55 protein-coding genes (2 of these 55 cut by a window edge) are annotated in these 57,671 nt (G+C 76.2%); 38 read left to right on the forward strand and 17 right to left on the reverse strand.

Features of this window, described 5'->3' with window-relative positions; genetic code table 11:
- The 4 genes in view from AB2L27_RS04865 to AB2L27_RS04880 are tightly spaced (at most 50 nt apart) and all read left to right on the forward strand, a layout consistent with a single transcriptional unit that may run on beyond the window.
- A protein-coding gene (locus AB2L27_RS04865; protein ID WP_370440342.1) for a hypothetical protein crosses the window boundary here: on the forward strand, positions 1-68 show its final stretch. It extends 634 nt beyond the left edge of the window; the window shows 68 of its 702 coding nt (coding positions 635-702); its start codon lies beyond the left edge, outside the window; the stop codon is at positions 66-68.
- Positions 69-118: 50 nt separating this feature from the next.
- Positions 119-2,485, forward strand: a complete 2,367-nt coding sequence (locus AB2L27_RS04870) for a PQQ-binding-like beta-propeller repeat protein (protein WP_370440343.1) — start codon at positions 119-121, stop codon at positions 2,483-2,485.
- On the forward strand, positions 2,482-3,636 hold the full coding sequence (locus AB2L27_RS04875) for a glycosyltransferase family 4 protein (protein ID WP_370440344.1): 1,155 nt from the start codon (positions 2,482-2,484) through the stop codon (positions 3,634-3,636). The genes AB2L27_RS04870 and AB2L27_RS04875 overlap by 4 nt, the downstream gene beginning before the upstream one ends.
- Positions 3,633-4,631 carry a glycosyltransferase gene (locus AB2L27_RS04880; protein ID WP_370440345.1) on the forward strand — a complete coding sequence of 333 codons (999 nt, stop codon included), beginning with the start codon at positions 3,633-3,635 and terminating at the stop codon, positions 4,629-4,631. Before AB2L27_RS04875 ends, AB2L27_RS04880 begins: the two co-directional genes overlap by 4 nt.
- Here AB2L27_RS04880 and AB2L27_RS04885 read toward each other — a convergent pair.
- Positions 4,531-6,039 carry a hypothetical protein gene (locus AB2L27_RS04885; RefSeq protein ID WP_370440346.1) on the reverse strand — a complete coding sequence of 503 codons (1,509 nt, stop codon included), beginning with the start codon at positions 6,037-6,039 and terminating at the stop codon, positions 4,531-4,533. The genes AB2L27_RS04880 and AB2L27_RS04885 overlap by 101 nt on opposite strands.
- 30 nt (positions 6,040-6,069) lie before the next feature.
- Positions 6,070-7,539, reverse strand: a complete 1,470-nt coding sequence (locus tag AB2L27_RS04890) for a tyrosine-protein kinase domain-containing protein (protein ID WP_370440347.1) — start codon at positions 7,537-7,539, stop codon at positions 6,070-6,072.
- Positions 7,540-7,696: 157 nt separating this feature from the next.
- On the opposite strand from AB2L27_RS04890, the gene AB2L27_RS04895 reads away from it, so the two are divergent.
- The 3 genes from AB2L27_RS04895 to AB2L27_RS04905 all read left to right on the forward strand — a co-directional run bounded on the left by AB2L27_RS04895 (position 7,697) and on the right by AB2L27_RS04905 (position 9,805).
- Positions 7,697-9,001 carry a lipopolysaccharide biosynthesis protein gene (locus AB2L27_RS04895; RefSeq protein WP_370440348.1) on the forward strand — a complete coding sequence of 435 codons (1,305 nt, stop codon included), beginning with the start codon at positions 7,697-7,699 and terminating at the stop codon, positions 8,999-9,001.
- Between the two features lie 96 nt (positions 9,002-9,097).
- A complete protein-coding gene (locus AB2L27_RS04900) occupies positions 9,098-9,517 on the forward strand; it encodes a GNAT family N-acetyltransferase (protein WP_370440349.1) in 420 nt (139 codons plus the stop codon).
- A gap of 72 nt (positions 9,518-9,589) precedes the next feature.
- Complete coding sequence (locus AB2L27_RS04905; RefSeq protein WP_370440350.1) at positions 9,590-9,805, forward strand: hypothetical protein; 216 nt, start codon at positions 9,590-9,592, stop codon at positions 9,803-9,805.
- 288 nt (positions 9,806-10,093) lie between these two features.
- On the opposite strand, the gene AB2L27_RS04910 is transcribed toward AB2L27_RS04905, so the two are convergent.
- From AB2L27_RS04910 to AB2L27_RS04925, 4 genes are all read right to left on the reverse strand, one after another.
- The gene (locus AB2L27_RS04910; RefSeq protein ID WP_370440351.1) at positions 10,094-11,674 is read right to left on the reverse strand and encodes a glycosyltransferase family 39 protein; all 1,581 of its coding nucleotides are present in this window, start codon (positions 11,672-11,674) and stop codon (positions 10,094-10,096) included.
- Positions 11,671-12,756, reverse strand: a complete 1,086-nt coding sequence (locus AB2L27_RS04915) for a glycosyltransferase family protein (RefSeq protein WP_370440352.1) — start codon at positions 12,754-12,756, stop codon at positions 11,671-11,673. The genes AB2L27_RS04910 and AB2L27_RS04915 overlap by 4 nt, the downstream gene beginning before the upstream one ends.
- Before the next feature lie 5 nt (positions 12,757-12,761).
- Entirely contained in the window at positions 12,762-13,229 is a 468-nt protein-coding gene (locus AB2L27_RS04920) for an FAD synthase family protein (protein ID WP_370440414.1), read from the reverse strand.
- A 62-nt stretch (positions 13,230-13,291) separates the two neighbouring features.
- Complete coding sequence (locus AB2L27_RS04925; protein WP_370440353.1) at positions 13,292-14,095, reverse strand: CDP-alcohol phosphatidyltransferase family protein; 804 nt, start codon at positions 14,093-14,095, stop codon at positions 13,292-13,294.
- 160 nt (positions 14,096-14,255) lie between these two features.
- Here AB2L27_RS04925 and AB2L27_RS04930 point away from each other — a divergent pair, with 160 nt between their 5' ends.
- On the forward strand, positions 14,256-15,464 hold the full coding sequence (locus AB2L27_RS04930) for a glycosyltransferase family 2 protein (protein WP_370440354.1): 1,209 nt from the start codon (positions 14,256-14,258) through the stop codon (positions 15,462-15,464).
- On the opposite strand, the gene AB2L27_RS04935 is transcribed toward AB2L27_RS04930, so the two are convergent.
- Positions 15,409-16,017, reverse strand: coding sequence for a dTDP-4-dehydrorhamnose 3,5-epimerase family protein (locus AB2L27_RS04935; protein ID WP_370440355.1), 609 nt, complete (start codon positions 16,015-16,017; stop codon positions 15,409-15,411). The genes AB2L27_RS04930 and AB2L27_RS04935 overlap by 56 nt on opposite strands.
- 117 nt (positions 16,018-16,134) lie before the next feature.
- Between AB2L27_RS04935 and rfbD the strand changes: the two genes are divergently transcribed.
- The gene (rfbD, locus tag AB2L27_RS04940; protein WP_370440356.1) at positions 16,135-17,091 is read left to right on the forward strand and encodes a dTDP-4-dehydrorhamnose reductase; all 957 of its coding nucleotides are present in this window, start codon (positions 16,135-16,137) and stop codon (positions 17,089-17,091) included.
- A gap of 19 nt (positions 17,092-17,110) precedes the next feature.
- Here rfbD and rfbA read toward each other — a convergent pair whose 3' ends face one another.
- Complete coding sequence (gene rfbA, locus AB2L27_RS04945) at positions 17,111-17,989, reverse strand: glucose-1-phosphate thymidylyltransferase RfbA (protein ID WP_370440357.1); 879 nt, start codon at positions 17,987-17,989, stop codon at positions 17,111-17,113.
- Positions 17,990-18,018: 29 nt separating this feature from the next.
- Here rfbA and rfbB point away from each other — a divergent pair, with 29 nt between their 5' ends.
- Positions 18,019-19,002 (forward strand): dTDP-glucose 4,6-dehydratase, encoded by a 984-nt coding sequence (rfbB, locus tag AB2L27_RS04950; RefSeq protein WP_370440358.1) that lies wholly within the window; start codon positions 18,019-18,021, stop codon positions 19,000-19,002.
- A gap of 22 nt (positions 19,003-19,024) precedes the next feature.
- Here the strand turns inward: rfbB and AB2L27_RS04955 are convergent, their stop codons facing one another.
- Positions 19,025-20,167: a glycosyltransferase family 4 protein gene (locus AB2L27_RS04955; RefSeq protein ID WP_370440359.1), complete on the reverse strand. Its 1,143-nt coding sequence runs from the start codon at positions 20,165-20,167 to the stop codon at positions 19,025-19,027.
- A 286-nt stretch (positions 20,168-20,453) separates the two neighbouring features.
- Here AB2L27_RS04955 and AB2L27_RS04960 point away from each other — a divergent pair, with 286 nt between their 5' ends.
- From AB2L27_RS04960 to AB2L27_RS04990, 7 genes are all read left to right on the forward strand, one after another.
- Positions 20,454-21,905, forward strand: coding sequence for a DUF7402 domain-containing protein (locus tag AB2L27_RS04960; protein WP_370440360.1), 1,452 nt, complete (start codon positions 20,454-20,456; stop codon positions 21,903-21,905).
- A complete protein-coding gene (locus tag AB2L27_RS04965; RefSeq protein ID WP_370440361.1) occupies positions 21,902-23,278 on the forward strand; it encodes a glycoside hydrolase family 16 protein in 1,377 nt (458 codons plus the stop codon). The genes AB2L27_RS04960 and AB2L27_RS04965 overlap by 4 nt, the downstream gene beginning before the upstream one ends.
- Positions 23,279-23,417: 139 nt before the next feature.
- Complete coding sequence (locus AB2L27_RS04970; protein ID WP_370440362.1) at positions 23,418-24,200, forward strand: glycoside hydrolase family 16 protein; 783 nt, start codon at positions 23,418-23,420, stop codon at positions 24,198-24,200.
- A gap of 64 nt (positions 24,201-24,264) precedes the next feature.
- The gene (locus tag AB2L27_RS04975) at positions 24,265-25,803 is read left to right on the forward strand and encodes an oligosaccharide flippase family protein (protein ID WP_370440363.1); all 1,539 of its coding nucleotides are present in this window, start codon (positions 24,265-24,267) and stop codon (positions 25,801-25,803) included.
- Between the two features lie 199 nt (positions 25,804-26,002).
- Positions 26,003-28,420, forward strand: coding sequence for a serine/threonine protein kinase (locus AB2L27_RS04980; RefSeq protein ID WP_370440364.1), 2,418 nt, complete (start codon positions 26,003-26,005; stop codon positions 28,418-28,420).
- Positions 28,421-28,528: 108 nt separating this feature from the next.
- The gene (locus AB2L27_RS04985; protein WP_370440365.1) at positions 28,529-28,816 is read left to right on the forward strand and encodes a hypothetical protein; all 288 of its coding nucleotides are present in this window, start codon (positions 28,529-28,531) and stop codon (positions 28,814-28,816) included.
- Positions 28,813-29,802 (forward strand): core-2/I-branching beta-1,6-N-acetylglucosaminyltransferase family protein, encoded by a 990-nt coding sequence (locus AB2L27_RS04990; RefSeq protein ID WP_370440366.1) that lies wholly within the window; start codon positions 28,813-28,815, stop codon positions 29,800-29,802. The genes AB2L27_RS04985 and AB2L27_RS04990 overlap by 4 nt, the downstream gene beginning before the upstream one ends.
- Positions 29,803-29,878: 76 nt before the next feature.
- Here AB2L27_RS04990 and AB2L27_RS04995 read toward each other — a convergent pair whose 3' ends face one another.
- Genes AB2L27_RS04995 through AB2L27_RS05005 form a run of 3 tightly spaced genes read right to left on the reverse strand, consistent with a single transcriptional unit; the run spans position 29,879 to position 33,499 of the window.
- On the reverse strand, positions 29,879-31,132 hold the full coding sequence (locus AB2L27_RS04995; protein WP_370440367.1) for a glycosyltransferase family 2 protein: 1,254 nt from the start codon (positions 31,130-31,132) through the stop codon (positions 29,879-29,881).
- Positions 31,125-32,135, reverse strand: a complete 1,011-nt coding sequence (locus tag AB2L27_RS05000; RefSeq protein ID WP_370440368.1) for a glycosyltransferase family 2 protein — start codon at positions 32,133-32,135, stop codon at positions 31,125-31,127. The genes AB2L27_RS04995 and AB2L27_RS05000 overlap by 8 nt, the downstream gene beginning before the upstream one ends.
- Positions 32,132-33,499, reverse strand: coding sequence for a glycosyltransferase (locus AB2L27_RS05005; protein ID WP_370440369.1), 1,368 nt, complete (start codon positions 33,497-33,499; stop codon positions 32,132-32,134). The genes AB2L27_RS05000 and AB2L27_RS05005 overlap by 4 nt, the downstream gene beginning before the upstream one ends.
- A 479-nt stretch (positions 33,500-33,978) precedes the next feature.
- Between AB2L27_RS05005 and AB2L27_RS05010 the strand changes: the two genes are divergently transcribed.
- From AB2L27_RS05010 to AB2L27_RS20160, 5 genes are all read left to right on the forward strand, one after another.
- Positions 33,979-34,872: a glycosyltransferase family 2 protein gene (locus AB2L27_RS05010; RefSeq protein ID WP_370440370.1), complete on the forward strand. Its 894-nt coding sequence runs from the start codon at positions 33,979-33,981 to the stop codon at positions 34,870-34,872.
- A gap of 98 nt (positions 34,873-34,970) precedes the next feature.
- Positions 34,971-35,579, forward strand: coding sequence for a hypothetical protein (locus AB2L27_RS05015; RefSeq protein WP_370440371.1), 609 nt, complete (start codon positions 34,971-34,973; stop codon positions 35,577-35,579).
- Between the two features lie 291 nt (positions 35,580-35,870).
- Positions 35,871-36,344, forward strand: coding sequence for a hypothetical protein (locus AB2L27_RS05020; RefSeq protein ID WP_370440372.1), 474 nt, complete (start codon positions 35,871-35,873; stop codon positions 36,342-36,344).
- A 130-nt stretch (positions 36,345-36,474) separates the two neighbouring features.
- A complete protein-coding gene (locus tag AB2L27_RS05025) occupies positions 36,475-37,887 on the forward strand; it encodes an OFA family MFS transporter (RefSeq protein ID WP_370440373.1) in 1,413 nt (470 codons plus the stop codon).
- A complete protein-coding gene (locus tag AB2L27_RS20160; RefSeq protein ID WP_416211195.1) occupies positions 37,884-37,991 on the forward strand; it encodes an MFS transporter small subunit in 108 nt (35 codons plus the stop codon). Before AB2L27_RS05025 ends, AB2L27_RS20160 begins: the two co-directional genes overlap by 4 nt.
- Here AB2L27_RS20160 and AB2L27_RS05030 read toward each other — a convergent pair.
- Positions 37,981-38,499 carry an aminoacyl-tRNA deacylase gene (locus AB2L27_RS05030; protein ID WP_370440374.1) on the reverse strand — a complete coding sequence of 173 codons (519 nt, stop codon included), beginning with the start codon at positions 38,497-38,499 and terminating at the stop codon, positions 37,981-37,983. The genes AB2L27_RS20160 and AB2L27_RS05030 overlap by 11 nt on opposite strands.
- A 10-nt stretch (positions 38,500-38,509) precedes the next feature.
- Positions 38,510-39,232, reverse strand: a complete 723-nt coding sequence (locus tag AB2L27_RS05035; RefSeq protein WP_370440375.1) for an LON peptidase substrate-binding domain-containing protein — start codon at positions 39,230-39,232, stop codon at positions 38,510-38,512.
- Positions 39,233-39,324: 92 nt separating this feature from the next.
- Between AB2L27_RS05035 and hisD the strand changes: the two genes are divergently transcribed.
- Together hisD and AB2L27_RS05045 are read left to right on the forward strand one after the other, a co-directional pair.
- Positions 39,325-40,617 (forward strand): histidinol dehydrogenase, encoded by a 1,293-nt coding sequence (hisD, locus tag AB2L27_RS05040; RefSeq protein ID WP_370440415.1) that lies wholly within the window; start codon positions 39,325-39,327, stop codon positions 40,615-40,617.
- Entirely contained in the window at positions 40,614-41,120 is a 507-nt protein-coding gene (locus AB2L27_RS05045; protein WP_370440376.1) for a hypothetical protein, read from the forward strand. The genes hisD and AB2L27_RS05045 overlap by 4 nt, the downstream gene beginning before the upstream one ends.
- A gap of 25 nt (positions 41,121-41,145) precedes the next feature.
- Here AB2L27_RS05045 and sthA read toward each other — a convergent pair whose 3' ends face one another.
- On the reverse strand, positions 41,146-42,552 hold the full coding sequence (gene sthA, locus AB2L27_RS05050; RefSeq protein ID WP_370440377.1) for a Si-specific NAD(P)(+) transhydrogenase: 1,407 nt from the start codon (positions 42,550-42,552) through the stop codon (positions 41,146-41,148).
- 210 nt (positions 42,553-42,762) lie between these two features.
- On the opposite strand from sthA, the gene AB2L27_RS05055 reads away from it, so the two are divergent.
- The 7 genes from AB2L27_RS05055 to AB2L27_RS05085 all read left to right on the forward strand — a co-directional run bounded on the left by AB2L27_RS05055 (position 42,763) and on the right by AB2L27_RS05085 (position 48,991).
- Positions 42,763-43,758: a Gfo/Idh/MocA family protein gene (locus tag AB2L27_RS05055; protein ID WP_370440378.1), complete on the forward strand. Its 996-nt coding sequence runs from the start codon at positions 42,763-42,765 to the stop codon at positions 43,756-43,758.
- Positions 43,759-43,766: 8 nt separating this feature from the next.
- Positions 43,767-44,792 (forward strand): Gfo/Idh/MocA family protein, encoded by a 1,026-nt coding sequence (locus AB2L27_RS05060; protein WP_370440379.1) that lies wholly within the window; start codon positions 43,767-43,769, stop codon positions 44,790-44,792.
- 31 nt (positions 44,793-44,823) lie between these two features.
- Positions 44,824-45,936, forward strand: coding sequence for a histidinol-phosphate transaminase (locus AB2L27_RS05065; RefSeq protein ID WP_370440380.1), 1,113 nt, complete (start codon positions 44,824-44,826; stop codon positions 45,934-45,936).
- On the forward strand, positions 45,933-46,532 hold the full coding sequence (gene hisB, locus AB2L27_RS05070) for an imidazoleglycerol-phosphate dehydratase HisB (RefSeq protein ID WP_370440381.1): 600 nt from the start codon (positions 45,933-45,935) through the stop codon (positions 46,530-46,532). The genes AB2L27_RS05065 and hisB overlap by 4 nt, the downstream gene beginning before the upstream one ends.
- A complete protein-coding gene (hisH, locus tag AB2L27_RS05075; protein WP_370440382.1) occupies positions 46,529-47,167 on the forward strand; it encodes an imidazole glycerol phosphate synthase subunit HisH in 639 nt (212 codons plus the stop codon). Before hisB ends, hisH begins: the two co-directional genes overlap by 4 nt.
- A gap of 295 nt (positions 47,168-47,462) precedes the next feature.
- Positions 47,463-48,218, forward strand: a complete 756-nt coding sequence (gene priA, locus AB2L27_RS05080; protein ID WP_370440383.1) for a bifunctional 1-(5-phosphoribosyl)-5-((5-phosphoribosylamino)methylideneamino)imidazole-4-carboxamide isomerase/phosphoribosylanthranilate isomerase PriA — start codon at positions 47,463-47,465, stop codon at positions 48,216-48,218.
- 179 nt (positions 48,219-48,397) lie between these two features.
- Positions 48,398-48,991, forward strand: coding sequence for an SseB family protein (locus tag AB2L27_RS05085; RefSeq protein WP_370440384.1), 594 nt, complete (start codon positions 48,398-48,400; stop codon positions 48,989-48,991).
- 63 nt (positions 48,992-49,054) lie between these two features.
- On the opposite strand, the gene AB2L27_RS05090 is transcribed toward AB2L27_RS05085, so the two are convergent.
- Positions 49,055-49,588 carry a DoxX family protein gene (locus AB2L27_RS05090; RefSeq protein WP_370440385.1) on the reverse strand — a complete coding sequence of 178 codons (534 nt, stop codon included), beginning with the start codon at positions 49,586-49,588 and terminating at the stop codon, positions 49,055-49,057.
- Positions 49,589-49,715: 127 nt separating this feature from the next.
- On the reverse strand, positions 49,716-50,135 hold the full coding sequence (locus AB2L27_RS05095) for a DUF1844 domain-containing protein (RefSeq protein WP_370440386.1): 420 nt from the start codon (positions 50,133-50,135) through the stop codon (positions 49,716-49,718).
- 303 nt (positions 50,136-50,438) lie between these two features.
- Between AB2L27_RS05095 and infC the strand changes: the two genes are divergently transcribed.
- The 7 genes from infC to pheT all read left to right on the forward strand — a co-directional run.
- Entirely contained in the window at positions 50,439-51,068 is a 630-nt protein-coding gene (infC, locus tag AB2L27_RS05100; RefSeq protein WP_370440416.1) for a translation initiation factor IF-3, read from the forward strand.
- Between the two features lie 112 nt (positions 51,069-51,180).
- On the forward strand, positions 51,181-51,375 hold the full coding sequence (gene rpmI / locus AB2L27_RS05105) for a 50S ribosomal protein L35 (RefSeq protein ID WP_367636113.1): 195 nt from the start codon (positions 51,181-51,183) through the stop codon (positions 51,373-51,375).
- A gap of 113 nt (positions 51,376-51,488) precedes the next feature.
- On the forward strand, positions 51,489-51,875 hold the full coding sequence (rplT, locus tag AB2L27_RS05110; RefSeq protein ID WP_370440387.1) for a 50S ribosomal protein L20: 387 nt from the start codon (positions 51,489-51,491) through the stop codon (positions 51,873-51,875).
- A 35-nt stretch (positions 51,876-51,910) separates the two neighbouring features.
- Complete coding sequence (locus AB2L27_RS05115; protein WP_370440388.1) at positions 51,911-52,783, forward strand: TrmH family RNA methyltransferase; 873 nt, start codon at positions 51,911-51,913, stop codon at positions 52,781-52,783.
- 59 nt (positions 52,784-52,842) lie between these two features.
- Positions 52,843-53,964, forward strand: a complete 1,122-nt coding sequence (locus tag AB2L27_RS05120; RefSeq protein WP_370440389.1) for a sensor histidine kinase — start codon at positions 52,843-52,845, stop codon at positions 53,962-53,964.
- A gap of 96 nt (positions 53,965-54,060) precedes the next feature.
- Positions 54,061-55,194, forward strand: coding sequence for a phenylalanine--tRNA ligase subunit alpha (pheS, locus tag AB2L27_RS05125; RefSeq protein ID WP_370440390.1), 1,134 nt, complete (start codon positions 54,061-54,063; stop codon positions 55,192-55,194).
- A protein-coding gene (gene pheT / locus AB2L27_RS05130; RefSeq protein ID WP_370440391.1) for a phenylalanine--tRNA ligase subunit beta crosses the window boundary here: on the forward strand, positions 55,194-57,671 show its 5' portion. Its footprint extends 87 nt past the window's final position; the window shows 2,478 of its 2,565 coding nt (coding positions 1-2,478); it begins with the start codon at positions 55,194-55,196; its stop codon lies off the right edge, out of view. Before pheS ends, pheT begins: the two co-directional genes overlap by 1 nt.

Consider the following 57,671-nt stretch of genomic DNA (forward strand, 5'->3'; position numbering starts at 1 on the left):
CCGCCCGCTCCACGACGCTCGAGATCACCTCGGTGAGCTCGACCGACACCGTCACCGTCGACGTCTGATCCCCGGACCGCCACGAGGGTCGCCGACGAGGCGGCAGCAGGGAGAACCGATGAACAGCCTCGGCGCACGGACGCCGCACCGCGTCCTGCTCGCCGCGCTGGCCGCGCTGGTGGTCGCCCTGGCGGTGACCGTCGGGCCGGTGACCGGCCGCGCGGCCGCGGCCACGGGAACCCCCACCCCCACCCCGACCCCGACCTCGTCGAGCTCGCCGGCCCCGACGAGCTCGGCCACGGCCCCGGCGGTCTCGGCGGACCCGGCCACGGTGACCGCCGACGTCCTGCCCACCGTGCAGATCGACGGCGTCGTGTGGGCGCAGACGACCGTGGGGAACACGGTCTACGTCACCGGCAGGTTCACCAGCGCCCGCCCGGCCGGGGCCGCGGCCGGGACGGGGGAGACCCCGCGCCGCAACATCCTCGCCTACGACCTGGTGAGCGGGAACCTCCTGACGACGTTCAACGCCTCGCTCAACGCCGAGGGCCTGGGCATCACCTCCTCCCCCGACGGGTCCCGCATCTACGTGGTGGGGAACTTCACCCAGGCCAACGGGGACAACCGCTACCGCATCGCCGCCCTCGACGCGCGCACCGGGGCCCTGGTGCCGGGGTTCAACCCGCAGGTCGACTACCGCGCCCGCGCCGTGGTCGCCACCGGCGGCACCGTCTACGTCGGCGGGCAGTTCTCCGTGGCCAACAAGACCGCCCGCAGCCGCCTGGCCGCGTTCTCCGCCGCCACCGGCGCGCTGCTGCCCTGGGCCCCCGCCGCCGACAACGAGGTGTTCGGCCTCGTCGTGCCGGACAGCGGGTCCGTCGTGGCGGCCGGTCGGTTCACCACGCTCAACGGCGCCGACCACTACGGCATGGGGGCGCTGGACCCGGTCACCGGGGCCAGCCGCCCGTGGGCCGCGACCGACGTCGTCCGCAACGGCGGGGCCGACGCGGCGATCTACTCCCTGGCCACCGACGGCACGAACGTCTACGGCACGGGCTACCAGTACAAGTCCTCCGGGGAGGGGAACTTCGAGGGCAGTTTCGCCGCCGACGGGACCACCGGCCGGATCCGCTGGGTCGCCGGCTGCACCGGGGACACCTACTCCGTCGAACCCATCGGCGGGGTCGTCTACACCGTCGGGCACGCGCACGACTGCTCGCCCATCGGCGGCTGGCCGCAGACCGAACCGTGGAGCTACCAGCGGGCCGTCGCCACCACCGTCGAGGCGCGGGGCAAGAACAGCAAGGGGACGTTCGCGGGGAAACCGTCCCCGGGTCTGCTCACCTGGTGGCCCACGCTCGACGTCGGCACGGTCACCGGCCAGGTCCAGGCCGCGTGGTCGGTGACCGGGAACGACCGCTACGTCTCCCTGGGCGGGGAGTTCCCCAAGGTGAACAACGTGCCCCAGCAGGGGATCGTGCGGATGGCCCTGCGCGCGCACGCCCCGAACCTGGAGGGCCCCCGCTACCAGGCCGACTTCGTGCCCGACCTCACCTCCCCGGCCGCCGGGACCGTGCGGGTCGGCTGGCGCACGACGTGGGACCCCGACAACGCCGACCTGCGCTACCGCATCGTGCGCGACGGGCAGACCGAGACCCCCGTGGGCACGGTGACGGCGCGTTCGACGTGGTGGAACCGGCCCACCGCCGAGTTCCTCGACACCGGGCTGGCGCCCGGTTCCACCCACACGTACCGGATCTACGCCGACGACGCCGACGGGAACTCCACGAACTCCACCCTGGGGACCGTGACCGTCGGCGCGGACCCCGACCCCGTGCCCACCACCCTGGCCGCGGACTCCTTCTCCCGCACGGTCTCCGGCGGGTGGGGCGGGGCGAGCCCGGGCGGGTCGTGGAGCCTGGCCGGCGGCAGCTCGAACTTCCGCGTCGCCTCCGGGGCCGGTCAGATGACGTCGGCGTGGAACCGGCTGACCAGCGCCACCCTGGGGTCGGTCCGCGGCACCGGGGCCGACGTGGCGGTGACGACCTGGGCCGACCGGCCGCCGGCGAACGGCGGGGTCGTCGCCACCGCCTACGGCCGCCGCGTCGACGGCGACGACGACTACCGGACGTCGGTGCGCCTGAAGGACGGGCAGGCGGTGAGCCTGACCCTGACGCGCAAGGTCGCCGGCAAGCAGACGGACCTGACGTCCCGAACCCTCCCCGGCCTGGTGGCCTCCCCGGGGGCGAAGGTGCGGGTGCGGACGCAGGTCACCGGGACCAACCCGACGGTGCTGAAGGCCAAGGCGTGGGCGGCCGGGACGCCCGAGCCGGCCGACTGGCAGGTCAGCGCCACCGACGCGACGCCCGCCCTGCAGGTCCCCGGGTCCCCGGCGCTGTCGGCCTACCTGTCCAGCGGTGCGGAGACGACCACGGTCCGCACGTCCTGGGACGACCTGGTCGTCACCGACGGCGGGCAGGGGTGAGCCGGCGGCCCCGGCGCGTCCTGCTCGTCCACCCCGGGGCCGGGTTGTACGGCTCGGACCGGATGCTGCTCGAAGCCGTCCGCGCCGTCGTCGCGGACGGGTCCCGGGCCCTGCTCCTGGTCGGGGAGGACGGGCCGCTGGTGGGTCTGGCCCGGGCCGCCGGGGCCCGCGTCCTCGTGCGGCCCGCGCCGGTGCTGCGCAAGTCGGCGCTGTCGGCGCGGGGGGTGCTCGCGCTGGCGGGGCGGTGCGCGGTGGCTGCCGTCCGGGACGGGGCCCTGCTGCGCCGGCTGCGGCCGGACGTGGTCTACGTCAGCACGCTGACCCTGCCGACGTGGGTGCTGCTGGCCCGCGCGCACGGGGTGCCGGTCCTGTGCCACGTCCACGAGGCCGAGTCCGGGGCCGCCGCGCCCGTGCGGCGGGCGCTGGCCGCCCCGCTGCTGGCCGCCGACCGCCTGCTGGTCAACAGCGAGTACTCCCTGGCCGTCCTGGCGGACTCGTGGCCGGGGCTGGCCGCGCGCGCCGCCGTCCTGCCCAACGGGGTCGCGGGCCCGGCGGCGCCGGTGCCGGCCCGCACCGGTGCCGGACCCCTGCGGCTGCTCTACGTGGGCCGCCTCTCGCGCCGCAAGGGCGTGCTCGTGGCCCTGGACGCCGTCGCCGCCGTCCTGGCCGGCGGGCTGGACGCCCACCTCGACCTCGTCGGCGACGTCTTCGGCGAGCACGCCGGCTTCGCCCGCGAGCTGGAGGACCGGCTGGGCGCGGAGGTGTTCGCGGGCCGGGTCACCCGCCACGGCTTCGACCCCGACGTGTTCGCCCACCTGGCCCGCGCGGACGTCCTGCTGGTGCCGTCGGTGCTGCCCGAACCCTTCGGCAACACGGCCGTGGAGGGGGTGCTCGCCGGCCGCCCGGTCCTGGTCAGCGACGTCGGGGGGCTGCCCGAGGCCGTGGCCGGGGTGCCCAGCGCCCGCCTCGTGCCGGCGGGGGACGCCCCGGCCCTGGCCCGCGCGGTGGTGCAGGTGGCCGCCGACCTGGCCGAGCTGCGCGCGAGCGCCGCGGCGCAGGCACCGGTCGCGGCGGCCCGGTTCGCCCCCGAGCGCTACCGGGCCGGGCTCGTCGCGGGCCTGGAGCAGACGCTGCCCGTGGGGGCCCGGTGAGCCCGGTGAGCCCGGTGAGCCCGGTGCCCGGGGCGGGCGGGCTGGGGGTCGTGGTGGTGAACTACGGCGACCCGTCCGTGCTCGAGCACCACCTGCTGCGGCACGACCTGACCGCGGTGGCCCGCGTCGTCGTGGTCGACAACTTCTCCACCGCCGCCCACCGGGACGCGGTGGCCGCGCTGTGCCGGCGCCGGGGGCTGGACGCGGTCCTGCTGCCGCGCAACGACGGCTTCGGGGCCGGGGTCAACGCCGGGGCCGCGCACGCGCTGGCCGCCGGCTGCCGGGCCCTGCTGCTGGTGAACCCGGACCTGCGGCTGGAACCGGCGGTCGCGGCGGCCCTGCACGCGGAGGTGCGGGCCCACCCGGACCGGCTCGTGGCCCCCCGCATCGTCCGCGAGGACGGCCGGCGCTGGTTCGACGGGGCGCAGGTCTCGCTGCGCACCGGCCGCACCGGGCGCACGGGCCGGCTCACCGGGCCGGACCTGGTGCCGTGGCTGACCGGGGCGTGCCTGGCGGTGCACCGCGACCTGTGGGAGGCCGTCGGCGGGTTCGCCCCGGAGTACTTCCTGTACTGGGAGGACGTCGACCTCAGCCTGCGCGTGCAGCGCCGCGGCGGGCGGCTGCTCGTGCGCGAGGACCTGCTCGCCGTGCACGCCGTCGGCGGCACCCAGGCCGGGGCGGGCAAGTCCCCGGCCTACGTGCGCTTCCACTGCCGCAACCGGTTGCTGTTCGCCCGCCGCAACCTCGGTGCGCGGGCGGCGGCCCGGCAGGCGCTGGGGGCCCCGCGCTACGCGGCCGAGGTGCTGCGCCGCGACGGGTGGCGCCGCCTGCTGGTCGACCGCGCCCCGCTGCGCGCGGCGGTGCGCGGCACGCTGGCGGGGTGGGTGGTCGCGTTCAGCCCCCGACGCCCACCGGTGCCCGGTGCGGCGCGCGCTGCGGCGGACGCTGGGGCAGCCCCGGTGCGCGCACGGGCCGGGGCCGGCCACCGCGGCTGAGGCGCCCGGGAGCCCCGGACCGGGGCACCAGGGCCAGCGCCAGGGCCAGGGCGGTCTCGGGCAGGTCGGAGTACATGGGGCCGACGGCCAGGTTCCACAGCGCCCGCAGCCCCAGCAGCACCACCAGCGCCGAGGCGGTCCCGGCGGCCACCCGCGTCAGCAGCGCGTGCACCAGCAGGGCGCCCAGCAGGAGGGTGAGGGCGACCCCGACCCAGCCGAAGCTCGACCAGGCGTCGGCGACCGTGGAGTGCAGCCGGAACTGCCCGCCGAACATGTAGTTGTCGACGTAGCCGTTCTCGGGCCCGATGCCGACCGTGGCCAGCCCCTGCCGGGCCACGACGACGTCGTGCGGGGTCGGGACGGCGCCGGGGCCGAACCCGGCGGGGGAGTCCTGCACCAGCCGCCAGGTGCCCGCCCACTCCGGTCGCCCCCCGGCCAGCAGGGACCCCGCCGCCCGCACCTGGGCCTGCGAGCGCAGCTGCAGCTCCCGGCCCAGGACCCCGGACAGCAGGAGCTGCTCGGCGGCCCGGTAGAGCACGAACCCCGCCACCGCCACCAGCGCGCCCGTGGCCAGCCACGGGGCCACCGGGGCCCGGCGCGGCCGCCGGCGCACCCGACGGCCGGCGCGCAGGAGCTGCCAGCCGACGACGACCGCGGTCAGGACGGTGAAGCCGAAGAAGCTGCGGTAGTCGCGCGCGATGCTGACCGCCCCCAGACCGGCCAGCGCGACCAGCACCGCGACCGACCCCGCGGGCCCGGGCACGCGCTGGGCCAGGGCCAGGACGAGGAGGGTCACCGGCAGCGCGAGCTGGTACTTCCAGGCGTTGGCCGAGGCGGCCACGTGCGGGGCGGCGGCCAGCAGCGCCCCCGCCCCGTAGCTCAGGGCGAGGGTCTCCACCCGCAGCACGTCCCGGCACCACAGCACGAACCCGATGCCCAGGACGACGGTCAGCGTGCGGGTGCAGGTGGCGACCGCGTAGCGCGCCTCGACGTCGTGGGCGCCGGGCAGCAGGAGCAGGACCAGGCCGGCGCCGACCGCGGCCGGGGCCAGCAGCAGCAGGGGCCGGGCCCCGGGGAAGCGGTGCAGCGAGGCGGCCCAGACCGGCAGCAACCCCGCCACGACGACACCGGCGGTGGGCAGGACGTCGCCCAGCGTCACGTCGGCCCCGAGCACCGCCACCCCCACGACCGCGACGACGCGCAGGACGAGCAGGTCCCGGTCGCTGCGGGCGCTGCGCCCCGGGGCGCCCGTGCGGTCCGAGGCCCGCCACCAGTGCAGCAGCGTCGCGGGGTGGACCCCGGCGAGGGCGCCGACGTGCCGGCAGGCCTGGCGCGTCGTGGCCCCGCCGTCCAGCTCGGCGCGCACCTGGCGCAGCAGGTGCGCCTGCGCACCCCCGGCCGTCCTCACCGGTGCCTCACGGCCGTCCTCACCAGTGCCTCACCGGCGCCCGGAGCGGACCCGGGGGCGTTCGGGCGTGGCGCCGCCGTCCTGGGCGCCGGGCGGGTCCAGGCGCAGGGTGGGGGTCGCCAGGTCCCCGGCGCGGACGCGACCGCGCCCGGGGCGGGCCCCGCGCCGCGAGGGCCGCCGCCGGGAGTGGTCCAGGACGACGCCCAGGACGGTGGCCCGCACCATCTCCAGGTCCCGCAGCGCGTCGGCCAGCTGGCGCCGGCTCGTGGCCGGGCTCTCCACGAGCAGGGCCACCCCGTCGACGCGGGCGGCGAGCACCGCGGCGTCGGTGGCGGCCAGGACGGGCGGGGCGGTGATGAGGACGACGTCGAACTGCGTCCGCAGGTCCCGCAGGATGCGTTGCAGCGCAGCGGACCCGACGAGCTCGTCGGTGTTCTGGTCCAGCGCCTGGTCCTCGCGCAGCGACCCGGCGGGCAGCACGGCCGGGCCGTCCAGCCCGCCGCGCCGCACCGCGGCCGCCACGGGCAGCCCGTCGAGCAGGACGTCGGCCAGCCCCGGCCCCGGCACCAGGCCCAGGGTGCGGGCCAGCACCGGGGTGCGCAGGTCCGCCTCCAGCAGCAGCACCCGCGTCTCGTGGTCGGCCATCGCCCGGGCCAGCTCCAGCGCCAGGTCCGGGGCGCCCTCACCGGCGGCCGAGACGAGGACGACCTGCTGGGACGTGCCCTCGGCGGCCAGGAAGCGCAGGTTGGCCCGCAGCCGCCGGACGGCCCGGGTGCGGTCCCCGCGCGCGGCCACCCGTCCCGTGCCCCGGCCTCCCGCGCGACCGCGCCGCACCGCGTCCCGGGCCGGCACGGCGGCCAGGACGGGCACGTCGCTGACGTCCAGGACGTCGTCGGCGTCCCGGACGCGGGTGTCGAGCACCTCGCGCGTCACGACCAGGGCCACCACGAGCAGCAGCCCCAGGACGGCCCCGATCCCGGCGTCCAGGCGCCGGTCGGGGGAGAACGGGGCCGCCGGGGCCGTCGCGGGCGTCACGGTGGTGACCTCGATGGCGGTGGTCCCGCGCGGGGTCAGGGACTCGGTGGCGTCGGCGAGCCCGTCCCCGACGGCGTTGGCGATCGCGGCGGCCCGCTGCCCGCTGCCGGCCACCGCGGTGATGTCGATGAGGACGGTGTCCTGCTGGGACTGCACGTCGACCCGGTCGGCGAGGTCCTCGGCGGTGGTCTCCAGGCCGAGCTGGTCGACGACCGGCTGCAGGACCGTCGGGGTGGTGGCCAGCCGGACGTAGGACTGCACCAGGCTGCGCGTGTAGGACGACCCCTGGGCCAGCTCACCGATCGACTGGCCCTGACCGGGGGACAGGAAGACGCTCGCCGTGGCCCGGTACTGCGGGTCGGTGCGGAAGCTGGCGCCGTAGCCGAGCGCACCGCCGAGGGCGAAGCACAGCAGCAGGGCCAGCCAGGACCGTCGCAGCAGCGCCAGGTAGGCGAACAGGTCCACGGATCCCCCTCCTCGGGCGTTGCCCTCCGGAGTCGGGCGACTGCAAATATAGGTGCCTCACCCCCCGAGAGGAGCACACCCGGTGAGGAGTGTTCTCCGTGCGGTCAGGACGCGCACGGGCACGACCGGCAGGACGGACGCGGCCACGTGGCGCTCGGTGGGCCGCAGCGCCGGCACCAAGCTCCTCGTCCTGGGCGTCTCCGGCCTCGTCTCGATCGTGTCCATCCGGCTCGTCCTGGAGCACTTCGGCGTCGAGGCCTACGCCCAGTACGGCCTGCTCGTCTCGATGGCCGCGCTGCTGCCGTTCGCCGACCTCGGCATGGGCGCCGCCGTCCTGACCAGCGTCGCCGGGTCGGTCGACCCGACCCGCGACGAGCACGTCCGGCGCACCCTCGTCGGCGTCTTCCGCGTCGTCGCGCTCTCCGGGGCGGCCCTGGTCGCGGTCGGGGTCGGCCTGACCCTCGCCGGCGGCTGGCCGGTGCTGCTGGGCGACGGGCTGCAACCGGGGTCCGGGCCCGTGGCCGCCCTGGCCTGCCTGGTCCTGTTCTGCCTCACGCTGCCGCTGGCGGTGGGCCAGCGCATCCTCACGGCCCTGGGCCGCAACCACGTCCGCATCCTCGTCCAGGGGCTCGCCTCCCCGATCTTCGCGACCACCGTCGCCGTCCTCGTCCTGACCGGCGGGCACGGCGGCGGCTACCTCGCGGCGTTCTCCTACGCCGGGGCCGCCGCCATCGCCGCCCTCGGCTCCGTCCTGGCCTTCCGCGCCCTGCCCGGTCTGGCCGGCGGCGTCCTGCGCGACGTCTGGCGCGTGCGGGCCGTGCGCGGCGCGCCGGTCCTGGGCGTCGCCGGCCCCTGGCTCGTCCTCACCCTGGCCCTGCCGCTGGCGATGCAGACCGACCGCCTGCTGCTGAGCCACCTCGCCACCGCCACCGACCTCGCCGAGTACGGGCTGGGGTTCTCGCTGTTCTCCCTGCTCTCGCAGACGGTCAGCGCCGCCGGCGTCGCCCTGTGGCCCGTGTTCGCCCGGGCCCGCACCACCGGCGACGTGCGGTCCCCGTTCGGGATGGCCACCGCGTTCGGCGCCGCCGCGGCGCTCGCGGCCCTCGTCCTGGCGCTGCTGCTGCCGTGGGTCGTGCCGCTCGTCAGCGGTGGGGCCGTCCACCTCGACGGCCGGCTCACCGGGGCGCTGGTGGCCCTCGTCGTGGTGCAGGCCGCGAACTACCCCCTCGGCATGTACATGACCGACGCCGCGGGCCTGCGCTTCCAGGTGCCGCCCGTGCTGCTCATGGTCCCCCTGAACCTGGGTCTGTCCTGGTGGCTGACCCTGCAGATCGGGGCCGCCGGTCCGGTCGTGGGCTCGGCCGTCGCCGTCGCGCTGTGCCAGTTCGCGCCGGGGGTGTGGTTCGTCCGCCGGGACCTGCGGCGGCGGGCGCGGGAGGCCGGCCGGGTCGCCGTCGGGTGAGCGGCCCGGGCACGATGGACCGGTGCGGACCACGGACGCGGAGCTGACGGTCGGGCCGGTGGCGGGCCACGACGCCGAACGCACCGCCGCCGGTCTGTGGGCCCGCGCGACCGCGGTGCGCGACGGGCTGCCCGTCGCGGCCCCGGTGCAGGAGGAGCTGGCCGGCATCCGGCGCACGCTCACCGGGGACGGTGCCTCGCTGCACCTGGCGCGTCGCGGCCCGGACGCCGTCGGCTTCTGCCTCCTCATCACCCGGGGACGGTCCCTGGAGGTCCGGTACCTGGCCACCGACCCCGACGTCTGGGGCTGCGGGGCGGGGCGGGGCGGGCGTTGCTGGACCACGTGCAGGAGCACGCCCACCGGGCCGGGGTCCGACGCGGGGAGCTGTGGGTCATCGTCGACAACGCACGGGCGGTCGGCGTCTACGAGCGGGCGGGGTGGACCGCCACCGGTGACGTCGAGGTGCGCGGCTCGGCCGGGCGAGCCGAACGCCGGTTCGTCCGGGGTTTCGGCTGAGCGCGGCCCCGTGACGTTCCGGAGCTCGACGGGCGGGACACGTCCCCCCGGTGCGCGGCGGGGTGAGCACCCGTGACCCCCCGGCGTCCGCAACGGCTCGTGCCGGTCCTCGGCCTGTCGACGGGCACCGTGCTGGTGCTGACGTGCCTCACCGCCCACCTGCTCAGCCGGCAACCACCGACGAGCGCGTTCCGGGTGCTCTGGGCCCTCGTCGGTCTCGGCGGGGTGGTGCTCGCCGTCCTCAGCGCCCGGCTGCTGAGGGTCGGCCGCCGAACCGACGGCGGCTGAACGTCCTGCGGCGCAACGCGAACGGGTTTCCGTCCGGTTCGGACGGCGGGTGCGGGGATCGGGAACCGGTGGTCCCCGCCACGTCCGTCAGCGCCGAACCCGCCGGTGGTCGCGCCGTCCTCCGCCGGGCCTCACCGGCGACGTGTCAGGAGCGCGACGAGAACACCGACGATGACGACCAGGACCACGACCACCATGACGACGAGGGTCATCGGCGAGTCCGCGAGCACGGGTTCCTCCTCTGCGACGACGAGTCCGGATCCTCCCAGACCGGCGGGCGCGGGACCCTCACCGCCCCCGCGCCCCGGCGGTGAACTCCACGACCTCGTCCAGCGGCCCGGACCAGCGGCTGCGTTCGGTGAAGCCGGCGCGCGCGAGGACCTCGTCGTCGGCGGCGACGGTCGCGTCTCCCGGGCGGCGCACGACCCAGACGGTGTCGTGGGCGGCCAGGTCGGCCGCGGCCAGCGGGCGCGACCGGCCGGTGAGGTCCCCGGCCGCTGCGGGCGTCCGCGTCAGCGTCAGGTCGTCCAGCCCGGCGAAGCAGCGCGGGTAGGCCACCGAGATGTTCCGCGTCGTGAGCGTCACCGTGCCGTCCACGGGGGGCCGTCGAGCGCCGAAGTAGACGGCGTCACCGGGGGAGGCGTGGCGGCACAGGTGGTCGGCGACCTGGGCCCAGTCCGAGGAGCTCTTGGCGTGCGGGGTGCGCTGGGAGACGAGCACGGGCAGGGCGAGCAGCGCGGCCAGGCCGGCTAGGAGCAGCCGCGGCCGGCGGGGCAGGGTCGCGAGGGTGCAGGCCGTGAGCACCGCGAGGGCGGGGGCGCAGAACGCGAAGTACCGCGGGTTGTGCAGCGGGCCTGCCGTGGCCGGTGCCAGGAGCGCGGCGAGGGCGACGAGCCCGGAGGGCAGCAGCAGCCAGGGCAGGCACCACACCGCCACCGCCGGGCGGCGCCCGGTGGCGTCCCGGCGCAGCGCGGGCAGCACGAGGGCCCAGCCGAGCACGGCCAGGGCCACCGCCGCCGGCTGCCACCAGGACCAGCCGCCGGCGCCGGACCCGGTCGTCGGGGTCTCCCCGAGGAAGAACTGGTCCACCACGAGCCGGCGCGCCAGCGTGACCGGACCGGGGGAGGACCCGCCGAGCTGCCCGCCCTGCCCGCGCACCAGCACCACGACGGGGGAGGCGAGCAGGAGGCCGGCCCCGGCCGCCACCGCCCAGGGGACCCGGCGCCGGACCGGGACTTCGCGCAGGAGCGCGACGGTGACGGCGTGGGCGGCCAGCAGGAGCACCAGGTAGACGTTCAGCACGACCGCGCTCGCCGCGGTGAGCGCGTACCCGGCCCACCACCGGCGCGCCGGGGGGCCCGGTGGGCCCGGTGGGGTGGCCAGGGCCCGCACGAGCAGGACGGTGCACCACACGGCCAGCGCGGTGGCCGCCGCGGTGGAACGCGCCTCCGTCCCCGACCAGGCGGTGCGCGGCAGCAGGGTGAACGCGGCCGCGGCCAGCACGGCGGTGGAGGTGCCGCCCGCGAGGCGACGGGTCAGGACGAGCACGCCGACGGCCGCGAGGCCCACGGCCACGGCGCTCGGCAGCCGCAGCGCGAACGGGGAGGTGCCGGCCAGGTCCGTCCAGACGTGCAGGGCGGCGTAGTAGAGGCCGTGCACGGCGTCGAGCTCCTGCAGCATCCGCCACAGCTGCGCGGGGGTGCGCCGGGCGGCGCTGATCGTGGCGGCCTCGTCGGTCCACAGCGAGGGCCGCCACGCGCCGAGGGAGACGGCCATGGTCGCGAGGACCCCGACCAGGGGCAGCAGGACGGCGTCGGGCGGGGTCCGCCGCGCGGTGGCCGGGGCCGCCTCGACCGCGGGGGCGCTCATGCCCCGCCGACGCCGGCGCCGACGGGCCGGGCGTGGTGGGCGCGGTGGTCGCCGGCCGCCCGGCCCACGGCCCGGTGGTAGACGTCGGCGTGGGCGCGCCCGACGACGTCCCACCCGCGCGCGGACAGGTCGGGGTGGTCGGCCCGCGTCCCGGTGCGCGCGTCGGCGCGCACGGCGGCCAGGGCGGCCTGCAGGTGGGCCGGGGACAGGGGGCCGGTGAAGGTGTGCACCCAGCCGGGGCCGACCTCGGCCGCCAGCTCGGCCGCGGCCGGTCCCGCGGGCAGCAGGACGGGCCGGTCCAGGGACAGGGCCAGCAGCTGCGCCCCCGACCCCCCGCGCGGGGCGTAGGGCAGGACGACGAGCTCGGCCGCCGTCACGGCGCGCACGAGCTCGGCGTCCCCGACGTGGTGCAGGTCGGCCCGGACCCGGTCGTCCCCGGCCGCGGCCGCCCGCACCCGCCCGGCCAGGGCCGCGTCCGGTGCCGCGCCCAGGACGTGCAGGCTGTGCTCGCCGGGCAGGGCGGTGAACGCCGCCAGCAGCGCCTCCACCTGCTTGTAGGGGCGCAGCAGGCCGGGGTGGACCAGGCGGCCGGGCACCGGGGCGCGGTGCTCGTGCCCCGCGTACTGCCCGCGGTAGTGCCCGTGCGGGACGACGACGGCGGTGGAGCCCGGGCACACGGTCCCCACGGTCCGCGCGCTCAGGTGCACCGTCACCGTCGTCGCCGCGTCCAGGCGGGCCAGCAGGAACCGCTCGAGGCGGCCGCCGTCCTCGTGCGGGCTCGGGTTGTGCACGGTGCGCACCAGCGGGGTCCGCCGCAGCGCCAACCGGGCCAGGAGCAGACCGGTCGCCGCGGCGCGGGCCGCGCGCCCGCCGCGCCGGTGGCTGCGCAGCAGCAGCTCGGGCCAGTGCACGTGCAGGACGTCGTAGCGCCCCAGCAGAGCCGTGCGCCAGGAGAACGTCCGCACGTCCACCCCGCGCTCACCGCCGGCCGGCAACGATTCCAGCAGGGCGGCCAGGTAGGGGTTCGAGGTGGGCCGGGGGGTGCGGAACGACTGCAGGACCACGGGTCGGCCAGGTCCCACGGGGATCAGCCGTTCGTCTCGATGAACTGCCGCAGCAGCGTCGAGGTCGTGCCGTGCGTGTAGGGGAAGTAGACGACCCGGGCCCCGACGGCGGCCATGCTCGCCTCCAGCACCGCGCCCTTGGCGGTCCCGCGCCAGTCGTCGCCCTTGAACAGGACGTCGAAGTGCAGCCGCTGCCACATGGGCATCTTGTCGCTGGTGCAGTCGTCGACGACGACGCGGTCCACCACGCTCAGGCTGCGCAGGATCTCCAGGCGCTCGACCAGCGGGATGACCGGGCGCCGGCCCTTCGTGGCGGCCAGCACCTCGTCGGTGACGGCGCCCACGACGAGGACGTCGCACGAGCGCCGGGCCCGCCGCAGGATGTTCAGGTGCCCGACGTGGAACAGGTCCCAGGCCCCGGGGACGTACCCGGTGGTGGTGCCCTCGGCCCCGCCGGTACCGCCCGGCCCGCCCGCACCGCTCGTGCGCAGGTCCACGGTCCGGTCGGCGTGCACCCCGGGGCCCCGGTCGCCGGGGACGGGGGCCGGGCCCGTCACGACGGGCCCCGGTCGAGGGCGCGGACCTGCCGGAACCAGGCCACCATCGAGGCCCCGGTGACCAGGGTGAAGGCGACCGCGAGCGCGCCGTAGGCCCAGCCGAAGACGACGGGCAGACCGGACAGGACGGTCAGCAGGCACAGGACGCCGTAGTCGACGGGCACCGAGGCCAGCGACCGCAGCGTGGAGTGCTGGCGCGCCTCCCCGGCGGCGACCGTGGCCTGCCCGTCGCGGGTCCCGGCGCGCCGGCGCAGGTGGTCGTTGAGGATGATCGTGAAGAACCAGGTGCTGGCCACGGCGCTGAACAGCAGCGGCAGCAGCAGCCACGCCTGCGGCCGCGGCTCCCAGCCCCGGTAGGCGGCGACGAGGACGGCCAGGTGGATCGTGGCGGTCTTGGCCGCGTCGACCACGTGGTCCAGCCACTCCCCGGCGACGGACCCGCCGCCGCGCAGCCGGGCGAGCTGGCCGTCGGCGGCGTCCAGGGCGTACCCCAGGACGAGCAGCGCCGCCACGACCGGGCCGGTCCACCAGGCCGGCGGCAGCAGCGCCAGCGCGCCGATGCCGGCGGCGGTGCTCAGCCCGGAGGCGACCGTCACCTGGTTCGGCGTGGCGCCGGCGACGTGGGCGGCGGCGGCCAGGCGGCGCCCGAGGGGGCGGTTGACGAAGCGGGAGTAGGCCGGGGCGCCGCGGGCGCTCTTCTGCGCGCCCGACAGCCGCAGCACCGCCTCGCCGTAGCGTGGGCGTTGCGCGGTCCCGTCCTGGGGCCGGGTGTCCTCCCGGGTCAAGCCTCCGGCGCTCACGTGCGGTCCCCCCCGGGTCCTCGTGGTACGTGTGGTCCAGCTCGCTGTTCTGGTCACGCTGCGTGCGCGTCTTGCTAGAAATGTAGGTCACGGAGCGTCCCCACCGCGTGAGGACGGCCTCCGGACGGTGAAATGCGGAGAGAGACGGACGGTACACGGTGTGCACTCGACAGGGGAGGCCGCGGGGGCGCGCGAGGGGGCTGCGGACGGGGCGCCGGGCGGCGCACCGGCGCCGGTGGGGCCGGACGCGCCCGGGCGTGTCGGCCCCGCCGGCGGTACCGGCGACGGTGGGGGCGACGGTGGGGGCGCCGCCGCCGGCGACCTCCGCGTCGTCGTCGCCGTCCTGACCTACCGGCGCCCGGACGACCTCGCCGCGCTCCTGCCCCGGCTGCGGGCCCAGGCCGCCGCGAGCCGGCCACCGGCGGAGGTCCTCGTCGTCGACAACGACCCGGCCGCCGGGGCCCGCGAGCTCGTCGAACGGGTCGCCGCCACCCCCGGGGCACCCCTGCGCCACGTCCACGAGGCGCGCCCGGGCATCGCGGCCGCGCGCAACCGCGCCCTGGCCCACGCCGACCGGCCCACGGGCCCCGGCGCCGGCCCGGCCGACCTGCTCGTCTTCCTCGACGACGACGAACGACCCGCCGACGGCTGGCTCGACGCCCTCCTGGCCGAGCACCGCCGCTCCGGGGCGGCCGGCGTCGTCGGCCCCGTCGTCTCCCGCTTCCAGACCCCCCTGGACCCGTGGATCACCGCCGGGGGCTTCTTCGAGCGCCGCCGGCTGCCCACCGGCACCCCCGTGCAGGTCGCCGCGACCAACAACCTGCTGCTGGACCTGCGCGCCCTGCGGGCGGCCGGGGTCGACCTGCCCGCCGCCTTTGACGAGCGCTTCGGCCTCAGCGGCGGCTCGGACACGCTCTTCACCCGCTCCCTGACCACGGCCGGGCTGCGGCTGCTCTGGTGCGACGAGGCGCTCGTCACCGACGTCGTCCCGGCCGCCCGCGCGAGCCGGGAGTGGGTGCTGCGCAGGGCGTTGCGCAGCGGGAACAGCTGGTCGCGCACATCCCTGGCGCTCGCGGGCGGACCGGGCGACCGGTGGCGGGCGCGGGTCCGGCTCACGGCCGCGGGGGCGCTGCGCGCCGCGGCGGGCGGGGCGGGCGCCGCCGCCGGCCGGCTCCTGGGGCGACCCCGCTGGCACGCCCGGGGGGCCCGGGCCGCCGCCCGCGGGCTGGGGATGGCCGGTGGGGCCTGGGGCTGGACCTACGCCGAGTACGCGCGCCCGGCCGCGCCCGGCGGGGCCGCGCCCGGCGGGGGTCTCAGGACCGCGCCGGGGCCGGGCACGCCGCCCACGTCGGCAGGGCCCCCGCGCTGAGCGCCTCCCGCAGACCGGGGGCGCGCCGGTCCTTCTCCGACAGGCGCAGCGTCAGCGGCGAGCCGTCCCGTCCCGCGGTGGGCCACGCGATCGCCAGGTCCGGGTCGAGGGGGTCGACGCCGTGCTCGCGGCCGGGGGAGTACCCCGTGGAGCACAGGTAGACGACCGTGGAGGCCTCGGCCAGGGCGAGGAAGGCGTGCCCCACGCCCTCGGGCAGGAACACCGTGCGACGGTCCACGTCGTCGAGCAGGACCGAGGCCCAGGAGCCGAAGGCGGGGGAGCCCACCCGCAGGTCGACGACGACGTCCAGGACGGCCCCGGCGGGGCAGGACACGTGCTTGGCCTGCCCCGGCGGCACGTCGGCGTAGTGGACGCCGCGCACGACCCCGGCCGCCGAGACCGAGCAGTTGGCCTGGGCCAGGTCCAGGTCGCGGCCCGTCGCCGCGCGCAGGTCGTCGGCGCGGAACCACTCCAGGAAGGTCCCGCGGTCGTCCTCGTGCCGGGTCGGGGTGAAGACGAAGGCGCCCGGGACGGTCAGTTCTTCCACGTGCACGGTGTGACTCCTGGTGTCGCTGGACATCGCTGAGTGAAGACCTGCACGACGGCAGATGACGCTCAGTATGCTGCGCGACGACGAAGCATCTAGATGGTCGTGACGGGGGGTAGGCGAATGCGCTGGGTGGTCACCGGGGCCGGAGGGCTGCTGGCGCCCGACGTCGTGCGGGCGGTCCGCCGCGCCGACCCCGGCGGGGACGTCCTGGCGCTGCACCGCGCCGACCTGGACGTGCAGGACGCGCGCCGGGCCCGGGAGCTGCTGACCGGCGCCGACGTCGTGGTCAACTGCGCGGCCTGGACCGCCGTCGACCTCGCCGAGTCCGACGAGAGCGCCGCGGTCGCCGTCAACGCCACCGGCGCCGGGACGCTGGCCCGGGCCGCTGCGGCGGCCGGGGCCCGGTTCGTGCACCTGTCCACCGACTACGTCTTCGACGGGCTCCACGGGTCGGCCGGACCGTCCGGGTCCCCCGGCGGGGTCGGGGCACCGGCCGCGACGCGGCGCGCCTACCGCGCCCAGGACCCGACGGCGCCGGTCTCGGCCTACGGGCGCAGCAAGCTGGCCGGGGAGCGGGCCGTGCACGCCGCCGGCGGCGACGCCCTGGTGGTCCGCACCGCGTGGCTGTACGGGGCCGGCGGGCCGTGCTTCCCGCGCACGGTCCTGCGCCTGGCCCGCGAGCGCGGCGCGCTGTCCGTCGTCGACGACCAGTGGGGCGCCCCGACGTGGACCGCGGACGTGGCCCGCGTCCTCGTCGACCTCGTCGGGGCCGGGGCCCCGGCCGGGACGTACCACGCCGGCGCGGCCGGTCGCACGACGTGGTGCGCGTTCGCGGCGGCGGTGCTGGCCGCGGCCGGGATCACCGACGTCCCCGTGCGGGCGGTGAGCACCGCGGAGTTCCCCACCGCGGCCCGCCGGCCGGAGTTCTCGGTGCTCGACAGCGACGGGTTGCGGGCCGCCGGGGTCGAACCCCCGGGGGACTGGCAGGACCGGTGGGCCCTCGCGGCGCCGGAGGTCCTGCGGGCGGCCGGCCTGACCGCGGCCACCGAGGGCCGGGGTGAGCCGGGGGCGGGGTGAGCCGGTGAGCGGGAACCCCTCAGGGCGACCGGCGGGGCCGGTCCAGCAGGCCGAGGAGGTAGTCGCCGTACCCGCTCTTGGCCAGTTCCGCCGCGCGCGCCCGCAGTTCGTCGTCGTCGATCCAGCCCTGCAGCCACGCCACCTCCTCGGGGCAGCCGATCTTCAGGCCCTGGCGCGATTCCAGCGTCCCGACGAAGTTGCTGGCCGCGAGCATCTGGTCGAACGTGCCGGTGTCCAGCCAGGCGGTTCCGCGGGGCAGCACCTCCACGTGCAGCCGGCCGCGGCGCAGGTACTCCCGGTGGACGTCGGTGACCTCCAGTTCCCCGCGGGCCGAGGGGCGCAACCCCCGGGCGATGCCGACGACGTCGGCGTCGTAGAAGTACAGCCCCGGGACGGCGTAGCTGCTGCGCGGGTGCTCGGGTTTCTCCTCCAGCCCCACGACCGTGCCGGTGTCGTCGAACTCCACCGTCCCGTAGGCGCTGGGGTCGCGGACCTGGTAGGCGAAGACGGCCGCGCCGCTCACGGAGGTGAACCGGGACAGTTGCTGACCCAGGCCCGGACCGTAGAAGACGTTGTCCCCCAGCACGAGAGCGACCTGCCCGCCGTCGATGAACTCCTCACCGATGAGGAACGCCTGGGCCAGGCCACCGGGTTCGGGCTGCTCGGCGTAGGACAGGTCCAGGCCGAACCGGGAACCGTCGCCGAGCAGGCGCCGGAACTGCGGGGCGTCCTGCGGGGTGGTGATGACCAGGACCTCGCGGATCCCGGCGAGCATGAGCGTGGTCAGCGGGTAGTAGACCATCGGCTTGTCGTAGACCGCGAGCAACTGCTTGCTCGTCCCCCGGGTGATGGGGTGCAGGCGCGTGCCCGAACCCCCGGCCAGGATGATCCCCCGCATGCGGTGATTGTGCCACTACGCTGGGTCGCATGAAGGTGCTGGTGACGGGCGGGGCGGGATTCATCGGGAGCCACTACGTGCGGTCGGTCCTGTCCGCGCCCCCCGGTGCGGGGTTCGGTCCGGCCCCGGCCGAGGTCGTCGTGCTCGACAAGTTCACCTACGCGGGGAACCCGGCGAACCTGGACCCGGTGGCCCGTGACCCGCGGCTGCGCGTCGTGCGCGGGGACGTGGCCGACGCCGCGGTCGTGGACCCGCTCGTGGCCGCCGCCGACGTCGTCGTGCACTTCGCGGCCGAGACCCACGTCGACCGGTCCATCGCCGGCGGGTCCGACTTCGTGCGCACCAACGTCACCGGGACCCAGGTCCTGCTGGAGGCCGCCGCCCGGCACGGCGTGGAGAAGTTCGTGCACGTGTCCACCGACGAGGTGTACGGGTCCATCGCCCACGGGTCGTGGACCGAGGACAGCCCGCTGGCACCGAACTCCCCGTACTCGGCCTCGAAGGCCTCGGCCGACCTGCTGGTGCGCGCCTACGGCCGCACCCACGGGGTGCCGGTCTGCACGACCCGCTGCTCGAACAACTACGGCCCCTACCAGTTCCCCGAGAAGGTGGTGCCGCTGTTCGTCACGACGCTGCTGGAGGGCGGGTCGGTCCCGCTGTACGGCGACGGGGCGAACGTGCGGGACTGGCTGCACGTCGAGGACCACTGCCGCGGCATCGACCTCGTCGTCCGCTCCGGCCGCCCCGGGGAGGTCTACAACATCGGCGGGGGCACCGAGCTGACCAACCGCGACCTCACCGAGCGCGTCCTGGACGCGCTCGGCGCCGACTGGCGCCGCGTGCGGCACGTGCCGGACCGCAAGGGGCACGACCTGCGGTACTCGGTGGACTGCCGCAAGATCCGCGAGGAGCTCGGGTACGCCCCCGTCCACGACTTCGCCTCCGGCCTGGCCGACACGGTCCGGTGGTACCGCGAGCGCGCCGACTGGTGGCGTCCGCTCCTGGCGGCCTGACCCGCCCCGGGGCCGGGGCCGCTCAGACCGGGCTGAGCGTCCCGGCCGGCGCCGGTGCGCGCCCGCGGCCGGCCCGGGCCGCCCCCCGCAGGGCGTCCTCGACCTCCTCGAGGTGGCGTTCGTAGGAGAACTCCCGGCGCGCCCAGTCCGCCGCCTCCCGGGCCAGCCGGGCCGGTGCCGCGGACGTCGCCGTCGTGCGCAGCGCCTCCACCAGCGCCTCGACGTCCCCCGGCGGCAGCAGCCGGCCGGCCGGTGAGCCCCGCAGCACCTCCGGCACGGCGCCGACGGCCGAGGCCAGCACGGGGCGGGCGGTGAGCAGCGCCTCCAGGGCGACCCGGCCGAACGCCTCGGGCAGCAGCGTCGGGAAGAGCACGACGTCGCAGGCGTGCAGCAGCGGCACCACGTCGGCCCGGCCCGGCAGCCAGGTGCACCAGCCCTCCTGCTGCCCCCGGGCGATCTCGGCCGCGACCTGCGGGTCGTCGACCTGCCCGACCAGCAGCAGGTGCCCCTCCGCGCCCAGGCCCAGCCGGCGCCACGCCTCCAGCACGACCCCGGTGCCCTTGGGCGGCCACAGCCGGCCGTAGTGCAGGGCCGTGAACGCGCCGGGCGGCAGGCCCAGGGCCGCGCGGGCCGCGCGGCGCTCGGCCTCGCCCCCGACCGGGTACTCGTGGGCGGGGACGGCGTTGCGGACCGTGCGGATCCGCTCCGGGGGCAACCCGGCCGACGCCCAGCGCCGGCGCATGAACTCCGAGGTCGCCACGAACACCGGCACGCCCCGGCCCAGGAGCCGGACGTGGCCCGACTCCGGGGCCTGGTGCAGGTGCACGACGAGGGGGCGCCGGGCCGCGGCCGCGACGGCGTGGCCCCACACGCTGTGCTCGAAGCGCTGCAACCAGACGACGTCGGGGTCCTGCCCGGCGGCCCACCGGACCGAGGGGGCCATCCGCCACAGGTCGCGCGGGGCGGTGCGGGGGTCGAAGGAGAAGTGCGCCGACCCGTGCAGGGACGCCCCGGCCGCGGTGAAGTCCGCGCGCTGGGCCCCGTCCGCGGTGTGGGCCACCGCGAAGGTGTGCCCCCGGGCGCTCAGCCCCTGCGTCCACTGCACGGTGCAGAGTTCGACGCCGCCCAGGGGGTGCAAGGCGTTGCTCTGGGTGACGATGCGCACGCCACCATCGTGCGGTCACCGGACCGGGCCGGGGGGTCACCGGCACCCGGACGGGCCAAGGCGGGGCCCCGACCGGCCGCACCCCCCCCCGCACACCCCCGGACGCCGCGGGAACCGGCTCCCCGTCACCTCCCGTGCCGTGCCCGGGGGTGCCCTTGCTCCGTCCGGGCAGACCGGGCAGCGCGTTCGGATGAACCCGGTGACGGACCGTCGAACCGGGCCCGCACGCCGACCTACGGTGCGGCGACGGGGTGAGGTCCCCGTGATCCCGCAGGAGGAGAGCACCGTGCGTCAGACCCGACCGCCGCAGACCGAGCCCCGCGCCGTCCCCCGGTGGCGCGCGGCCGGGGTGCGCGCCGTCCTGGGCGCGGTCGCCGGCCTGGCGCTGGCCGGTTCCGCGGTGCTGCCGGCCGCGGCGGACCCGGTGGACCCCGTGGACCCCGTGGACCCGGTGAGTCAGGACCGGACCGAGTGCCCCGCGGGGGCCGTCGTGACGGTCGACGCCCACCCCGACGACGACCTGTTCTTCCAGAACCCCGACGTGCTGGACTCGATCCACGCCGGTCAGTGCGTGCGGACGGTCTACGTCACGGCCGCCGACGCGGGAGAGGCCTCGAGCACCTGGTACTGGCAGTCGCGCCGGACCGGGGTGCAGGCCGCCTACGCCCACATGGCCGGGGTCGAGGACCGCTGGACGACCACCACGAGGACGTTCGCCGACCGCACCGCCGAGGTCGCCACGCTCGACGCCGCCCCGCGGATCTCCCTGGTGTTCCTGCAGCTGCCCGACGGCAACCTCGACGGTTCGGGTTTCCCCGCCCACGGCCACCAGAGCCTGCAGAAGCTGTGGCAGGGGGACCTGCCCACCCTGCAGACCGTCGACGGGACGCAGCGGTACGGCAGGGACGACCTCCTCGCCACGCTCGGCGCCCTCATCACCTCCCAGGGGGCCACGACCGTCCGGACCCTGGACTTCGCCGGGACGTACGGGGACGGCGACCACAGCGACCACCACTCCGTCGGCTACTTCACCCGCCTCGCCCAGCAGCGGTCCGCCCCCGGGGCACGCCTGGTGGGGTACCTCGGGTACCCCGGCGCCGACCTGCCGGCCAACGTCGACGGGGACCCGTTGGACCGCAAGTGGTCGGCGTACCTGCAGTACGCGCGGTGGGACTGGAAGGAGTGCTCCACCCGGGCCGACTGCGAGGCCCCCGGCCGCCCCGAGGCGGCGTGGATGCGGCGCCAGCACACCGTCACCACCCCGGAACCGACCCCGGAACCCACCCCGGAACCCACGGCACCGCCGACGCAGGTTCCGGTCGGGTCGGTGAACGTGGCGGGGGCGGCGTCGGTGCAGGCCTCCAGCCAGGACTGGTCGACGGGGCAGAGCGCGGACAAGGCCGTCGACGGTGTGGTGGACGGGTACCCGGGGGACTTCGGCCGGGAGTGGGCCACGGTCGGTGGTGGGGTCGGTTCGTGGTTGTCGTTGTCGTGGGGTTCTGCGGTGAGGGTGGACCGGGTGGTGCTGTTCGACCGGCCCAACGGTGACGACGAGGTGGTCTCGGGTCGGTTGGTGTTCTCCGACGGGTCGGTGGTGCCGGTGGGTGCGGTGTCGGCGGCGGGGACGGTGGTCTCGTTCCCGGCGGTCTCCACGGGGTCGGTGCGGTTCGAGGTGACGGGGGTGGGTCCCTCGACGCGGAACGTGGGGCTGGCCGAGATCCAGGTCTGGACCCCGTGACGGCCCGGACCGCCCCGGCGGGCCCCGCCGCCCACCGCGCACCCGCCGCCCACCGCGCACCGGCCGAGGACCTGCTGCGCCGGACCCCGGCCGGCTCGCGGGGGCGGGTCCTGCTGGCCGCCGCCCTGGCCGCCGCGGTCCTGGTCGCGGTGTGGTTCCAGGCCGTGCGGGCCGACGCCGCCGCCTACCGCGGTTCCGCGGTCGTGGTCGCCAGCGGGGTCGACGTCTCGGCCCAGGTGACGGTGTCGGCCGACGTGGCCACCACCGCCGAGTACGCCGGGGTCTGCTTCACCGACGCCGCCGGCGGGCGGGCCGACTTCCCCCTGACCCGCGGGGTCGAGCTCGGGCCGCGGGCCGTCGCCCTGACGACCACCGGGACCCTGCCGGCGGGCACCTGGTCGTTCTCGGCCTGCGTGCGCACCGGCGGGGTCTGGTCGTCCGTCGGCCGGTCCGGGACCCTCGTCGTCGCCCCCGGTTCCCCGGCGGTGACCGAGACCACGGCACCGCAGGCGCCGCCCACCGCGGACGCCGGCCCGACGGCCCCCGGCACCGTCCCCGCGGGCGCGTCGACGCCGCTGGCCGGCGCCGCCCCTGCCGCGAACCCCGCCGCCGCGAACCCCGCCGCCGCGACCCCCGCGAGAGGGACCCCGACGGCGGCCGGCGCCCCCGCGCCGGCCGACGCGCTGCCCGTCGGCGACCTGCCCGGGTGGCGTCAGGTGCTGGCCGAGGGGTTCGACACCGACGTCGCCCCGGGCCGGTTCCCCGGCCCGGCCTACGCCGACCGCTGGGCCGGGTACGACGGTTTCCCCGACTCCTCGGGGAGTTTCCAGTACCGCACGCGGCAGGTCGCCTCCGTCCACGACGGCGTGCTCGACCTGCACACGCGCACCGAGGGCGGTACGGCCCTGGGGGCCGGGGTCGTCGCCCTCGTCAACGGTGACGGCACGTGGGGCGGACGCACCCACGGCCGCTACTCCGTGCGCTTCCGGGCCGATCCCGGGGCCGGGTGGGGGGCGGCGTTCCTGCTGTGGTCCGACGCCGACGACTGGCACGACGGCGAGATCGACTTCGCCGAGGGCATGACGACCGCCACCACCGTCGACGCCCACAACCACGACCTCGCGACCCCGGCGGCCAACGCGCTGTCGGTGTTCACCCCCGCGACGTGGGACCAGTGGCACACGGCGACGGTGGAGTGGACGCCGCAGGCGGTGACGTTCTTCCTCGACGGCCGGCGCACCGGGACCTCCTCGACCGTCCCGACCGAACCCCTGCACCTGGTCCTGCAGACCATCACGGGCAAGACCGTCCCGCCGGCCGGGTCGCAGGCCCACGTCCTCATCGACTGGGTCGCGATCTGGGAAAGGGTCTGACCCGTTGCGCCGCAAGGGTCGATCGTGTCGCCCGAACGGCGCAGCGGTGCTCACGGGAGTTCTCCGGCCCGTGCGGAGGCGCGCAGGATGGACGGGCGGCCCCACCCGGGTCCCGCACGACGCAGAGGGGGACCGGCCGGTGAGCGGGACGACGAGGACCCGCCGGTCGTTCCTCCTGACCCTGGGCGGGACCGCCGCGGCCCTGCCCGTGCTGGCCGGTTCCGCCTGCTCGGCCCAGGAGGCGACGGGGGAGGCCGTGCAGTTCCACGAGGAGTTCTCCGACGACGCCGCCGAGGGGGAGTTCCGCGGCGTGTACGGCGACCGGTTCGACGTGTACCCGACCGGGTGGCGGGACACCTCCAAGCGCGGGGTGTACCGCCCCGACGAGGTCCTGTCCGTGCGCGGGGGCCGGCTGCGGTTCCGGTTGCAGCAGGTCGACGGGGAACCGGCCTCGGCCGCCGTCGTCCCGCGCCTGCCCCACTACGGCCAGCGCTACGGCCGGTACACCGTCCGGCTGCGCGCCGACCCGGTCCCGGGGTGGAAGCTCGCCTTCCTGCTGTGGCCGGACAGCGAGCGCTGGCCCGAGGACGGGGAGATCGACTTCCCCGACGCCGACCTGCAGCACACCATCGGCGCCTTCCTGCACCACGCCGACCCGGCCGGGACCGTGGAGGAGTTCGGCACGGACGCCTTCCTCGACGACTGGCACACCGCCGTCGTGGAGTGGAGCCCGGGGCTGGTCCGCTTCCTGCTCGACGGAACCGTCGTCGGGTCCTCCACGACGGGGGTCCCGGACACGTCCATGCACTTCGTGCTGCAGACCGAGACCGGCAGCACCGCCGGGGAACCCGGGGGGCTGCCGACGGCCGAGGCCCTCGTGGAGGTCGAGCTCGTGCGGATCGAGAGCCACCCGTGGACCTGATCCGCGTGTCCCACCCGCAGCCCCACCCGCAGCCCCACCCGCAGCACCGACCGGAGGTCGCCCCGTGAGCGCCGCCACGCCCGCCCGCCTGGCCGGACCCCCCGGTGCAGAACCCCCCGGTGCAGAACCCGCCGGTGCAGAACCCGCCGGCGGTCCGGCCGGGGAGGACCGGCAGGACGAGGCCCAGCGGCAGGCGAGCGGTTCGACGTTGTTCGGGCGGGGTCTGCTCTACGTCGTCGTCGCCGGGGCCCAGCTCGTCTCCAGCGCGTTCGCCTCGCCGGTCCTGGCGCACGTCCTGGGCGACCCCGCCGCCCTGGGCACCCTCGCGCTGGCCGTCTCGCTGCACCAGCTGCTGATGGCCGTCGTCCTGCTGGGGCTGGACCACGCTCTCGTCCTGCGGTTCGCCCAGGACGGGCACGACCGGGCCGCCCGGTCCCTGGCCGGCGCCGCGCTGCTCGTGGCGACGGCCGCCACCAGCCTCGTCTGGGTCACGGCCGGCTGGTGGGGGCCGGTGCTGGGGTTCACCGACCGCCCCGTGCTCCTCCTGACCGTCCTGTGGACGGTGCCGACGGCCGGGGTGTTCGTCGCCCTGGGCCTGCTGCTGGCCGCGGACCGGTTGCGCCCCTACGCCCTGGTGACGCTGCTGTCGGCGGTGGGCGGGCAGGTGCTCGGCGTCGTGCTCGTCCTGGCCCACGTCCAGGCCGCCGGTCCGAGCGGGGTCACCCGCTACGTCAGCGGCCTGCTCGTCGCCGACGCGGTGGGTGCCGTCGTGGGCCTGTGCCTGACCCGCCCGCGCTGGCGCGGGGCGCTGTCCTGGCCGGCCCTGGCCCCCGCGGTGGCGTTCGGCGTCCCGCTGGTCCTGAACTCGCTGTCCGGTTTCGTGCTCAACGCCGGCGACCGCATCGTGCTGCAACGGCTGACCGGTCCCGCCGAGGTCGGTCGCTACCAGATCGCGTACACCGTGGGCTACGTCGCGACCCAGGTCATCGGGCTCACGAGCTCGACCTGGACCCCCCGGTTCGCCGCCGTCGCCGACCGCGTCCGGCGCGCCGAGCTCATCGGCGCCACCCGCGACACCATCTACCGGCTGCTGTCCCCGGTCGTGCTCGGGATCGTCCTGGGTGCGCCCGTCGTCCTGCGCGTCATCGCCCCGGCGACCTTCGAACCGGCCGGGCTGCTGGCCGTCGTCTACGTCGTCGTCCTCAGCGCCTACGCCGGGGCCGCGGGCAGCGCGAGCGGACGGATGCTCGTCATCGAGCGCCGCACCCGGTTGCTGGCCGTCGTCTCGGTGGCCGTCGCGGCTCTGAACATCGGCCTGAACCTGGTCCTGGTGCCGTTCTGGGGCATCCTCGGCGCGGCCGTGGCGACGCTGCTGGCCTTCTGCGTCCAGAGCACCGCCCAGCGCTGGTGCGCCCGCGGTCTGGGGGCGTTCCCGCGGGCGGCCCGCCGGGTGCACGCCGAGATCGTCCTGGTGAGCGCGGTGGCGGGCGCGACGGTGCTGCTGCCGCAGGACCCGGTGACCAACGGCGTCCGGTTCGCGCTCGCGCTGGCGTGCCTGCCGTGGTGCTTCGTGCTGCTGCGCCGGGTGCGCCGGGCGGTCTGAGGGCCCCGTCCAGGGGCCGGGGTCCCGCCCCGGGCGGTCCGTCCCGGACGGGTGCACCCGGCCGGGTCGTCGGGCCCCCGGGGCCCCCCGGACGGCCCACCCCCGACCGGACGGGGTGCGGGTGCGGCCGCTGCGTTCCGTGACGATCGAGGAGAGCCCGCTTCCGCCTGGAACCGGGACGACGAGGTGAGGGGGAGGCGTGGACGGACGTCTGCGGGCGGGGACGGCAGCGGCGGTGGCGGCGTTGCCCGCCCTCCCGGCGCTGGTGCTGCGCCGGTCCCGGCAGGGCCGGCGCCCGGACGGTGCGGCCTCGGGAGCGGCCTCGGGAGCGGCGAGGGCCCGGACCCGCCGGCCGGCCGGTCCGGACGCGGGGGCCGCCCCCGGCGCCGAGCGTCCCGACGTGCGGTCCCTGCGCGTCCTGCACGCGCTGCGGGTCCCGCTGGTGGCCTCGCTCGTGCTGGCCGTCCTCGTCCCCGCGCTCGCGGCGCTGCCCGGGCACCTGCCCGGGCAGGCGGTGGGCGCCGTCCTGTTCGCCACGCTCGTCCCGGGCCTGCCGCTGGCGCTGGCGCTGCGGCTGCCGAACGTGCTGGTCACGGCCGCGCTCGGCGTCGCCCTGAGCTTCTCCTGGGCCCTGCTGCAGGGCGTGACGGCGCTGACGACGGGGTTCTGGCACCCCGTCGGCTCCGCCTGGTCCGGCAGCGCGGTGGCGGTGGCGGCGACGGTGCTCGTGCTGCACCGCAGTCGGCCCGCCCGCACCCGCCTGCGCGCCCTGGGGTGGCCGGTCCGCCCGGCGACCCCCTGGCGGCAGCGGGTGGGGGGGCTGCGCGCGGTGTCGGTGGTCCTGCTGCTGGGCGCCGCCGCCCTGTGGTGGTGGGGGACGCGGGTCCTGCCGCTGGGCCGGGTCTCCGCCCTCGGCGTGCTGCCCCTCCTGGGCTGGCAGGTGGTGCTCGCCGTCGTCGTCCTGGCCGTGGTCGCCGTCCTGGCGCTGCGCCGGCACCGGCCCGACCACCTCGTGCTCACCGGGGTGACGGTCCTGCTCGCCCTCGTCGGCTACACCACGGTGGCCGCCGCCGACGGGTTCGGCAGCGTCCCGACGGCGTGGGTCCACGTCGGGTTCATCGAGCACGTCTCCACCCACGGCGCCGTCCCGGCCGGGGTCGACGCCCGGTTCAGCTGGCCCGCGTTCTGGGGGGCCGGGGCCCAGCTCGTCGCGCTCGCCGGCGTCCCCGACGCCCGCTCCTTCCTCGCCCTAGCGCCCTTGTTCTCGGCGCTGGTGAACCTGCCCGCGCTGCTCGTCCTCGGGCGCCTCGTCACGGGGTCGCCGCGCTGGGCGTGGGCCGCCGTCCTCGCCGGGATGGTCACGAACTGGTACCAGCAGGACTACTTCTCCCCGCAGGCCACGGCCCTCACCTGCTACCTGGCGGTCCTCGCGACGTGCCTGTGGCTGTCCGGGGTGCCCGGGTCCTCCGAACCCTCCGGGACGGCGGGTGCGGCCCCGTCGTGGCGGGACCGCGTCGCCGTCGCGCTGCGCCGCACCCCGGCCGACCCGACCGGGGTGAGCCCGGCGGCCTCGCGGGCCCTGCTGGTCGCGCTGGTCGTCGTCGTCGCCGCGATCGTCGCGGCCCACCAGCTGACCCCGCTGACGCTGCTGCTGACGCTCGTCGTGTTCACCGTGACCGGCCGGGCGCGGTTCCGGGCGCTGTGGCTCCTGGCCGCCGTCCTGTTCGCCGGGTGGTTCAGCTACGGCGCCACCGACTTCTGGCACGGGCACCTGGCGATGGTCCTCGGCGACGTCGGCCAGGTCGGTTCCTCCCTGGGGGCCGGGGTGGCCGAGCGGCTCACCGGCGACCCCACGTACCAGCGCGCCCAGTACGTGCGGATGGCGTGGTCCGGGCTGCTCCTGCTGCTCGCCCTCGCGGGGCTGTCCCGCCGGCGCCACCGGCCCGGGAGCCTGCTGCTCGCGGGCCTGGCCCTGGGACCGTTCGGGCTGCTGGCCGTGCAGAGCTACGGCGGGGAGGTCGTCATCCGCTGCTTCCTGTTCGCCTCCCCGGTCCTGGCCCCGCTGGCGGTCCTGGCCCTGCGCGACCTGAGCGCGCCCGCCGCGGTGCGACCGCGCGGGTGGGGCCGGCACCGGCGCCGCGGGCCGTCCCCGGCCGGGAGCACCGCCACCGCCACCGCCGTCGCCGTCGTGCCCGCCGTCGCGCTGGCCGTCGTCGCCGGTCTGCTGCTGGTCGGGACCCGCGGCCTGAACACGTCCTTCGAGCGGACCGCCCCCGGGTTGGTCGCGGCCTCGGAGCGGTACTTCGCCCTCGCCGGCCCGGACGACGCGGTGGCCACCACCCTGGAGGGTTCCGGCCTGGCGCCGCGCTACCCCGTCGCCTCGGCGAACGAACGGTTCCTCGACGTCGACGCCTGCCTGTCCGACGGGTTCGCGTCCTGCTTCGACGACGACCCGCCGGAGTTCGTCCTGCTCAGCTCCGAGCAGGAGGCCTTCGGGGAACTGCAGCAGGGCCGCCCGGCGGGCTGGTTGTGGCGGTTCGGCGACCGCCTGACCGCCACCGGGTACCACGTCGCCGGTCGCTGGGACGACGCCCTCCTGCTGCAGCGCACCCCCTGATCCGCACCCCCTGATCCGCACCCCTGACCCGCACGACCCCACCCGCCACGGACCGCCCGTCGCGGCCGTCCCACCCCGACGTCTCCCCGACCCCCGCTGGAGGACCCGGTGCACCACCTCGTCGACCCCCTGCTCGACGGATCGCTCGCCGCGCTGTTCCCGCCCGACCTCGCCCGGGCCCTGGGTTCCTGGCTGGGGCTCGTGCTCCTGGTCGCCGCCGGGCTCGGGGCGCTGGCCCTGGACCTGACGTCCCGGCCGGTCCCCGCCACCACGGGGGGCACCCCCGCCCCCGGGCCGACCACCGGCCCGCGGCGCGCGCTGTTGGCGCTGACCGTGGTGTGCGCCGCGGGGGCCGCCCTGGCGACCCTGGTGCGTTTCGCGCTGGTGCTGTCGTGACGGGCACCGCCGAGGGGGTCCGGGACCCGAAGCTGGCCTACCTCGTCTCCTCCTACCGTTCCGGCGACCAGCTCGACCGGCTGCTCACCACCTTGCGCCGCAACGACCCCGACGCCGAGATCGTGCTGCTGCACAACGGGTTCGAGAACCCGCTGGACCCCGCCGTCGTGACCGCCGTGGGCGGGCACCTGCACCTGGTGACCGCCCCGGTCGTCTGGGGGGACGCCAGCCTGGAGCACGAGCGGCACCGCGTCCTGCGGTGGGTGCTGGCCGAACTGGACGTCGACTGGGTCCTGACCCTGTCCGAGCAGGACTACCCCGTCGCACCGGCCGCCGCGCTGCGGGCCCGGTTGCGGGACACCGCGGCCGACGCGGTCGTCGACGCCCAGCCGGTCGCGCAGACCCGCGACCCCCTCACCGCGAGGGACGTGCGGCGCCGCTACGGGTTCCGCTACGCCACGCTGCCCTCCTGGCCCGGGGGCCGGCGTTCCCCGCGCCCCGTGCGGCGCGCGGCCGAACTCCTGGCGCTGGCCGTGGAACGGTCCCAGCCGTTCGTCCGGCTCTACCTCATGCCCACCGGGACGGGCCTGCCGCCGAAGGTGGGCCGGCGCGCCTCGCCGCCGGTGGCCGGGGTCGAGGTCTGGTGGGGGTCGGCGTGGTTCGCCCTCTCGCGCCGGGCCCTGCAGGTGTTCCTGGACCGGTTGCAGACCCCCGAGGGCCAGGCCCTCCTGGGGTTCTTCGACCGCACGGTCATCCCCACCGAGGCGTTCGTCCACACGCTCCTGGCGGCCGAACCCGGCCTCGTCGTGGAACGGGCCGCGCTGCACGAGATCCGGTTCAGCGACCCGGCCTCGGGCCGCCCCGACGAGTTCGGTCGGGGCGACCTGGAGCACCTGCTGGGGTGCGGCCGGTTCCTGGCGCGCAAGTTCGCCCCCGGGGACCCCGTGCTCGACGACCTCGACCTCGCCACCGCACCCGCCCGCTGAGGCCGGCCACCCCGCCGCCCACCTCCCTCCCGGGACGGTGGGCGGCGGGCCCGGGGCCTGCGGGCCCGCGGAGCCGTCAGGCCCGGCCCGCGCGGGCCCGCAGGTACAGCGCGGGACCGGCGAGCATGCCCGTCAGTTCCCGGCGCAGGAGACCCGCGGCCGGGGCCAGGACCGGGGAGGTGGAGGTGGAGCCCGCCCGGGGCGAGCGGTCCCGGCGCCGGACCCCGGCGACGGTGCCGGCGAGCCGGGCCAGCCCGGCCGGGACCACCCGCAGCACCCCCGGCCGCGTGCGGGGGTCGAGCAGCAGCTTGGTGTAGAACGCCGTCAGCCCGGTCCCGTAGCCGTACATCTGCTGCGCGAGGTCGGCCGGTGTGCTGCGGTGGTGGTGCCAGACCACGGCCGACGGTTCGACGGCCACGGCGCCGCCGTGCACGACCGTCTGGACGAAGGCGTCCAGGTCCTCACCCCCGCGGGTCGGCGTGCCGGCCCCGAGGAGGGCGTCGAAACCTCCGCGCCGCAGCAGGTCGGCGCGCCGGAAGGCCACGTTGGCACCCGTGCCGAACAGGCCGGCCGCGTACGGGTACATCGCCCCGCCCGCGGCACCGGTCGCGAGGTCGTAGACGCGCGGTTCCCGCAACGTCGACCAGGACACGCGCGCGTCGAAGTAGGCCTCGACCTCGGTGTCGAGCGCGGCCGCGACGGCCAGTCCGGTGACGCACGCGACGTCGGGGCGGCGGGAGAAACCCCGGACCAGGCCGTGCACCCACCACGGGTCGACGCGCACGTCGTCGTCGGTGTACGCCACCACGTCACCGGTGGCCAGTTCCAGCCCGCGGTTCCGGGCGTGCGACAACCCCGGGACCTCCTGGCGGGCGTACACCACCCGCGGGTCGCGGGCGGCGGCGGCGCTGACGACGGCGCGGGTGGCCTCGTCGGAGGGGGCGTTGTCGACGACGAGGAGTTCCAGGTCGGGGTAGGTGAGCCGGCCCAGGTGCTCCAGGCAGCGGGCGAGCACCTGCGGGCGGTCGCGCGTGCAGACGACGACGCTGACCCGCACGTCGGTGGGGACGTCGGCGAGCGCGTCCGTCGCGGGGGCACCGGCCCGGCGGGCGCGGACGCGGTCGCGCGCGCCCGCGGGCAGGCCGGCCAGGAGGGCGGCGTCGTCCGGGCCCGGGTGCGCGGGGGCCGTGACGTACCCCAGGGGGTTGCCGTCGAGGCGGACCAGCACGCGCACCGACCGCGCACCGGCGGGGGCGGGGGGCAGGGGAGGACGACCGGGGGCGAGGTCGACCTCGGCGCACCACACGGGCAGGGCGGGCGCCTCAGCCACGGCCGGCTCCCGTCGTCGTGCGGGGGGACCGGCGGGAGGTGAGCCCGTAGGCGTACCCCGCCGCGGTGGTGGTGAACCCGGCCACGACGGCCGCGGCCTGGCGCACCCCGGCGCTGCCGTGGCCCGTCGCGGTGGACCGCAGCCCGGCCACGACGGCCCGGGGCAGCACCCGCGCGGCGTAGGAACGTTCCGAGGACAGGGCGTCCTGGGGGCCCACCGCGGCGGCGACGACCGCCTTGGAGAAACCCTCCCAGAAGCAGCGGCGCAGGAAGTACCCCACGGTGGCCCGGTCGCGACGCACCCGGTGGTGCACGACCGCACCCGTGGTGTGCACGATCCGGGCCCTGCCGGCGCGGCGCCGGCGCACGCGGATGGACAGCTCGGTCTCCTCGCAGCCCACCGGGTGCCGTCCGACCCGGCCGATCCCCGCCGTGAAACCCCCGGCGGCCAGCAGGTCCGCGCGGCGGAAACCCATGCTGGCGCCGATGGGGTTGCGCAGCGGGGCGCCGTCACCGGGCAGGCCCTCGTAGCTGCACCCGACGACCCACAGGAACGTCTCGGGGAACCACGCGGGCCGGCCCGGTGCGTCCCAGGCCGGGACGGCGGCCCCGCCGGTCCCGACGACGTCGGCGTCGGCGAAGGCGGCCACGCCCGCGGCCACCCAGTCCGCGTCCGGGCGGGCGTCGTCGTCCAGGAACAGCACGACGTCACCGGTCGCGGCGGCCGCCCCGCTGTTCCGGGCACCGGACAGGCCGCGCTCGAAGACGTTCTCCAGCACGGTGGTCCCCGGTCCCAGGGCGGTCCGGGCCCGCTCGAGCAGGTCCGGGGCGTGGTCGACGACGAGCAGCACCTCCTGGACCGGGCGGGTCTGCCGGTGCACGGCGGCGAGCCCGGCGACGAGGTCGTCCCACCGCTCCAGCGTGTAGGCGCAGACGACGACGCTCACCGTCGGCGCGAGGTTCGCCCCGGTGCGGGGGAGGGGACTGGCCAGGACGTCGCTCACGAGATCTCCTGCGGGACGGGACGGACGGTGGTGCGGGTGCGCCAGTAGGCCAGCGGGCCCCAGGGCATGCCGCGCAGTTCCAGCAGGACGAGCCGCCGGGGGTCGCCCGCCACGGCGGGGGTGGACGGGATGGTGGACGGGGTGGTGGGCGAGGGGGTGGGGCGAGCGCCCGCCCGGGCCAGGGCCCAGCGCACCTTCGCCACGGCGGCCCCGGGCACCAGGGCCGCGAGCGCCCCCAGGTGCCGCCGGTCCCGGCACACCAGGGCGGTCAGCATCGCGGTGAACCCGACCCCGTTGCCGTGCAGCTGCCGTTCCAGGCCGGCCCGGTCGCGCCGGTGGCTGTGGTGGACGACGGCGGCCGGTTCGTAGCCCAGTCGGCCACCGCGCCAGAGCACCTCCACGAGGGCGGCGAGGTCCTCCCCGCCGCGGGTCGCGGTGCCGGTGCCCAGGCGGACGTCGAAACCCCGCGGCAGGGCGGTCCGCCGGAAGGCCATGTTCGCCCCGGCCCCGTAGGCCCCCACCCCGTAGACGGGGAACTCCCGGACGGTCGAACCGGTGGCGTCCAGTTCCCGCACCCGGCCGGGCCGGCCGGGGACCGGGGCCACCTGGGCGGGGGTCAGGCGGCGCTGGCCGCCGAACCCCCCGTAGTGCGCCTCGTAGTCGCGCTGGGCGGGCGTCTCGAGCTCGGCCGGGACGACCAGGCCCGTGACGACGTCCTCCTCGGGGTGGGTGGCGAACCGGGTCCCCAGGGCCAGCAGCCAGCCGGGGTCGACGCGCACGTCGTCGTCGGTGAACGCGACCACCTCGCCGCGGGCCGCGGCGAGCCCGGCGTTGCGGGCCTGGGAGATCCCCGGCCGTTCCGCGGGCACCCGGCGGACCCGCGGGTGGCGCGCCAGCAGCGCCGGCAGCGGGTCGTCGGCCGGTACGACCGGGCGGTTGTCCACGAGCAGGAGTTCGACCCGTCCCGGACCGCCGGGGTAGCGCAGCGCCTCCAGGCCGGTGAGGCAGCGGTCGAGGTCGTCCACCCGCTGCACGACCGTCGGGACGACCACCGAGACCGTCGGCAGCGCCGGGACGGCCGGGGACGGGGAGGGGTCGCCCGGGGCGTCCCGGTGGTCCGTCGGCAGTTCCCGCGCCACCTCCTCGACGTCGAGGGGCAGGGGCAGTTCCAGGACCGCCGCCGGCCGGCCCCGGGACCAGACCAGGACCCAGGCGGCGGTGCAGCGGCCGGGGTCGGGACGTTCGGACAGGGCCCGTTCCACGGCCGCGCCGACCGCGGCGGCGGCGGCTCGCGTCCCGGTCGTGGCGAGTTCCGCGTCCAGGTCCACGGAGGTGACGAGGACGGCGGTCCCGGCGTCGGTCACGGTGGGTTCCTCTCCTGCTGCGTGCGCGTCCCGGCCGCGCTCGCGGGGGACGGTTCCTCACTCACGGTAGGGCTGCCGGAGTTCGGTGCGGGGGTTCGGGAACCGGAACGGGTGAACGCGTTGGGCCGTTGGGGGTGCCGGCCGGGTGCGCAGTGCCCAGCGCCACAACGGGTCCCGGAACCGTCCGGGCGGTTCCAGGGGTTTCTCCGGGCCGGTGACCGTCTCGCACCGGGGTACACGACAGTCACTCACCGTGGCGACGAGGCGTTCGGGGTGCGCCGGACGGGTGCCCGGGTGGGCCGGTCGTGTCAGTTCCGCACCCGCCCCGTGGCGGTCCTCCTACGATCGGGGTGTTGAACAGCGGACCCGCCCACGGGACCGCACACGAGGGCACGTGAGGATCCGCCGGGCGTCTTTGGTCGCCGTGGCCCGGCGGGGAGCGAGAGGCGAAACCGGGCCCCTGATTCTCAGGGAGCATCATGTCGAACGCATTCCCCACCACCACCACCTCCACCACCACTGCCGCACCGACGGTCAGCGTGGTGATCCCCACCTACAACGAGGCCGCGAACCTCCCGCACGTCTTCGCGCTGCTGCCCGACGTGCACGAGGTCGTCCTCGTCGACGGCCGCAGCGTCGACGGCACCGTCGAGACGGCCCGCGCGCTGCGCCCGGACGTCAAGGTCGTCCTGCAGAACCGCCGCGGCAAGGGCAACGCCATGGCCTGCGGTTTCGCCGCCGCGACCGGTGACGTCATCGTCATGCTCGACGCGGACGGCTCGGCCGACCCGCGCGAGATCCCCGCCTTCGTCCAGGCCCTCGTCGAGGGGGCCCACTTCGCCAAGGGCACGCGGTTCGCCGCCGGCGGCGGCAGCAGCGACATCACCCGGCTGCGCCGCGCGGGCAACGCCGGGCTCAACCTGGCCGCGAACGTCCTGTTCGGCACCCGCTACTCCGACCTGTGCTACGGGTACAACGCCTTCTGGCGCGACTGCCTGCCGGCCCTGGACCTCGACGCCTCCGGCGCGGCGGTCGACGCCAAGCACTGGGGTGACGGTTTCGAGATCGAGACGATCATCAACACCCGCATCGCCAAGGCCGGGCTCACGATCACCGAGGTGCCCAGCTACGAGTTCGAGCGCATCCACGGCGAGAGCAACCTCAACACCTTCCGCGACGGGTTCCGCGTGCTGTACGCGCTGCTGACCGAGCGGCTGCGCCCGGCGGCCCCCGTCCAGGTCCCCGCGCGCCGGCCCCGCGCGGCGGCCCCGGTCGTCGCCACCCCCGCGGCCCCCGCACCCGCTGCTGTGGCCACCGCGCCCGTCCTGGTGCTCCCGGACGTGGCCACCGACGCCCCCGCGGTCGCCGGCTGAACCGCCGCACCCGGCCCGGCGCCCGTTCCGGCGCCGGGCCCGGCGGGGCGCTCGTGGGAGGATCGGGTCCCCGTCCGCCCCGTCGCGAGGAGCCGCCCGTGCGTCTCGGCCCGTCCGGCCCCCGGCTGCCCTGGTCCACCGCCGCCGGCGTCCGCCGCGCCAGGGACCGGCGGCTGCTGGGTCTGCGCGGGCTGCCGGTCACGGCGGGCTGGCGGGTCGAGGGCAACCTCGTCGAGGTCTCGACCCGCTTCCCCGTGCCCAACGTGCTGCTCGCCGAGCACGCGCACGCCGAGCTCGCCCTCACCGGCCCCTTCGCCGGGCGCACGGCCTACGTCGCCTCCGTGCTGGCCCGGCCCGCCGACACCGGTCGCCGGGGCGTGCGCCGCGCCCGCGACGAGGTGTTCCTGCTGACCTCCGTGGAGGCCGTGGGGGCTGCGACGGAGTTCGTCGTCGGGTTCTCCGGGGCCGGTGCGCCCGTGCCGTTCCGGGGGAGTCCCGACCAGCTCGCCGTGCTCGAGGCGGCGCTGCGGGCCGCCGGTCCGGACCCCGCCGTGCGCCCGCAGGACTTCCTCGCCGTCGGGGACACCTCCGTCAGCCTCGTCGGGCCCTGGCCCGAGGACCGGCGCGCCGGCGCCGACCGCGTCGTCCCGGCGCGGCTGAGGCTCCTGGCCGGACTGGCCGACGCCCTCGGGCGCGGCGGCCTCTAGGACTCCCGCACCCCGGGTGCGGGCCGCGGCGCAGCGACCGGCGTCCCGGGAGTGGGCGCCCGCCCGCCGGGCTGCGCTGCGCGAACCGGGCGCCGACCCGTCCTGGGCATGCAGGACGGGTCGGCGCCCGCTGTCGTGCGGGCACCTCCCGCCCGCCCGCCACGTGGCGGGACCGGCTGTCCCGCAAACCTTCTCCGGCTCCCCGAACGGGTGTGCGCACCCGTGCTCCGAACGGTGGACCCGGGGGCCGAACGGCCGCGCGAGCGCCGGGGCAGCGTCTTCACTGGTGGGGTGAACCCCCAGCGGACCCGTACCGCCCTGGCCGGCGCCGCCGCGAGCGCCGCCTGGTTGTCCTTCGCCGGCGACGGCCCGCCCGCGCGGGTGGCCGTCGGCGCGGTCCTGGCGCTGCTGCCGGCCGTGACCGTCGCCGGCCACCTGCGGGCCGCGGGCCACCGCCCCCGAGTGGCGGGCGCGCTCGCGGCCGCGGCCTCGACCGTCACCGTCCTGACGGTGGCCGACCTCGCCCCGCGGCTGGGGACCGGAGGGGGCCCCGCGCTCGTCGCCGTCGTCCTCGCGGTGTGGACCGCGGCGCTGCTGCGCCGCCCGGCCGCCCGCGCGCCCCGCTCCGCACCCCCCGTGCTGCCCGTCCCCGTCCCGGCCCCCGTGCCCACGCTCCCCGGACCGGCCGCGGCGGGCGAGGTCGCCCCGGTGGCCGGTCCGGGCGCCGTCGCGCAGCCGGAGCCCCACCTGCCGCACGCCGGCTGAGGCCGGCGCGGGCGCGGGAACCCCCCGGCGCGTCGCACGCCTCCCGGTCGTCCGTGCCGGAATCCTCACCTACGGTGTCGATCGTCCGACCGGACAGCTCAGGCATGCACACCCAGCGAAGGAGCTCCTGGTGTCGCCTCTCGCCGCACCCGCCGTCCTGGACCGGCAGCGCACCGTCGCCCCGCCCGGTTTCAACCGGTGGCTCGTCCCACCCGCCGCGCTCGCGGTCCACCTGTGCATCGGTCAGGTGTACGCGACGAGCGTCTACAAGAACGCCCTCGTCAGCCACTTCGGCGCCAGCCAGACGCAGATCGGGCTCGTGTTCTCGATCGCCATCGTCATGCTCGGCCTGTCGGCCGCGGTCTGCGGCACCTGGGTCGACCGCAGCGGCCCCCGCAAGGCGATGGTCGCCTCCGCCACCTGCTGGGTGAGCGGGTTCCTCGTCGGGGCACTCGGCATCGCCACCGGGCAGTTGTGGCTGCTGTACCTCGGCTACGGGGTCATCGGCGGCATCGGGCTGGGCATCGGCTACATCTCGCCCGTCTCCACCCTCATCAAGTGGTTCCCCGACCGCCCCGGGCTCGCCACCGGCATGGCCATCATGGGGTTCGGCGGTGGGGCCCTGGTCGCCAGCCCGCTGTCGACCCGGCTGCTGTCGCTGTACGACCCCGGCTACGACTCCACCGTCACCGGCAGCGTCCCCTCGGGGTCGGCCGTGGCCCTGCTGTTCGTCACCTTCGCCGTCGTGTACGGGCTGTTCATGAGCTACGGCGCCGCGACGATCCGGGTCCCCGCGCAGGGCTGGGCACCCGACGGTTTCGACCCGGCCTCGGTGCGCAGCCGGTCCCTCGTGACGACCGCCAGCGTCTCGGCCCGCAACGCCGTCCGCACCCCGCAGTTCTGGCTGTTGTGGGTCGTCCTGTTCTGCAACGTGACCGCCGGGATCGGCATCCTGGAACAGGCCTCCCCGATGATCCAGGACTTCTTCCGCTCCGGCGGTGGCGCCTCGGCCGTCTCGGTCGCGGCTGCGGGGGGTTTCGTGGGCCTGCTGTCGATGGCGAACATGGCCGGCCGGTTCGTGTGGTCCTCCACCTCCGACGTCATCGGCCGCAAACCGATGTACACGGCCTACCTCGGCGTGGGGCTCGTGGCCTACTTCCTGCTGGCCACGTTCGGCCAGACGAGCACGGCGCTGTTCGTCCTGTTCGCCGTCGTCATCTTGTCCTTCTACGGCGGTGGGTTCGCGACCGCCCCGGCCTACCTGCGCGACCTGTTCGGCACGTTCCAGGTCGGCGCCATCCACGGCCGGCTGCTCACGGCGTGGTCGGCGGCCGGGATCGCCGGGCCGCTCATCGTCAACCGGTTCCTCGACGCCCAGGGTGACCCGGGCAGCCTCACCGCGGCCGCCTACCGGCCCGCGCTGCTGACGATGGTCGCCGTGCTGGCGGTGGGGTTCGTGGCCAACCTGCTCGTGCGGCCCGTGGCCGACCGGTTCCACGAACCGGCCGCCGACGGCCCTGCGGCCGAGAGGGGGACCCGGTGAACGCGCGGGGCAAGGTCGTGGCCGGCTGGGCGCTGGTGGGGATCCCGCTGCTGTACGGGGTCGTCGAGACGCTCGTGCGCGCCTCCCGGTTGTTCAGCGGCTGACCGGGCGGCTGATCGGCGCGAAACCGGCCCCCGTCGCCGCGCAGAGGTCGGCGGGGGCCAGTTCCACCTGCAACCCCCGCCGGCCCGCGCTGACCAGGACCGTCGCGAAACCCTCCGCCGAGGTGTCCACGTACGTCGGCAGGGCGGTGCGCTGACCCAGCGGGCTGATGCCGCCGACCACGTACCCGCTGCTGCGCTGGGCCCGCGCCGGGTCGGCCATGACCGCCTTCTTGCCGCCGGCGGCCACCGCCAGGGCCTTCAGGTCCAGCAGTCCGGCCACCGGCACGACCGCACAGACGAGGTGGCCGTCCACGTCGGCCAGCAGCGTCTTGAAGACGCGGTGCCCGTCGACGTCGAGGCCGCCCGCCCGCAGCGCCCGGACGGCGTCGTCACCGAACCCGGGCCCGTCCCCGGCGTGCACCGCGGTGTAGGGCCGGGGCGTGTGGGCCACGCCCCGCTCGGTGAGCAGCTTCAGCGCCGGGGTCCCGGCGTCGGCGCGCTTGGCCACCTGCGTCCCCTCAGTTGGAGTTCACGGGCCACACGGGCAGCTCCGTGGCCGGCACCGCGCCGAAGGTGCTGATGAGGGCGGTCTCGCGGCGCAGCACCTCCAGCTCGGCCTGCAACCGGGTGACGGTGTCCGGCGCCTCCAGCAACCGCTGGCGCTGGTCCAGGTCCAGGACGGCCGCGGCCGCCACGAGGTAGGACAGGACGCGCGGGTCCTCCGGCGCCTCGGCCCCCCCGATGTCCAGCACCTCGCGGTACTCGTCGAAGGTGCGGCTCACGGCGTCGGCCAGGACGGTCAGGCGGCCGTCGCTGTCGTCGTCCTCCACGTCGTCGTCGCCGAACGGCTCGACCAGACCGGTGAGGTAGGGCGTGCCGGCGTCCTCGTCGATGCCCACGAGCCGGAACCGGCTGGCACCGACCGTCACGAGCTCGTAGCGCCCGTCCTCGGTCTCACCGACCTCCCGGACCAGCGCCACGCAGCCGACGGTGTGCAGGGCCTGCAGGTTGCCCGTGCCGACCTCGTGCCCGGCCCGGATGGCCACCACGCCGAAGCCGCGCACCTCCCCGTCCTCCTCGTCCTCACCCGTCTCCGGCCCGGCCCGGTCCGGCAGGTCACCCACCAGGTCCTGCACGAGCGCGCGGTACCGGGGTTCGAAGACGTTCAGCGGGAGCACCAGTCCGGGGAACAGGACACTGCCCAGCGGGAACAGCGGGAGGCGTTGCGGCACGCGGGCCACCCTAGGACCTCCGGCTCGTAGACTCCTGCCCCGTGAGCACCCCCGCCCCGCTCCTGCGCCGCACCGACCTGCGCGGGCAGGTCCTCGACGCGATGGCGCTGCGCGCGGTGGTCCCGCGCGCCGACGTCGACGTCGCGGCCGCCCTGTCCGCCGTCGCCCCGATCTGCGAGGACGTCCGCGCCCGCGGCGTGCCGGCCCTGCTGGAGCTGACCGAGCGCTTCGACGGGGTCCGCACCGAGGACGTGCGCGTGCCCGCCCGCGCCCTGGCCGACGCGCTGGAGGCGCTGGACCCCGACGTGCGCGCCGGGCTGGAGGAGTCGATCCGGCGGGCCCGGCTCGTGGCCGCCGACCAGCTCCGCACCACCACGGCCACGCAGGTCGTCCCCGGCGGCCGCGTCGCCCAGCGCTGGGTGCCCGTCGGGCGGGTCGGGCTGTACGTGCCCGGCGGCCGGGCCGTCTACCCCTCCAGCGTCGTCATGAACGTCGTGCCCGCCCAGGTCGCCGGCGTCGGCTCGATCGCCGTGACCACCCCGGCGCAGAAGGAGTTCGGCGGCTCGGGCCACCCCACGGTCCTGGCCGCGTGCGCCCTGCTGGGCGTGCAGGAGGTCTACGCCGTCGGCGGGGCCCAGGCCATCGCGATGTTCGCCTACGGGGCCCGTGACGCCGAGGGCACCGTCGTCGTCGAACCGGTCGACGTCGTCACCGGGCCGGGCAACATCTACGTCGCCTCGGCCAAGCGCTACGTCCAGGGCACCGTCGGCATCGACTCCGAGGCCGGCCCGACCGAGATCGCCGTCCTGGCCGACGCCACCGCCGACCCCGTCCACGTCGCCGCCGACCTCGTCAGCCAGGCCGAGCACGACCCGATGGCCGCCGCGGTCCTCGTCACCGACTCACCCCGGCTCGCCGACGCCGTCGAGGCGGTCCTCGGCGAACGGGTCGCGGCCACCAAGCACGCCGGCCGCATCGAGCAGGCCCTGCGCGGCCGGCAGTCCGCGATCGTCCTCGTCGACGACGTCGAGGCCGGGCTCGCGGTGGTCGACGCCTACGGCGCCGAGCACCTGGAGGTCCAGACCGCCGACGCCGCCGCCGTCGCCGCCCGCGTGCGCACCGCCGGCGCGATCTTCGTCGGCCCGCACACCCCGGTCTCGCTGGGGGACTACTGCGCCGGGTCCAACCACGTCCTGCCCACCGGCGGCACGGCCGCCCACTCCGGCGGTCTGGGCGTGCAGACCTTCCTGCGCGGCATCCAGGTCGTCGAGTACGACGAGCACGCCCTGCGCGAGGTCGCCCCGCACGTCGTCGCGCTCGCCCAGGCCGAGGACCTGCCCGCTCACGGCGAGGCCGTCACCGCCCGCTTCGCCGCCGAGGGGAGCGCGCCGTGAACGAGGAGACCCCTGACGTGCCCGAGTTCGACTTCGACGCCGAGTTCGCCAAGGCGTTCGGCCCGAAGACGCCGGTCCGCTCGGTCATCGTCGCCGGGATCACCCAGCCCCGGGCGCTCGCCGCCCTGCTGCCGGCCCACGGCGTGCAGGCCCACGTCGTCCCGGTCAAGGGGCTCGGCGCCGCCCTGGTCGTGCACGACCCGGGCACGGGGGAGCAGGACGTGCAGACGCTGTCCGCCGCCGTCCCCCAGGCCGAGTTCGTCCTGCTCACCGTCGGCGAGGAGTCCATCGAGGGGCAGAGCTGGACCGGCGGCACCCGCGGGGAGGACCCCAAACCGGGACTGCTGCTGTCCGTGTGGCCCGACCTCGTCCAGCACCTCGTCCTGGGCAAGGCCGACCCCGCCGAGCACGCCGTCAGCGCCGAGGAGCCCCGCAAGGGCGCGTTCTGGAAGCGTCTGCGCGGCCGCGACGACGACCCCTCCCCGCGCCCCCGTCTGAGGTGACGCAGGGTGAGTGACGGGGCGGGGGTCAGACGTCGAACCGCGCCGCGGCCCGCATCTTGTTCGTCACGTCCAGCGCAGCGACCTTGTACGCCTCCGACAGCGTCGGGTAGTTGAAGACCGTGTCGACGAGGTGGTCGACGGTCCCCCCGCACGTCATGACGGCCTGCCCGACGTGCACCAGCTCGGTGGCCGACGTCCCCACGACGTGCACGCCGAGCAGCTTGCGGTCCTCGGTCGAGACCAGCAGCTTCAGCTTGCCGTGCGAGTCGCCGACGATGGCGCCGCGCGCGAGTTCGCGGTAGCGGGCGACCCCCACCTCGTAGGGGACGGCGGCGCGGGTCAGCTCGTCCTCGGTGTGGCCGCAGTAGCTGATCTCCGGGATCGAGTAGATCCCGATGGGCTGCAGCTCGATGAGGGAGTTCACCTGCTCGCCGAACGCGTGGTAGGCCGCCAGGCGCCCCTGCTCCATCGAGGTTGAGGCCAGGGCCGGGAAGCCGATGACGTCGCCGACGGCGTAGATGTGCTCGACCTCGGTGCGGAACTGCTTGTCCACCACGAGGCGCCCGCGCGTGTCGGCCTCCAGCCCGGCGGCGGCCAGGTCCAGGGTGTCGGTGGCGCCCTGGCGGCCGGCGGAGTACAGGACGGTGTCGGCGGGGATCCGCTTGCCCGAGGCCAGGGTCGTGACGGTGCCCTGCTCGTCGGCCTGCACCTTGACGACGGACTCGCCGAGGCGGAACGCCACGCGCAGGTCGCGCAGCTCGAACTTCAGCGCCTCGACGATCTCGGAGTCGCAGAAGTCCAGGAAGGTCGGCCGCGACTCCACGACGGTGACCTTGGTGCCGAGGGCGGCGAACATCGAGGCGTACTCGAGGCCGATGACCCCGGCGCCGACGACGACGAGGGTCTGCGGGATCTCGGTCAGCTGCAGGACCCCGTCGGAGTCCACGACGCGCCCGGAGCCGAAGTCGACGTCGGCCGGGCGGGCCGGGCGGGTGCCCACGGCGACGACGAACTTGTCCGCGCTCAGGTGCCGGGCGGGGACGCCGGGGGCCTCCACGACGATGCTGTTGGGTCCGGTGAAGCGCGCCATGCCGTCGTGCAGGTCGACCCGGTTGCGCGAGAGCTGGTCGCGCACGACCTCGGCCTCCCGGCGCGTCACGTGGGTGGTGCGGGCCGCCAGGTCGGCCATGGTGATGTCCTGCTTGACGCGGAAGTTCGCGCCGTAGACGTCGCGCACGCTCATGCCCGTCAGGTGCACGACGGCCTCGCGCAGCGTCTTGGACGGGATGGTCCCGGTGTTGACGCAGACGCCACCCATCATCGAACCGCCGTCGACGAGAGCGGCGTGCTTGCCGAGCTTGGCCGCCGCGATGGCCGCCTTCTGGCCGCCGGGGCCGGAACCGAGGACCAGGAGGTCGTAGTGGTCGCGCATACCCGTCATCTTCGGCACCCGGTCGGCGGATCTGCAGCCGCGGCCCGTGAACGTCACGCGACGGTTCGTGGCCACCCCGGCGACGGGGGTCGCGCCCCGGGCCCGTGAACGTTCCCGGACCGGGAGCCGCCGGACCTTCCGCACCCGGGCCCGGATGTCCTAGCGTGAGGGGCGACACGACCCGATGACGCGTCCGGAGGAACCCCTCTCGTGCCTGTCGCGAACCCACCCCTGACCGTGGCCGTGCTCGGGTGCTGGCACGTCCACGCGAAGGACTACGCCCGCGCCGCAGCCGCCCACCCCGACACCACCCTCGTCGCCGTCCACGACCCCGACCCCTCGCTGGGCCGGCCGCTGGCGCAGGACCTCGGCGTCGAGCACGTCGACGACTTCGACGCGCTGCTGGCGCGCGAGGACGTCCACGGCGTCACCGTCACCACCGGGACGACGGCCCACTCCGACGTCATCTCCCGCGCCCTGGCCGCCGGCAAGCACGTCTTCACCGAGAAGCTGCTGGCGCCCACGGTCGGGGAGTGCGAGCGCCTCGTCGCGCAGGCCGCCGACGCCGGGCTCGCCCTGGTCGTCTCCCTGCCCCGGCTCCACCACGGCTACACCCTCGCGGTGCGTGAGCTGCTGGACTCCGGGGCGCTGGGGACCCTCACGTACGGCCGGGTCCGGCTGTCCCACGACGGCGCCGTCCACGGCCGCGACGGCGGCGCCGGGGGCTGGCTGCCCGACCGGTTCTTCGACCCCGCGCCCGCCGTGGGTGGGGCCCTGACCGACCTCGGCTGCCACCCGGTGTACCTGGCGCAGCTGTTCCTCGGCGCCGACCCGCAGACGGTCCGCGCGGTGTACGCCCACGTCACCGCGCGCGAGGTGGAGGACCACGCCGTCGTGACGCTCGGGTACGCCGAGGGCCGCATCGGCGTCGTCGAGGCGGGGTTCGTCAGCGACGACGCCTTCACGATCGACGTGCACGGCACCGAGGGGTCGCTGCACTACACCGACGCCGGCGAGCGCCTGTGGCGCCGGTACCCCGATGGCCGCACCGAGGACCTCACCGTCCCGGGCGACGCCCCGGACCCGTTCGCGCAGTGGGTCCGGCACGCCGCCGCGGGCACGCAGGCGACCGAGAACCTCGCCCGCGCCGTCGACCTCACCCGCCTCGTCGTGCGGGCCAACCACGCAGCAGGGACGAAGGAGTGAGCGGGACCGTGCCGAACGAGGGTCGCAGCGTCGTCGAGGGGACCGTCAAGGTCGGGCTCATCGGCGGGGGCGGGATCACCCGCGCCCACGTCAAGGGGTACCGCGAGCACGCGGGGAAGATCGCCGTCACCGCCGTCGCCGACGTGGTGGAGGAGGCCGCGACCACCCGCGCCGCCGAGCTCGACGCGCAGGCCTTCACCGACTACCGCGAGATGCTGGCCGGCGCCGACATCGACGCCGTCGACATCTGCCTGCCCCACCACCTGCACGCCGACGCCATCGTCGCGGCCGCCGAGGCCGGCAAGCACGTCCTGTGCGAGAAGCCGTTGTGCCTGACCGCCGAGGAGGCCGCGCGCGTGGCCGACGCGGTGCGCTCGGCGGGCGTCACCCTCATGTGCGCGCACAACCAGCTGTTCTTCCCCTCGGTCGCCAAGGCGAAGGACCTGCTCGACTCGGGGATCCTCGGCACCGTCTACGAGGTCCGCACGACCGACAGCTTCCACAACGACTTCGACCCCTCCACCATGGGCTGGCGCGCCTCGGCCAGGACGAGCGGCGGCGGGGAGCTCATCGACACGGGTTACCACCCGACCTACCTCCTGCTGCACCTGGCGGACGCCCAGCCGACCGAGGCGACGGCGTTCCTCTCGACGCACCGCCTGACGTTCATGGAGGGCGAGGACTCCGCGCAGGTGCTGGTCCGCTTCGCGAACGGCGTGGTCGGCCAGGTGGTGACGAGCTGGGCCTACGACCCGGCGCCGGGGACGGAGAAGTTCTCCGTCGTGGGCGAGCTCGGCTCCCTCACCGGCACGGCGGACTCCGTCACCTACCGCCTGCGCTCGGGGCAGGAGGAGACGTTCGCGTTCGAGCCCGTCGACTCCTTCGTCGCCGAGATCGGCGCCTTCGCCGACTGCCTGCGCGAGGGCACCCGTCCGATCCACACCGAGACCGAGGGCATCGCCGTCCTCGGCGTCCTGCTCGCCGCCTACGAGGGGGCCCGGACCGGCACGATCGCGAAGGTCATCAGCGTCTGAGCCGGCCTCGCGCGTCTGGGACACTGCTGCCGTGACCGAGACGACCACGCTGGCCGACCTGCCGCTGCGCGAGGACCTGCGGGGCGAGCACCCGTACGGGGCCCCGCAGCTGCACGTGCCCGTGGTCCTCAACGTCAACGAGAACCCCTACCCCGTCGCCCCCGACGTGGTCGCCGACATCGCGGCCGCGGTCGCCCAGGCCGCGGTGGGCCTCAACCGCTACCCCGACCGGGAGTTCCTCGACCTGCGCGCCGACCTCGCGACCTTCCTGCGCACCGAGTCCGGTGCCGAGCTCGCCCCCGAGCAGGTCTGGGCGGCCAACGGGTCCAACGAGGTCATGCTGCACGTGCTGCAGGCCTTCGGCGGCCCCGGTCGCACGGCCCTGAGCTTCGCCCCGACGTACTCGATGTACCCCGAGTACGCCCGCGACACCCTCACGACGTGGGTCACGGGCCGGCGCGAGGACGACTTCACCGTCGACGTCGACCACGCCCGCGAGCAGGTCCGCCGGCACCGCCCCTCCGTCGTCCTGCTGACGAGCCCGAACAACCCGACGGGCACGGCGCTGCCGCTGGCCACGGTCGAGGCCGTGCTGGAGGAGGTGTCCGCGGTCGGGGGCGTCGTCGTCGTGGACGAGGCGTACGGGGAGTTCCGCCGGGCCGGCGTCCCGAGCGCCCTGGAACTCCTGCCGCGCCACGGCAACCTCGCCGTGAGCCGCACGATGAGCAAGGCGTTCTCCCTCGCGGGGGCGCGCGTGGGGTACCTGGCGGCCTCGCGCGCGTTCGTCGACGCGCTGCGGATCGTGCGGTTGCCGTACCACCTCTCGGCCGTGACCCAGGCCGCCGCGCGCGCCGCGCTGAAGCACTCCGCGGCCCTGCTCTCGACCGTCGACGAACTCCGCACCCGCCGCGACGAGACGGTCGTGTGGTTGCGCGAGAAGGGTTTCGACGTCGCCGAGTCCGACGCGAACTTCGTCCTGTTCGGGCGGTTCGCCGACCGGCACTCCGTCTGGCAGGGGTTGCTCGACCGGGGCGTCCTCATCCGCGAGACCGGCCCCGCGGGCTGGTTGCGGGTGAGCATCGGCACGGCCGAGGAGATGCAGCAGTTCCGAACCGCACTCCAGGAAGTGGTGGCAGAGAAGTGAGCCGCACCGCGCGCATCGAGCGCAGCACCAGCGAGTCCTCCGTCCTCGTCGAACTCGACCTCGACGGTTCGGGTCGCACGCAGATCGACACGACCGTGCCGTTCTACGACCACATGCTCACGGCGCTGGGCAAGCACTCCCTCATGGACCTCACCGTCCGCGCCAGCGGCGACACCCACATCGACGTCCACCACACCGTGGAGGACACCGCGATCGTCCTGGGCCAGGCGTTCCGCCAGGCCCTCGGCGACAAGACCGGGATCCGCCGCTTCGCCGACGCCACCGTCCCCCTCGACGAGGCGCTCGCGCACGCCGTCGTCGACGTCTCCGGCCGGCCCTACTGCGTCCACGAGGGCGAACCGGCCGGGCAGGAGTTCCACCTCATCGGCGGGCACTTCACCGGGTCCCTGACCCGGCACGTCCTGGAGAGCTTCGCGTTCCACGCCCAGATCTGCCTGCACGTGCGCGTGCTGGCCGGCCGCGACCCGCACCACGTCGTGGAGGCGCAGTTCAAGGCGCTGGCCCGCGCGCTGCGCTACGCCGTCGAACCGGACCCGCGCGTCGTCGGCGTCCCCTCCACGAAGGGGGCGCTGTGACCTCCGTCGTCGTCCTCGACTACGGCTTCGGCAACGTCCGCTCCGCCGTCCGCGCCCTGGAACGGGTCGGGGCCTCGGTGGAGCTGACGTCGGACCGCACGAAGGCCCTGGAGGCCGACGGCCTGCTCGTCCCCGGCGTGGGCGCCTTCGCGGCCGTCAACGCCGGTCTGAAGGCCATCGGCGGGGACTCCATCGTCGACCGGCGCCTGGCCGGCGGCCGGCCCGTGCTGGGGATCTGCGTGGGGCTGCAGGTGATGTTCGAGACGTCCACCGAACCCGGGGACGGCGTGCCCGACGGCCTGGCCCAGTGGCCCGGCACCGTCGAGCGGCTCCCGGCCGACGTCGTCCCGCACATGGGCTGGTCGACCGTGGAACCGCCCGCCGGTTCCCGCCTGTTCGCCGGGGTGGAGGACGAGCGGTTCTACTTCGTGCACTCCTACGCCGTGCAGCGCTTCGAGATGGTCGACACCACCGACGGCCGGGTCCCGCTGCCGCAGATCACCTGGGCCGAGCACGGCACCCGGTTCGTCGCGGCCGTGGAGAACGGCGCGCTGTCGGCGACCCAGTTCCACCCGGAGAAGTCCGGCGACGCCGGGGCGCAGCTGCTGCGCAACTGGGTCGCCTCCCTCACCTGAGGTCCCGCGCGGCGACGGGGCACCCACGGGTGTCACCACCTGGTGTCCCACCTGGTGTCCCACGTGGGGCCACCCGGGGGTGCCCCGAGCGCGTCGCCCGGGTGCCGTCCCGGGGACACCCACGCCTCGCTCCACGTGCTCTGGACCCACGTCCGCACCCGCGGCCGCACCCACACCCGGTCCCACGTCGCCCGCACCGACGGCCCCGCCCGCACCGACGGCCCCGCCCGCACCGACGGCCCCGCCCGCACCGACGGCCCCGCCCACGCCGCCGCCCCTCGTAGACTCGCCCCCCGTGACCAGCGAGAACACCGCCACCGCCGCGCGCCGGCTCGAACTCCTGCCCGCCGTCGACGTCGCCGACGGCCAGGCCGTCCGCCTCGTCCAGGGCGAGGCCGGCAGCGAGACCTTCTACGGCGCCCCGCTCGAGGCGGCCCTGGCCTGGCAGGAGGCGGGCGCGGAGTGGGTCCACCTCGTCGACCTCGACGCCGCCTTCGGCCGCGGCTCGAACCGCGAGATGCTCGCCGAGGTCGTCGGGCGCCTCGACGTCGCCGTCGAGCTGTCCGGCGGCATCCGCGACGACGCCTCCCTGGAGGCGGCCCTGGCGACCGGCTGCCGCCGCGTCAACCTCGGCACCGCCGCGCTGGAGGACCCGGACTGGACGCGCTCGGCCATCGCCCGGCACGGGGACCGCATCGCCGTGGGGCTGGACGTGCGCGGCACGACGCTGGCCGCGCGCGGCTGGACGCGCGAGGGCGGTGACCTGTGGGAGGTCCTGGCGCGCCTGGACGCCGACGGGTGCTCCCGCTACGTCGTCACCGACGTCACCAAGGACGGCACCCTGCGCGGCCCGAACGTCGACCTGCTGCGCGAGGTCTGCGCGCGCACGACGGCCCCCGTCGTCGCCTCCGGCGGCATCTCCAGCCTGCAGGACCTGCGGGTGCTGCGCGACCTCGTCGCGGCCGGGGTCGAGGGCGCCATCGTCGGCAAGGCCCTGTACGCCGGGAACTTCACGCTCCCGCAGGCCCTGGACGTGGCGGGCCGGCCCTGACCGCTCGCGAGCCCGGCCACGACCCGCGCACTACCGACTCCGCGGGGGTCCCGTGGGCCGGGCGCACGCTGCAGCCCAACGCCTTCGCCGCCGACGACGGTTCCCGCTCCCCGGCGCTGGCAGCGGCGCTGGAGGCGTGGCGGGCCGCCGGTGAGGACCCGGTCGACCCCCTCGCCCGCGTGCACGCCGAACGCGCGGTCGTGGCCGCGCTGGCGGGCACCCGGGTGTTCGCCCCCGTCGTCGCCGAGCTGGGGGAGTCCGGGCCGGACGGCGCCGACAAGAGCGCCGACATGGCCCTCGCGCTGCTCACCCAGCCCGACGGCCGGCGCGGGCTGCCGCTGTTCACCGACCTCGCCGCCCTCACCGCCTGGCGTCCCGACGCCCGCCCGGTGCCGGTGCCGGCCGAGCAGGCCGCGCTGTCGGGGGCGCAGGAGGAGTGCGACGTGCTCGTGCTCGACCCCGCCGGACCGGTCCGGTTCGTGGTGCGCCGCAGCGCGTTCTGGGCGCTGGCCCGGGAGGGGGAGTGGATCCCGGCGGCGCTGGACGCGACGGTGGCCGCGGCCGTGGCCGACGCCGTGCGGGACCTGCCGGTCGTGCGCGGCACCCGGTGCGAACCGGGCCGGGGGGCCGAGCTGCGGGTCGTCCTGGGGGTGGCGCCGGGGCTGGACCGCGACGGGCTCGACGAGGTGCTGCGGCGGGTGGGGGAGCGGCTGGCCGCCGGCGTCGTCGCCGAACGGGCCGAGTCCCTGGAGTTCCAGGTCCTGCCGGCCTGATCGCGCCGGCGTGATCAGGTCGGCGTGAGGGTCCGGACCGCCGCGGCGGCCCGGACCCGGACGTCAGTCCTGCCCGGCCTGCCCGGCCTCGGCGGCCTCGGCGGCCACCGCCTGCTGGCGGGCCTTGATGGTCGTGTAGGCACCGATCCCGGCGCCCACGAGCGCCAGCGCCGTCGTCCAGCGCTTGTTGAAGACGTGGCCCGTGGCCGCGTCGACGCTGTACCGGCCCGGGCCGCCGACGGCGAGCGCGACCGAGGTCAGGCCGAGGACGGCCGGGTACTCGAACCCGCCGGAGGTCACGAAGAAGCCGTTCGGCTTGTGCACGAAGGCCGCCGCGGCCATCGCCGCGGCGGCCGAGGCGCCGCCGACGGGCGTGGCGAGCCCGAGGGCGAGCAGGGCCCCGCCGCCGGCCTCCGAGGCGCCCGCGAGCACCGCGTTGCGCTTGCCGGGGCGGAAGCCCATCGCGTGCATCGCCCCGGCCGTGCCCTCGAGACCGCCCCCGCCGAAGGCGCCGAAGAGCTTCTGCGCGCCGTGGGCGACGAGGGTGCCGCCGATGCCCAGGCGCAGGGCCAGCAGGCCCAGGTCGTTGTTCGCCACGAGGGTGTCCTCCAGTTGCTTGCGAGTTCAAAGTCGTCGGCCATTCGACCACCCCGCGCGGGCCCGCGTCGACGGGGGGTCGCCCGGCCGGCGGGGGTGGTCCTCGCGGGGCGTGCGTCCCCGGCGGTCAGACCACGCTGCCCGTCAGGCGCTCACCGGGGCCCTTGCCCGGTTCGTCCGGGACGTCGGAGGCCTCGCGGAAGGCCAGCTGCAGCGAGCGCAGGCCGTCGCGCAGCGAGCGGGCGTGCTGCCCGCCGACGTCGGGGGCGGAGGTGACGACGAGCCCGGCCAGGGCCGTGATGAGGATGCGGGCCTCGGCGAGGTCGAGGTGGTCGGCCGCGTCGGGCCCGTCCGCCAGGCCGCACTTGACCGCCGCCGCGCTCATGAGGTGCACCGCGGCGGTCGTGATGAGCTCGGCCGCCGGCACGTCGGCGATGTCGCGGGCGGCCAGGGCGCCGGGGTCCACGGGGTCCACGGGGTCCACGGGGTCCACGGGGTCCACGGGGTCCACGGGGTCCACGGCCTCGGGAGGGGTCTGTGACTGCATGCTGGTACCCTTGCAGGCGACCGACCGGCACACGTCACCGGATCCCGCTCCAGCACCACCGCGGGGACCGGCGTCCACAGGGCCGGCACGTGAAGCGGAGGCCTCCTCCCACCCCGGTGCCCACGGCGTCGCGGGTCTGGTCCGCGCCCCTCCCCGGAGGGGTGCAGCGGCGTCTCCCGTCGCGCTCGTCCCCGGTGGACGGGCCGTGGGTGCGTCGTCGGATCTGGTGGCCCTCGTTGCGCGTCCGAGCACGGGGGCCTTCCTCGTGTCCGGCGGCCCCACACGACGACGAAGGAGCAGCACATCAGCGAGCCCCGCATCAACGACCGCATCCGTGTTCCCGAGGTGCGGCTCGTGGGCCCCAACGGCGAACAGGTCGGCATCGTGCGCGTCGAGGACGCGTTGCGGCTGGCGGACGAAGCAGGTCTCGACCTGGTCGAGGTCGCTCCGACGGCGCGGCCGCCGGTCTGCAAGCTCATGGACTTCGGCAAGTTCAAGTACGAGTCCGACATGAAGGCCCGCGAAGCCCGCAAGAACCAGACGAACACGATCCTCAAGGAGATCCGGTTCCGTCTGAAGATCGACCCGCACGACTACGGCACCAAGAAGGGCCACGTCGAGCGGTTCCTCAAGGCGGGTGACAAGGTCAAGGTCATGATCATGTTCCGCGGGCGTGAGCAGTCCCGGCCCGAGATGGGTTTCCGGCTGCTGCAGCGCCTGGCCGAGGACGTGGCGGACCTGGGCAGCGTCGAGAGCTCGCCGCGCCAGGACGGCCGCAACATGGTCATGGTCATCGGGCCGCACAAGAAGAAGGCCGAGGCCAAGGCCGAGGAGCGTCGCCGCAAGGACGCCGAGGCCGCGCAGCCGGACGAGGGGACCACGGCCGACCAGGCCGCGGGGACCGCGGACGAGACGGCCGCCACGGCGTCCTGACGGACGACTGAGGACGCACGACTGACACGGCCCGCGGGAGGCACGCTCCCGCGGGCCGCACGCCAGACCAGCCGGGGGGCACACCCCCCGGCTCCGAAACACAGGAGAAGACGTGCCCAAGAACAAGACCCACTCCGGCGCCAAGAAGCGGTTCCGCACCACCGGCTCCGGCAAGGTCATGCGCGAGCAGGCCAACAAGCGCCACCTGCTCGAGGTCAAGTCGAGCAAGCGCACCCGCCGCCTCTCGGTCGACCAGGTCGTCTCGCCCGCGGACGCCAAGAAGATCAAGAAGCTCCTCGGCATCTGATCCGCGGCCGGCCCCTGCGGGCCGGCACCCCTCGACCGAACCCAGCGGGTGCGTGACCACCTGGTCAGCGCCGATCGACCCGGCCGCCCGCGACCGACTTTCAAGGAGTACCCGTGGCACGCGTCAAGCGCGCAGTCAACGCCCAGAAGAAGCGCCGCACCGTCCTGGAGCAGGCCAGCGGCTACCGCGGCCAGCGCTCGCGCCTGTACCGCAAGGCGAAGGAGCAGGTCACCCACTCCCTCGTCTACGCCTACCGCGACCGCAAGGCCCGCAAGGGCGACTTCCGTCGCCTCTGGATCCAGCGCATCAACGCGGCCGCCCGCGCCGAGGGCATGACGTACAACCGCTTCATCCAGGGCCTGAAGGCCGCTGAGATCGAGGTCGACCGCCGCATGCTGGCCGAGCTCGCCGTGTCCGACCAGGCCGCCTTCTCGGCGCTCGTGGCGACGGCCAAGGCCGCCCTCCCCGCCACCCCGGTGGCCGAGGGTTCCGCGGCCTGAGCCGCAGACCCGCAGAACACCCCGGACGCCCGGCAGTGCCCCTCCTCGACGCCCCGGTCCTCTCGAACCCTCGAGCGGAACGGGTGCGCGCGGTGCGGGCGCTGACCGGGCGTTCGGCGCGTCAACGGCACGGCCGGTTCCTCGCCGAGGGCCCGCAGGCCGTCCGGGAGGCCGTCGCCGCCGGTGCCGCCCTGGAGCTGTACGCCACCCCCGAGGCCGCCGACCGGTACCCGCGGATCGTCCACGACGCGCCGAAGGCGTGGACGGTGACCGAGGAGGTCCTGGCGGCCATGAGCGACACGGTCACCCCCCAGGGGCTGGTGGCCGTCTGCCCCACGACGACGGCCGACCTCGACGACGTCCTGACCGCTCGCCCGCGGCTCGTCGCGGTCCTGGACCGGGTGCGCGACCCGGGCAACGCGGGCACCGTCCTGCGCGCCGCGGACGCGGCCGGCGCCGACGCCGTCGTGCTCACCGCCGGCAGCGTCGACGTCTTCAACCCCAAGTGCGTCCGCTCCACCGCCGGCAGCCTGTTCCACCTCCCGGTCGTCGTCGGACGCAGCCTGCAGGACGTGGTCGAAGGGCTGCAGCGCAACGGGTCCACCGTCCTGGCCGCCGACGGCGCCGGGGACCTCGACCTCGACGACCTCGCCGACGAGGCCGCCCGCGGGCAGGTCCAGCGGGTGGACCTGCGCCGGCGCACGGCGTGGGTCTTCGGCAACGAGGCCGCCGGGCTCGAGGACGCGGGGCGCTCCCTCGCCGACGCCGTCGTCCGCGTCCCGCTGCACGGTCGCGCCGAGAGCCTGAACCTGGCCACCGCGGCCGTGGTGTGCCTCTACGCCAGCGCCCGGGCGCACCGGGCCGAGGGGCCGGTGCGTCCCACCGGTCACGACAGCCCCACGCGCTGACCGCCGTCACGGCCGCGCTGCGCGCGCGGGTCGATCACCCGATGCCCTAGGGTCGCCCCGTGCCCGAGGCGAGGGGGAGCGCCGGGGCCGCGTCGCCGGCCCGTCCCCTCGTGCTGCCCGGGCTCGACCTCGACGACCTGCCCGACGGTGTGGTCCTCACCGACGGCGAGGGGACCATCACCGACCTCAACGTCGTCGCCGAACGTCTCCTGGGCCGCCCGCGCGCGGACCTGGTGGGTGCCCCGCTGCGGCGCGCCCTGCCCCTGCAGGACACCTCGGGACGGCGCTGGTGGGACGTCCTGCCGGACTCCTCCCGGGGGCCGGGCGGGGTCGCCGGCGACGGGCACGGCGAGCGGCTGCTCCTCCTGCCCGGCGGCACCGAGCTCCTCGTCACCGCGCGCCTGCAGCGGGAGGAGACCGGAGCCCTCCGGCGCGCGGTGCTGGCCCTGCGCGCCCCCGACGGGCGCCGCCGCGCCGAGACCGACACCGCGAGCCTCATCGCCACGGTCGCCCACGAGCTGCGCTCTCCCCTGACGTCGGTGAAGCAGTTCACCGCCAGCCTGCTGCGCCGGTGGGACCGCTTCAGCGACGACCAGAAGCGCCTCATGCTCACCACGGTGCACGCCGACGCCGACCGGGTCAGCCGGCTGGTCGGCGACCTGCTCGACGTCGCCCGCGTGGACGCGGGCCGCCTCGCGGTGCACCGCCGGCCGATGGACCTGGCCGCCCTCGTGCGCGAGCACGTCGACCGGCTGCGGATGGCCGGGTACGACGACGAGCGGTTCGAGCTGGTGCTCGACCCCGACCCGCCGGAGCTGTGGGCCGACCCGGACCGAATGGCCCAGGTGGTGACGAACCTCCTCGACAACGCCGTCCGGCACGGGGCCGGCACGGTGGTGGTCACGGTCGTCCCCGAGCCCTCCCAGACCCCCGAGAACTCCGGCTGGGTCGTCCTGACCGTCGACGACAACGGTGAGGGGGTCCCGGTCGAGGACCGGCCGTACGTGTTCTCCAAGTTCTGGCACGGCGGCACCCGCAGCGGCACGGGCCTGGGGCTGTACGTCACCCGCGGTCTGGTCGAGGCGCACGGCGGTGACGTCGACGTGGAGCCCGCCCCCACGGGTGGGGCCCGCTTCACCGTGCGCCTGCCGGCGGGGGAGCCGGGCCGGGCCGAGCGCTGAGCCGGGCCGCGGGATCTGGGAAGATCGGGCCGGGTCCTGCGAGCGGCCCACCGACGAGCAGTCGACGATCCCCGTGACGAGGAGAGCGCACCAGCGATGTCCGACCAGCCCGACGTGCCCGAGGGCGCGGTGGACGAGGCGAGCGTCCAGGCCGCCCTCGACGCCGCCCTCGCCGCGGTGGCCGCGGCCACCGACCTCGACGAGCTCAAGGCCGCGCGCCTGGCCCACGCCGGCGACCGCAGCCCGCTGGCCCTGGCCAACCGGGCCATCGGCACCCTGCCCGGGCCGCAGAAGGCGGCCGCCGGCAAGCGCGTCGGCCAGGCCCGCGGCCGCGTGGGCGCCGCGGTGACCGAGCGGACCGCCGTCCTGGAGGCCGAGCACACCGAACGGGTGCTGCGCGAGGAGGTCGTCGACGTCACGCTGCCGGTGGCGCGACCGGACCGCGGTGCCCGGCACCCGATCCCGCTGCTCGTCGAACGCGTCGGCGACGTGTTCACGGCGATGGGCTGGGAGGTCGCCGAGGGGCCCGAGGTCGAGGCCGAGTGGTTCAACTTCGACGCCCTGAACTTCGACGCCGACCACCCCGCGCGGCAGATGCAGGACACGTTCTTCGTCGCCGACGCCGACGGTGGGGCCGACTCCGGTCTCGTGCTGCGCACCCACACCTCGCCGGTGCAGAGCCGGTCGCTCCTGCAGCGCGGCGTGCCCCTGTACGTCGTCTGCCCCGGCAAGGTGTTCCGCACCGACGAGCTCGACGCGACCCACACACCGGTGTTCCACCAGCTCGAGGGCATCGCCATCGACGAGGGCCTGACGATGGCCCACCTCAAGGGCACGCTCGACCACTTCGCCCGGGCCATGTTCGGCGACGGGGTCCAGACGCGCTGGCGGCCGGCGTTCTTCCCGTTCACCGAGCCGAGCGCCGAGCTGGACCTGCGGTTCTCCCTGGGCCGCGACGCCGAGCGCGGCTGGATCGAGTGGGGCGGCTGCGGGATGGTCAACCCGAACGTGCTGCGGGCCGCGGGCATCGACCCCGACCGCTACCAGGGGTTCGCGTTCGGGATGGGGATCGAGCGGACGCTGATGTTCCGCAACGGGGTGACGGACATGCGCGACATGGTGGAGGGTGACGTGCGGTTCAGCCGGGCGTTCGGCGTGGAGGACCTGTCGGCGTCCGGGGTGGCGCGGGTCGCGGACCCGGCCGTGGCCGCGGGGGAGAAGGACCTCTGATGCGCATCCCCCTGAGCTGGCTCGCCGAGCACGTCGACCTCGAACCCGGCGCGAGCGGGGTGGACGTCGCGGCGTCCCTGGTCCGCGTCGGCCTGGAGGAGGAGGGCATCCACACGGCCGGGGTCACCGGGCCCGTCGTCGTGGGCCGGGTGCTCGACCTCGTGAAGGAGCCGCAGAAGAACGGCAAGACGATCAACTGGACCCACGTCGACGTGGGGCCCGCGCACAACGACGCCGACGGCTCGCGCGGCATCGTGTGCGGCGCGCACAACTTCGTCGAGGGCGACCTCGTCGTCGTCGCGCTGCCCGGCGCCGAACTGCCCGGTGGGTTCGCCATCGCCGCCCGCAAGACCTACGGGCACGTCTCGGACGGGATGATCTGCTCGGCCCGCGAGCTGGGCCTCGGCGAGGACCACGACGGCATCATCGTGCTCGCCCGGCACCTGCCGGGCGTGGAGGTGACGCCCGGGCAGGACGCGCTGGCCCTGCTGGGCCTGGCTGAGGAGACCGTCGAGGTCAACGTCACGCCCGACCGCGGCTACTGCTTCAGCATCCGCGGGATCGCCCGCGAGTACGCCCACGGCACCCGCCGGCCCGTCGCGCAGGTGCTGCGCGACCCCGTCGACGTCGAGGTGCCGGTGCCCTCCGGCCCCGGGTTCCCCGTGCGGCTCGAGGACGACGCCCCCGTGCGCGGGGCGCTGGGCTGCGACCGTTTCGTGGCCCGCGTCGTCCGGGGCCTGGACCCGACCCGTCCCACGCCGGCGTTCGTCGCCGACCGGTTGCGCCAGGCGGGGATGCGGCCGATCTCGCTGGCCGTGGACGTGACGAACTACGTCATGCTCGCCACCGGGCAACCGCTGCACGCCTACGACCTCGACCAGCTGCAGGGCGAGCTCGTCGTGCGCCGGGCCCGCGCGGGCGAACGCCTCACCACGCTCGACGACGTCGAGCGGACCCTGCACCCCGAGGACCTGCTCATCACCGACGAGGTCCCCGGTGACCCCTCGACCTCCCGGGTGCTGAGCCTGGCCGGGGTCATGGGCGGGGCCGCCAGCGAGGTCTCGGCCACGACCCGGGACGTCCTGGTCGAGGCCGCGCACTTCGCGCAGGTCACCGTGGCCCGCACCGCCCGGCGGCACCGGCTGCCCTCGGAGGCCGCCAAGCGGTTCGAGCGCGGCACCGACCCGACGATCTGCGCGGCCGCGGCCGAACTCGCCGTCCGCCTCCTGGTCGAGCACGGCGGCGGGACGGCCGAGACGACCGCGACCGACGCCGGCGAGACCACCGCCCCGCAGCCGGTCACGATGGACGCCGGGTTCCCCGAACGGGTCGTCGGCGTCCCCTACGACGCCGAGGTCGTCGTCGGCACGCTGACCGAGATCGGGTGCACCGTCGACGTGGAGGGGTCCGCCCTCACCGTGACGCCCCCGCCGTGGCGCCCCGACCTCACCGGCCGCGTCCACCTCGTCGAGGAGGTCGCCCGCCTCACCGGGTACGACGCCATCCCCTCCGTCCTGCCGCCGGCCCCGGCCGGAACCGGGCTGACCCCGGCGCAGCGAGCCCGCCGCTCGGTGGCCCGGGCCCTCGTCGACGACGGCTTCGTGGAGGTGCTCAGCTACCCGTTCGTGGCGGCCTCCGTCCACGACGCCCAGCAGCTGCCCGCCGACGACCCCCGCCGCAGCGCGCTGCGCCTGGCCAACCCGCTGTCCGAGCAGCAGCCGCTGATGCGCACCAGCCTGCTCGACTCCCTCGTGGAGACGGTGCGCCGCAACGTCTCCCGCGGGCTGCGCGACCTCGCGGTCATGGAGCTGGGCTCGGTGACCCACCCCCGCCCCGGCGCCGGGCGCGCCGAGGTCCTCGGGGTGGAACGCCGTCCCTCGCCGGCGGAACTGGCCCGGTTGCAGGAGGCCGTGCCGGCCCAGCCGCTGCACGTCGCGGGCGTCCTCACCGGTGTCCGGCGCCGCCCCGGGGCGCTCGCGGACGGGTTCGCCCGCACCGCCGAACCCGCCGGCTGGGCCGACGCCGTCGAGGCCGCGCGCACGGTCGCGGCGGCCGTCGGGGTCGAGGTCGTCGTCGAGGCGGCCGAGCACGCCCCGTGGCACCCCGGCCGGTGCGCGCGGATCACGACGCCGCAGGGGCACCCGGTGGGGTACGCCGGGGAGCTGCACCCGAGCGCGGTCGCGGCGCTGGAGCTGCCCGCCCGGGCGGCGGCCTTCGAGCTCGACCTCGACGTGCTCCTGGCCCTCGTCGGCGCCGCCCCGCAGGTCGACCCGCTGTCCGGTCTGCCCGCCGCGACGCAGGACGTCGCCCTGGTCGTCGACGCGGCCACGCCCGCCGCGACGGTGCAGGAGGCGCTGCGCGAGGGGGCCGGGCCGCTCCTGGAGGACGTGCACCTCTTCGACGTCTACAGCGGTGCCCAGGTCGGGCCGGGTCGCAAGTCCCTCGCCTTCGCGTTGCGCTTCCGCGCTGCGGACCGG

It is taken from the genome of Kineococcus halophytocola (assembly GCF_041276425.1).
Taxonomy (GTDB): domain Bacteria; phylum Actinomycetota; class Actinomycetes; order Actinomycetales; family Kineococcaceae; genus Kineococcus; species Kineococcus halophytocola.

Bases quoted from the DNA above. Each gene is read 5' to 3' on its own strand.
- AB2L27_RS04870 (WP_370440343.1), top strand. From the start codon at position 119: ATGAACAGCCTCGGCGCACGGACGCCGCACCGCGTCCTGCTCGCCGCG.
- rfbD (WP_370440356.1), top strand. From the start codon at position 16,135: ATGCGCTGGGTGGTCACCGGGGCCGGAGGGCTGCTGGCGCCCGACGTC.
- rfbA (WP_370440357.1), bottom strand. From the start codon at position 17,989: ATGCGGGGGATCATCCTGGCCGGGGGTTCGGGCACGCGCCTGCACCCC.
- AB2L27_RS05010 (WP_370440370.1), top strand. From the start codon at position 33,979: ATGTCGAACGCATTCCCCACCACCACCACCTCCACCACCACTGCCGCA.
- sthA (WP_370440377.1), bottom strand. From the start codon at position 42,552: ATGCGCGACCACTACGACCTCCTGGTCCTCGGTTCCGGCCCCGGCGGC.
- hisD (WP_370440415.1), top strand. From the start codon at position 39,325: ATGGCGCTGCGCGCGGTGGTCCCGCGCGCCGACGTCGACGTCGCGGCC.
- AB2L27_RS05095 (WP_370440386.1), bottom strand. From the start codon at position 50,135: ATGCAGTCACAGACCCCTCCCGAGGCCGTGGACCCCGTGGACCCCGTG.
- pheS (WP_370440390.1), top strand. From the start codon at position 54,061: ATGTCCGACCAGCCCGACGTGCCCGAGGGCGCGGTGGACGAGGCGAGC.
- AB2L27_RS04910 (WP_370440351.1), bottom strand. From the start codon at position 11,674: ATGAGCGCCCCCGCGGTCGAGGCGGCCCCGGCCACCGCGCGGCGGACC.
- rfbB (WP_370440358.1), top strand. From the start codon at position 18,019: ATGAAGGTGCTGGTGACGGGCGGGGCGGGATTCATCGGGAGCCACTAC.